Here is a 56,689-nt window from a genome sequence, read left to right on the forward strand (position 1 = left end):
TTTTTTTCTTGCTGTACCCCCCACCAACCACAACCACCCACCGGCCGACCACCGCCATCCCGTCGGGGTCGAGCGCGAGCCGCACGGCGTCGCCGGCGCGCAGGTCCGCCGCCGCCGGGGCAACCGCGTCCACAGTGGACTCGGCGAGTTTGACCACCAGCCGCACGTGTTCCCGGCGGTGCACCGCCGCGACGACCTCGCCCGGCACGCCGTCCGGGGCCACCTTCAGCGCGTGCGGCCGCAACCCCAGCCGCACCGGGCCGTCGCCGACGTCCGGGAGGACCAGGTCGCCCAGGTCCGTGTGCACGCGCCCGGCCGCCGCGGTGCCGTCCACGAACGTCGTCACCCCCAGGAACCGGGCCACGTCGTCGTCCGCCGGGTTCCGCCACACCCGGCGGACCGCGCCCTCCTGGCGGACCTCCCCCGCGTCCAGCACGGCGACCCGGTCGGCCAGCGTGAAGGCCTCCTCCTGGTCGTGCGTCACCAGCAGGGCGGTGATCTTGCTGCGCCGCAACAGGTCCGCCAGGTCGATCGCCAGCTGCTCGCGCAACCCGGCGTCCAAACCGGACAGTGGCTCGTCCAGCAGCAGCAACCGCGGTTTCGGCGCCAGCGCCCGGGCGAGCGCCACCCGCTGCGCCTGGCCGCCCGACAGTTCCGTCACCCGGCGCTTCTCGAAGCCGGACAGCCCCACCAGCTCCAGCAGCTCGGCCACGCGCGGCGCCCACTGCGCCCGCGGCACCCCGTGCATCCGCAGGCCGAACGCGATGTTCGCGGCGACGTCACGATGGGTGAACAGCTGGCCGTCCTGGAACACCAGGCCGAAGCCGCGGCGGTGGACCGGGACCGCGCCGAGGTCCTCGCCGTCCCAGCTCACCGAGCCGCGGGCCGACGGCTCGAGGCCGGTGATCGCGCGCAGCAGCGTCGACTTGCCCGAGCCCGACGGGCCGAGCAGGGCCAGCACCTCGCCGTCGGCGATGTCCAGGCGGGCGTCGCGGACCGCCGCGAACGTTCCGTAGTGGACAGTCAGGTCCCGTACCGACAACGCCATCAGAACTCTCCCACCCCGCCGCGCCCGAGCCGGTCGATCAGCGCGACCGCCAGCACGGTCACGAGCATCAGCAACGCGCACGCCGCGTAGGCCATCTGGTTGTTCAGCTCCCCCGGGCGCGCCATCAGCGTCGCGACCGCGACCGGCAACGTCGGCGCCGTCGGCCGGGCGAGGAAGCTCGTCGCGCCGAATTCGCCCAGCGCGACGACGAAGCCGAAGCCCGCCGCCGCGACCAGCGGCCGCAGCGTCAGCGGCAGGTCGATCTCCCGCCAGACCCGCAGCGGGCTCGCCCCGAGCGTCGACGCGGCCTGCCGCAGCCGGACGTCGACCGAGCGCAGCACCGGCAGCACCATCCGCACGACCAGCGGGATGATCACCAGCGCCTGGGCCAGCGGCACCAGGTAGGGCGACGTCCGGAGGTCGCCGGGCAGCGCGTCGAGCGTCACCAGGTAGCCGAACCCGACGGTCACCGCGGACACCCCGAGCGGCAGCATCAGGACGGCGTCCATCGTCTCGCCCAGCCCGCGCGCGGCTTTCGCGGGCGACCGGCGCAGCGCCACCAGCACCACGGACGCGAGCACGCCGACGACCATCGCGAGCAGCGTCGCGTCGACGGCCACCTTGAGCGAGTTCAGCGCGGCGTCCCAGCCGGACACCTGGAGCGCGCCCTTCTCGCCGGTGCTCGTCAGCGCCCGGTACCCGGCGAGGCTCCAGCCGTCCTCTGTGGACACCGACTCGGCGAGGAGCGCGACGATCGGCGTCACCAGCAACACGAGGACGAGCCCCGCGGCGCCGACGACCCACCATTCGCCGCCCCTCGGCCGGCGCGCCCCGCCGGACCCGGTCCGCGCGCCCTCCTTGCGCCGCCGCGCCAGCCCGCCGAGCACCAGCGCGGCGACCACGGCCGCGAACTGGATCAGCGAGAGCGCGGCCGCGCCGGAGAGGTCGAGGAGGTCGACGGTCCGCAGGTAGATCTCGGTTTCCAGGGTCCGGTAGCGGGCGCCGCCGAGAATCAGGACGACGCCGAAGCTGGTGGCGCAGAACAGGAACACGACGGCCGCGGCGGACGCGACCGCCGGAGCGAGCGCGGGCAGCGTCACCGACCGGAACGCCCGCCACGGCGACGCGCCGAGCGCCCGGGCGGCGTCGGCCGTCCGCGAATCCAGCCGCGCCCACAGCCCGGCGACGGTCCGCGCGACGACGGCGACGTTGAAGAAGGCGTTGGCCAGCACGATCGGCAGGACACCGCCGTCCGGCCAGAGCGCCCGGAACGCGAGGCCGACGACCACGGTCGGCAGCACGAACGGCACCAGCACGAGCGTCCGCGCCAGGCCGACGCCCGGCAGGCGCACGCGGGCCAGCAGGAACGCCACCGGGAGGCCGGCCAGCACCGCGACGACCGTCGACCCGGCGGCGCTGGCGACGGTGAACAGCGCCAGCTGCCAGGTCCGCGGGTCGCCGAGGACGACGTCGAGGCCGCCCGCGGCGAACCCGCGGCCGATGATCGCCAGCACCGGCCAGGCGAAGAACACCACCAGGAAGCCGATCGGGGCCAGGGCGAGGAGGGCCAGGCCGAGGCCGCGGGCGGTTCGGGGTGGGGCTAGGACTGGTGCTTTTCGGGGGCTCCGGGTGGCGGAGCCCCCGGCCCGAGGCGGAGCCTCGGATGTCACTGCACGAGCGTGCGCCATTCGCCGATCCACTTCTCGCGTCCGGCCTGCACCTGGTCCGCGGGCAGCGTCTGCGGCTTCTGCGGCAGCGGCGCGGCCTGCGCCCAGCCCTGCGGCAGGTCGACGCCCTGGCGCGCCGGGTAGACGTACATGTTGGCCGCGACCGTCGCCTGGAACTGCTGCGAGAGCAGGAAGTCGACGACCTTGCGGGCGTTCTCGACCTGCTTGCCGCCCGCCAGCACGCCGGCGTACTCGACCTGCCGGTAGCAGGTGTCGAGCAGCGCCTTGGTGCGCGGCTTCCCGTCGTCGCCGATCTCGGCGGCGGGCGACGACGCGTACGAGACGACGATCGGCCGCGGCCCCTTGCCGGACGAGCCGGAGAACTGCTTGGTGTAGGCCTCTTCCCAGCCGCTGACCACCTTGACGCCGTTGGCCTTCAGCTTCGCCCAGTAGTCCTTCCACCCGGCGTCGCCGTACTTGGCGATGGTGCCGAGGAGGAACGCCAGGCCGGGGGACGCGGTCGCCGGGTCCTCGGCGACCAGCAGGTCCTTGTACTTCGGGTCGGCCAGGTCGTCGTAGCTCGACGGCGCCGGGATCCCCTTGGCGGTGAAGTAGTTCGTGTCGACGTTGACGCAGACGTCGCCGACGTCGACCGCGGAGAGCCGGTGCTCGGGGTCGACGGCGTAGCGCTGGGGCCCGCGGTCGGCTTCGGGGCTGGTGTAGGGCTCGAAGACGCCCTCGGTCAGCGCCCGGGAGGCGAAGGTGGAGTCGACGCCGTACGCGACGTCGCCGATCGGGTTGGCCTTCGTCAGCACGAGCTTGTTGGTCAGCGAGCCGGCGTCGCCCTGCATGAGCACGGAGATCTTGATGCCCGACTGCTTCTGGAAGGCGTCGAGCACCTCCTGCGGCGCCAGGAAGGAGGCGTGCGTCACGAGGGTGACGGTGGGCGTCTGCTGCGTGCCACCGTCACCGTCCGACAGCGAGCACCCCGCGGCGACCACGCCGACGACGGCAACGGCCGTCGCAGCCCTGCGTTTCATCTACCCTCCTGCACTTCGCCGGACGCGGAGGGAAGCCCTCCCGTCGCCGGCATGATCCGGTCAGGTGCGAACGGTCGCGGATACCCGCCTCTCAGCCCGGCACCCGCCGGACTCCCGTGGCAACCGTGCAGCGTAGTCCAGGACGCAGGACGATGGAGACATGACGGAAATCTTGAGCGACTCCGAGGCCGACGCACGATTGGGCGCGGGCTGGACGCGGTCCGGCGCGGTGATCTCCCGCGAGGTGGAGCTGTCGAGCTTCCCCCGGGCGATCGAGGTGGTGAACCGGGTGGCGGAGCTGGCCGAGGCCGCCGACCACCACCCGGACATCGACATCCGCTGGCGCACCCTGACGTTCCGGCTCTCCACGCATTCGGCGGGCGGCCTGACGGCGAAGGACTTTTCTCTCGCGGCCCAGATCGACGCCGTCCTGGTGTGACCCTGGTTACGCTCAGTGCACTTTTGCCTGCCCCCGACGTCTCCCGGTTACCGGAACCTTCGGGAGGGAGAACAGAGATGACGCAGGCAATCGTGGTCGGAACGGCAGCTTTTGCCACGATGGTGGCGGCGGCCGGCGGGGTGCTCTGGTTCACCGTCCGCAACCGTCGCCACCTGGACAGCTGAGAGTTCGATCACAGCGGCTAACGCGGAGCATGATCGAGGCGCTGATCCTGCGGAAGCATCGGTTTTCGCCCGTAGGGAACGCCATGAACAGCACCGCTCTCACCGCCGCCCAGCGCGCCTGGATCAACGCCCTCGCCCCCGCGGTGGTGCTGATCGCGATCGCCCTGCTGGGCCTGCTCGGCTAGTCCGCTCCGAGCTCGATCTGCCCGAGCGGCGGAAACTCGGCCGGGGGCTCGTCTTCCGTGCCCCAGTATTCGAGGCAGGACAACCGGCCGTCGGCGACGAACACGATGAGACCGCCGCCGGGCGCGTCGGCTTCGACCGCGACCGGGACGTCGACGACCTTCGCGACCGGCAGCGTCCGGTCCACCTCCAGGTCGATGCTCGGGCACCCGCAGCCGCACCGCCCGGTCACCCGGGCGGTGGCGGCCTGCGCCCGTAGTTCCACCGCGCCCGGGAAGTCCGCCGCGAGCAGCGTGTCCAGCGTCGTCCGCTCGTTCGCGGTCAGCGGGCGGGCCGCCATCAGTAGCGGGCCATGTTCGGGATCGTCTTCTCGGCGACCCCGATCAGGTCCTCGACCTTCGCCACGTCGGCCGTCACGTCCTCGGCCGTCACCGAAGGCGCCTCGGACGAGCGGTAGGCGACCTCGTTGCGCCGCACCCGCATCCGGTTGAAGGGACGCAGAAGCGGCCCCAGCGGCGGATCGAGCTGCGCGAGAACCGCTTCGTAGACGGCGACGTGACCACCCCGGCTCGTCGCGCGCAGGCCTTGGTTCTGCAGGACGGCCGCCAGGGCGCGGCGAGCGCCGTCGTACAGCAGTGTGTAGGCGCCTTCGGGGTCCGAGGTCAGCAGCTGCCGCGCCGAATCGACGTGGGTGCGAGCCCGGGCGATCTCCGCCTCGGCGACGTCCCGCGAAGCCGGGACGCGTTCGAGGGAGCCGCGCGCGAGGAGGGCGTCGATCGTGGCGCGGCCCTGGTTCCAGCGGGTCATCCTGCCTCCTGAGAGAGCGGCAGCGGGACCAGCGGACGCTCGCGCACGCTGGTGAGGAACGGATCGGCGCTGCTCTCCGCCGCCCACGATTCCGGCGAGATGCGGTGGACGTTGACCTCCCGGTCCAGCCGCCGCGAAACGCCCTCGGCCAGATCGAACAGCGCATCCGGGTCGGGCGACCCGACGACCAGGACATCGACGTCACCGGGCGGCGGCCCCGGTTCCCCGCTGTAGCGCGCGGCCCAGGACCCGTAGATGTAGGCCTCGCGCACGCCGGCGAGGCCGGACAGCGCCTCGGCCAGCAGTGGAAGCGGCCCGAAGGTGACCGAGATGACATCGCTGAGCGGCCGGTAGAGCGGAGTGTCCGTACGGGCTTTGACGAGCCGGCTGCGGCCTACCCGCCGGTCTTCCAGGATGCCCCCGCCGACGAGCCGTTCGACCTCACGCAGCACGGTGGTCGCCGAGACCCCGAAGGTCCTGGCGAGCTCGGTGATGCTGTACTCGCGCTCCGGGTGGAGGAGGACCAGCGCGAGCAGCTCACCCTGCATGCGCGACCGCAGCAGGGGCAGCAAGCTCGGCGAAGCTTTCATTGGACGCAGTATATCCTGCGTCCAATGAAAACAACAGTCAGTAGCCGACGCTCACATCGAGCGGCCGGCCTGTTCGAATACCTGCAGTGGACGACGAGCGGGAGGATCCAGCCACCGGATCATCTGTTACACGGCCGGCGGCTGTTCGACGACCTGAACTCGGGGAGACTTCCAGCGCGGCTACAAGTGGGAGGACGAGCGCATCCGCCAGTTGCTCGTGACCATCCTGCGCGGCCACCCGCTCGGCGTCGTCATGCTGCTGAAAACCGGCAATGACCAGGTGCGGTTCAAGCCCAAGCCGCTGGAGGGGGCGAGTCCGGCACCGGACGCCGTTCCGGACCTCCTCCTCTTGGACGGGCAGCAACGGCTCACCTCGCTGACCCAGGCCCTCACCGGCGACGGTGTCGTGGCGACGATGGACGGCCGTGGCAAGCTGCTCAGCCGGCGTTACTACGTCGACATGGCCCTGGCCCTCGAGGGCGAAGACCGCATCGACGAAGCAGTCATCTCCGTCCCGGGGGACGGTTTCGAGCGCACCAACTTCGGCAAGGACATCGTCCGGGACCTGTCCACACCGGAGAAGGAACGTGCCGGCGGTTGCTTCCCGCTCCGGTTGCTGTTCGCCGGCGCCGAGACCGTGAACTGGTTGTTCGCTCTCGAGGACAAAGAGCAGGCCGCGCAGTTCCACGCCCGGGTGGTCCAACCCGTCACCACGTACAACATTCCCGCGATCGAACTGGACAACTCGACGAGCAAGGCAGCGGTCGCCACGGTGTTCGAGAAGGTCAACACCGGCGGCCTGTCCCTCAACGTGTTCGAACTCCTCACCGCGACCTTCGCAGGCGACAAGGACTACTTCAACGCCACGGGCGCGGATTTCCGGCTGAACGACGACTGGAAGGAAACCGAAGCCAAGTTCTCCTCGTATCCGGTGCTCTCCGGGCTGGAGAACACGGATTTCCTGCAGGCCGTGACCCTGCTCGCAACGCTGAAGCGCAATCGGGCGGCCGGCGCGGGTACCCGGCCACCGGCTGTCTCGGCCAAACGCGAGGACGTCCTCAAGCTCACGCTGAACGACTACCTCGAATGGGTCGGACCGCTGCGCGAGGCGTTCATCTGGACAGCCGACTTCCTCGCCGACCGGCACATCTTCGATGCACGTTTCCTGCCCTATCCCAAGCAACTGGTACCGCTCGCCGCGATCAAGGTCGTGATGGGATCCGACGCGGACCTCATCGGCCCACGAGAACGGATCACCCGCTGGTTCTGGTGCGGCATCCTCGGTGAGCTGTACGGCGGCGCCATCGAGACCCGGTTCGTCCGCGATCTCGAACTCGTCCCAGCCTGGGCGCGCCGCCATGACGGCGCGGCAACCCCCAACACCGTGCAGGATGCGACGTTCGTCGAATCGAGGCTGCACTCGCTCAGGACGAGGGGTGCGGCCGCGTACAAGGGGATCTACGCGCTGCTGCTCGGCAACCATGCTCGCGACTGGATGGAAGACAAAGCGCTGGACAAAGTCCAATACGTCAACCTTTCGGTCGACATTCACCACATCTTCCCCAAGAAGTGGTGCTTCGAACACGGCATCGACGACGAACGCCGCGAGAGCATCGTCAACAAGACTGCACTCTCGGCGCGCACCAACCGGGCGATCGGCGGCGCAGCGCCATCGAAGTACCTGCAGTTGATCGAGCAGAAGGCGCAGATTTCGGCCGACTCGCTCGACGCCTTGCTCGGATCCCACTGCGTACCGGCCCAGAAGCTTCGAGCCGACGACTTCGACGGCTACTTCACCGACCGCCGCGAGTCACTGTGCAAGCTGGTCGAAGAGGCGATGGGCAAACCCGTCCCCCGTGACGTCGATGCCGGAGAGGCCCAGGAGGACTCCGCCCGATTCGCGACCGCGGAGGTCAGCGAGAGTCCGGACGAGGCGGACTGAGGCCGACGCAGTACCACCCGTCTTCGTGCGGGAAGCCCTCACTTCCCGCACGAAGACGGTCACACGTTGAAGCGGAACTCGACCACGTCGCCGTCGGCCATGATGTAGTCCTTGCCCTCCATGCGGACCTTGCCCGCCGCGCGGGCGGCCGCCATCGAGCCCGCCTGCATCAGGTCGTCGTAGGAGACGATTTCCGCCTTGATGAAGCCGCGCTCGAAGTCCGTGTGGATGACGCCCGCCGCCTGGGGGGCCGTGGCGCCCTGGGGGATCGTCCAGGCGCGGGACTCCTTCGGGCCCGCCGTCAGGTACGTCTGCAGGCCCAGTGTGTGGAAACCCGCGCGGGCCAGGGAGTACAGGCCCGGCTCCGGCTGGCCGACCGACTCGAGCAGCTCGCGCACCGACTCCTCGTCGTCCAGCTCCAGCAACTCCGCCTCGACCTTCGCGTCGAGGAACACCGCGTCCGCCGGCGCGACCAGCTTGGTCAGCTCGTCGCGGCGGGCTTCATCGGTGAGCACCGACTCGTCGGCGTTGAAGACGTACAGGAACGGCTTCGTCGTCAGCAGGCTCAGCTCGCGCAGCGCGTCGAAGTCGACTTCCTTCTGCGCCTGGAAGAGCGTGCGCCCGGCGTCGAGGATCTCCTTCGCCTTCTGGGCGTTGTCCAGCGCGGGCTTGTTCTCCTTCTTCGTCCGCGCTTCCTTCTCCAGCCGCGGCAGCGCCTTGTCGAGCGTCTGCAGGTCGGCGAGGATCAGCTCGGTGTTGATCGTCTCGATGTCGCTCGACGGGTCGATCCGGCCGTCGACGTGCACCACGTCGGGGTCGTCGAAGACGCGGATGACCTGGCAGATCGCGTTGGCCTCACGGATGTTCGCCAGGAACTTGTTGCCCAGCCCGGCGCCCTCGGAGGCGCCCTTCACGATGCCCGCGATGTCCACAAAGGACACCACGGCCGGGACGATCTTCTCCGACTTGTGCAGCTCGGCCAGCTTGTCCAGCCGGGGGTCCGGCAGCGGCACGACACCGACGTTCGGCTCGATCGTCGCGAACGGGTAGTTCGCGGCGAGCACGTCGTTGCGGGTCAGCGCGTTGAACAGGGTGGACTTGCCGACGTTGGGCAGGCCGACGATACCGAGGGTGAGGCTCACGACCCCGCAGTCTACGTGTCCGCCCCGGTCGCGCCCCACGCACCCAACGCCGTGGCGGATTTCCGCCAGCGACCGCGCTGACCTGCTGGCATGCTCGGGTCAATGGTCACCGAAACGCTCTCACTCTGGCGCGACGCCGAACGCTGCTACCGCGTGGTCACCGCCCGCGACTCGCGCTTCGACGGCCAGTTCATCATGGCCGTCCGCACCACCGGGATCTATTGCCGCCCGTCCTGCCCGGCGTCGACGCCGAAGGTGCAGAACGTCCGCTTCTTCCCGACGTCGGCGGCGGCGCAGGCCAACGGCTTCCGCGCCTGCCGCCGCTGCCTGCCGGACGCCGTGCCCGGCTCGCCGGATTGGAACGTGCGCGCCGACCTGGCCGCGCGGGCGATGCGGCTGATCTCCGACGGGACCGTCGAGCGCGAAGGCGTCCCCGGGCTCGCCCGGCGGCTCGGGTACTCGGAACGCCAGCTCGGCCGGGTGCTGACCGCGGAGCTGGGCGCGGGCCCGCTCGCACTGGCCCGGGCACACCGCGCGCACTCGGCGAGGCTGCTGATCGAGATGTCGGAGCTGCCGCTGACGGACGTCGCCTTCGCGGCGGGCTTCTCCAGCGTGCGGCAGTTCAACGAGACGATCCGCGAAGTGTTCGCGACGACGCCTTCGCAGCTTCGCGCCTTCGCGGCGTCCCGGCGCGGACGACAGAGCGACGTCACCGGCACCCGGCTCAGCCTGCGGTTGCCGTTCCGGCCGCCCTTCGACGCTTCGGGGCTGCTTCGCTTCTTCGCGGACAACGCGGTGCCGGGCGTCGAGGAAGTGACGTCGGAGGGCTACGCGCGCACGCTGCGGCTCTCCCACGGCACCGGTGTCGTGCGGCTGACGCCTTCGCCCGACCACGTGCGCTGCGAGCTGATGCTCACCGACCTGCGCGACCTCGGCAGCGCGGTCAGCCGGGTGCGCCGGCTGCTCGACCTGGACGCCGACCCCGCGGCCGTCACCCGCGTGCTCGGCGCGGACCCGGCGCTGGCCCCGGTGGTCGTGGCCGTGCCGGGGATGCGGGTGCCGGGCACGGTGGACGGTGAGGAACTGCTGCTCCGCGCGGTGCTCGACGTCGTGCCGCCGCTCGGCGACGAGGTACCGGGCGAGTGGGGCGTGACGCGGCTGTTCCCGACGGCCGCCCAGGTCGCCGCGGCCGTGCCGGGCAACGCCGCGATCGCCGCGTTGGCGGAGGGCCGGCTGGACGTGCACGTCGGCCGGGACGCGGCGGAGCTGCGCGCCGAGTTGCTGACGTGCGTCAACCTGCCGACCGCGGACTACGTGGTGATGCGGGTCCTCGGCGCCCCGGACGTGCTGCTCGCCGACGACCCCGCCGTCCGCCGCGGCGCCTCGGGCCTGGGCATCACGCCGGAAACGCTCGGCGAACGGGCCCGGGCGTGGACGCCGTGGTGCTCCTACGCCGGGATGTACCTCCGGCGCGCAGCCGCTTAGCCCTGTTCGCCCTGCCACAGCACGGCTTGCCCGACGATGACCTGCTCGCCGTCGTAGGTCGCGGTCGGCGAGCCGTACAGGCGGTAGCCCAGCTCCAGCGCCTCGCTGACCCGGTGGCAGAACTTGGCGTCGTCCGGGCCGGTGAGCATGCGGTAGCGGGGCAGGCCGTTCGGCGGCTGGTCGGTCATGGCTTCATCTTGGCTCAGTGCTCAGCCCGCGCGCACCTCCAATGTGGAGCCCGTGCGGGACTTGCGGACGCGCAGCCGGGTCGGGATGCGCTGCCGCAGTTCCTCGACGTGCGACACGAGCCCGACCACCCGCCCGCCGGCCCGCAGTTCGTCGAGGATGTTCATCACGACGTCGAGGGTTTCGGCGTCCAGCGTGCCGAAGCCCTCGTCGACGAACAGCGTGTCCAGGAGCGCGCCGCCGGTCTCCCCCGCGACGACGTCGGCCAGCCCCAGCGCGAGGGCCAGCGACGCGAGGAACGACTCCCCGCCGGACAAGGTCTTCGCCGGCCGGATGGTGCCCGAGTAGTCGTCGAGCACGTCGATGCCCAGCCCGCCGCGGGTGCCGCGCGCGCCGGCCGCGTCCGAGTGCACGAACGAGTACCGGCCCTGGCTCATCGTGCGCAGCCGGTGCGTGGCCGCGACCGCGACTTCCTCGAGGCGCGCCGCCAGGACGTACGACCGCAACGACATCTTGCGGCTGTTCTGCCCACGCCCGTTGACGACCTCCGCGAGCGCCCGCAGCTCGGCGTACTGCGCTTCGGCCGGCGCGAGCCCGGCCAGCGCCTTGCGCAGCAGCGCCGCCAGCCGGGTCAGCTGCTCGTGCTGCGCGGTGGCCACTCGCAGCGCCGCGTACGCGGAATCGGCGCGGGCCCGGGCCAGCTGGGCCGCGTCGGCCGCGCGGCCGACGTCCGCCACGTCGTCCGGCGAGATCCCGAACAGGTCCGGCTCGGCCAGCAGGGCCCGCGCGCCCGCGGCGGCCGCCTCGGCCTCGGCGATGCCCTGCTCCAGCTTCTCGATCTGCTCGTCCGGCAGCATCGCGGCCCGCGCCTTCTTCAGCGACGTGAACCCCTTCGCCTGCACCGCCGCCTCGACCAGCGTTTTCTGCTGGGCAACGCGTTCCCGGGCGCCGGCCACCGCCGTCCGCGCCTCCGCGACCGCCTCCAGGGCCTCGGCCAGGCCGAGGAGGTGCTGCCGCCGCGCGCCGACGTCCGCGAACTCACCCCGCCCGGCGACCAGGCGGCGTTCCCGCTCGGCCAGCCGCTCCTCCAGGGCCCGGACGTCGGTGGTGGCTTCGGTCGCCGCCTGTTCGGCCCGCCTCAGCCGTTCGCTCCGGGCTTCCAGGTCGCGCTCCAGCAGCACCACCTGCTGGCCCAGTTTCGCCTTGGCGGCGGCCTGCTCGGTCAGGGCGGCGACGGTGGCGCGGGCGTCCGCCAGCTCGGCGGTGATCGACTCGGCGGTGCGCCCGGCCAGCCGCTCGATCAGCCCGGCCAACCGAGCCTTCGCCTCTTCCAGCGCGACGACGACCCGCTGCCGCAGCACGTCCGCGGCCTGCTCGGCTTCCTCGGCCGCGCGTTCCTCGGCCGGGTCGACCAGCTCGACGTCCCGGCTCGCCTTCGCCGGATGGTCGGCCGATCCGCACACCGGGCACGGCGCGCCGTCGGCCAACGCGGCGGCCAGCTCGGCCGCCATCCCGTCCAGCCGCCGCTCCCGCAGGTCGAGCCGGCGCTGCCGGGCCGCCTGATGCTTGTCGACGACCTCGCGCAGTTTCGCTTCGCCTCGCTGGACTTTCGCCTCGGCCTCGGGCAGTTCGGCCGCGTCCCGCGCGAAGGCGCGCAGCTCATCCACCTTTGCCTTGGCGCCATCGAGCTTCGCCTCGGCTTCAGCCGCGGTCAGGGCGTCCGCGCGCAATTTCGCCAGCTGGCCCGGGATCGCGGCCAGCTCACCGGTCAGCTCCTCGACCTGCTGCTGCGCCGTGACGGCGGCGAGCTTCCGGTCGTCCCGACGCATGACGTCGAGCGCCTGCTGTTCGGCCTCGGCGACCAGCTCGGCGACCGCGCCCGCCTCTTCGTGGGCCGTGGCCGCCCGGGCTTTCAGATCACCGGCCGCCCTGGTGCCGAACTCCCGCAGCCGGGCGCCGCGGGCCTTCTCCTCCTGTTCGGCTTCGGCCAGCTCGGCGGCCCGCCTGTCCAGCAAGTCAGCCTCGACGGCGACACCCGCCGCCCGCCGCGCGGCCGCGACTTCCTGCGCCCACTCGGCCCGCTGTGGCGCCTGCTCGGTGATTTCGAGCAGCCGCAGGTGCGCGTTGCGGACCCGCCGGATCTTCTCCGCGCCCGCGCGTTCTTCCTGGAGGTAGACGTCCGCGCGCTGGGCGGCCGAGCGTGCCCGCTCCTCCTCGGCCGTCACCTGCCCGACGCGGGCCTCCGACGCGTCGAGCACGGTGTCGACCCACGCGGCCACGTCCGTCTCGGGTGGCTCCTGCTGGGCCTCCTGCGCGTAGCGGGCCAGCAGCTCCCGGACGTCCCGCTGCCGCGCGTCCAGCTCACGGCCGCGCTCGGCGCGCAGGTCGGCGAACCAGCGTTCGACGTCGGCGAAGCGTTCGGTGCCGAACAGCCGCTCCAGGAGTTTCTCGCGCTCGGCGGTGTCCGAACGCAGGAAGCGGGCGAACTCGCCCTGGGGCAGCAGCACCACCTGGAAGAACTGGGCCGCGGTCATCCCGAGCAGCCGCTCGACCGTGCGCGCGACCTCTTCGATCCGGATCAGGCCCTCCGGCGCCAGCCCGGCGGGCGCCGTGCCGACCCAGCTCAGCGACACCCGCGCCTGCTGGGTGGTCGTGCCCTCACCGCGCCGCTTCGGCCGCTGGTACTCGGGATTGCGCACGATCTTCAGCCGGTGCCCCTGCACGGTAAGCTCGAGCGCGACCTCGGTGACCTGGTCGGGCTCCGCGAGGTCGCAGCGCAAACGCTTGGCCTCGTTGCGGGCGCCGGGAACCACGCCGAACAACGCGAACGCGATCGCGTCGAGCAGCGTCGTCTTGCCCGCGCCGGTTTCGCCGTGCAGGAGGAAGAGACCGTCGGCGCCGAGCACGTCGAAGTCGACCACTTCGCGTGCGCAGTACGGCCCGAAGGCTTCGACCTCCAGCCTGTGCAGCCTCATTTCGCGAGGGCCCCCCGGTCGGCCGCTTCCAGGGCCTGGAACAGGAGCTGCTCTTCGCTCTCGGTCGGCGGGGCGCCGCGGCAGTCGTCGAGAAAGCTGCGCGAGACCTCGATGTCGGACCGGCCGCGGACGGCGTCGGAGTAGCGCAGCGGGGCGCCGGCGTGCCCGCCCGCGGGCTCCCACTCCAGGTGCACCGCGTACGGGAACCGCTCGCGCAGGCGCCGCATCGCGTCGACCGGGCGCACGCGATCGGTGACGGTGACCGACAGGAAGTGGTCTCGGTAGGCGTCGTGCTCCGGGGCCGTCAAGAGGTTCTCGATTTCGCCTTCGAGGGTGGCGAGTTGCCGCGGCACGGGCAGTTCGTGCCGCCGCACCTCGTGCAGGCCGTGCGCGCTCAGGTCGACCAGCCAGACCGATTTGCGTTGGCGCGCCTCGGAAAACGAGTACGCCAGCGGGCTGCCGGAGTACCGCAGGTGCTCGGCGAGCGTCTGCGGGCCGTGGAGGTGGCCCAGCGCCACGTAGTCGACGCCGTCGAAGACCGAGCCGGGCACCTGCTCGACGCCGCCGACCGCGATGGTGCGTTCGCTGTCGGTGGGTTCGCCGCCGGTGACGAACGCGTGCGCGAGCACGACCGAGCGGACGCCGGGCCGGGTTCCGACGTCCGCGCGGATCCGGCGCATGGCCTCGGTGAGCACGCCGGTGTGGCCGCGCGCGTCCGGCGCGCCGAGTGCGTGGCGCGCCGGTTCCGGTTCGAGGTAAGGAATGCCGTAGACGGCGACGGCCCCACGAGCGTCTTCGAGCAGGACCGGTTCGGCCAGCCCGGCGACGGTGGTGCGCAGGTGGAGGCCGCCGGCCGCGGCGAATTCCGCGAAGGCGCCGAGGCGGGGTGCCGAGTCGTGGTTCCCAGGCGTGACAACCAGTTGCGCGCCGGCTGCGCGGATCCGGGCGACGGCCCTGGTGGCCACCCGCACAGCCTCGGCGGAGGGGACCGCGCGGTCGTAGATGTCGCCTGCCACCAGGACAGCGTCGATCGCCTCGCCGGCCACGAGGTCGGCGAGGTGCCCGAGCACCGCTTCCTGTTCCGCGAGCAGGTCGGCGCCGTGGAACGTGCGGCCGACGTGCCAGTCGGAGGTGTGCAGGAATCTCACGAGGGGCAACGGTACGACCCCGCTCCGACGAAATCGCGCAGGCACGCCGCCTTCTCACTCGAACGTGTGTACTAACACGAGCGGGCAAGATCGGACACGCCCTTCGCGGAATCGATGTGTTCGCAGGTCAGCTACCCAGAGCGACGGATCGGGTGCGGTTTTTGTCGGTGGGGTCCGCCATGATGTCTGCGAGCCCCGGAGCTCGGGTTGGGATGGAGGAGGCGAAGTGGCGACAGTGCTGACGACGGCGGCGATCGTGCTGGCGGTCCTGCTGCTGTTCGCCGTCGCGCTGTTGTGGCGGCTGTACCAGGACGGGATGCGCCGGGCGGACGCGGCGGCCCGGCTGGTGGCGGCCGAGCGGGCCAAGGCGGACCAGCAGCAGCTGGCGCTGCGGCGTTACGAGGTGGCGTTCGCCTCGATCAGCGGCCGGGGCGAGCTGGGCGAGCAGGTCCTGGTCGAGACGGCCCGGGCGCTGGGCCTGCGCGAGGACCTGCACTTCACGCTCCAGACGGACTTGGGCGGCGGCGGCTCGGCCAAGCCGGACATGGTCCTGCGCGTGGGCGGCGACCGGACGGTCCCGGTGGACGCGAAGGCGAGCATGGCGACGTGGTCCGAAGCGGTGGAGACGGACGACCCGGACGAGCGGCTGGACGCGTTGCGCGCGCACGTCCGCCAGATCCGCTCCCGCGCGGCCGAGCTGGCGGGCAAGGGCTACCAGCGCTGGGCGGACGCGATCTACGGAACGATCATGTTCGTCCCCTCGGACGCGGCGGTGGTCGCGGCGCTGGACACGGACCCGGAGCTGCTGCGCTGGCTGATCGACCGCCGGGTGTTCTTGTGCGGCCCGACGGGCTTCGGAGTGCTGGCCTCGGCGGCGCTGTTCGCGGCGAGCGACCGGACGCTGGAGGCGGACGTGGAGCAGGTCCGAGCCGGCGCGGCGGCCGCCCACCGGGCGGCGGGTGGTGCGGTGGAGGCGTTGAACCTGTCGAGCACGCACCTGCAGCGGTTCCTGTCGGCGCGACGGCGGGAGCTGGAGGCGCTGGAGACGTTCCGGTCGACGGTGGCGCCGTTGACGGAGGCGTCGGGAAGCCCGGCCGCCGTGCCGACGGTGCGGAAGGGGGACGAACTGGCGGCTAGTTGAGGAGGTGCCCGGGCGAGCGCGTCCGGGAGTCTGGCGAGGCCCGGCCTGCGGGTGCGGGCAAACCCGAGCGCGGGGTGAGTGCGGCCGAAGTTTCCGGCGGCTGGTCTGGCTTGTGAGCCGGCCAGCGGGTCGGGCGGGCGCGGCCGGGGGTCCGGCAAGGCCGAGCCTGCGGGTCGGCGAGCAAGCCGGGCCGGGCGCAAGCCCACCCCGCCGCCGAGCCGAGCGCGGCCGCCGGCTCGGCGAGCAAGCCCGGCCAGGTGCACACGAGGCGGCAGCCCGGCGGGCCATCGAGCCGGGCGCAACCCCGGCTTGCTGCCAGGCCGAGCGTGGCCGCGGCCGCCTGACCAGCGTATTCACGGATCCGGCCGCCACCGCCTGCCTCTCCACCGGTCAGGCGGCCTGGCCACTCCTCCACCCGTGAGTTGTCGTCGGCGTCCCGCCCGAGGCACCCTTGCTCCAGCGGGCCGCCGGCTCGCTCGCCAGCGCTGTCCCACGCCGCCGGAGGGGGCTCCGCCGGTGGCTGTCGGCCCACGTCGGCGGCGGTGCTGGCAAGATCTTCACAACCACGAGATACGGTGTTGCCCTGTGACCGCGATTCGCGATCGCCAGAGCGATCCAGATGCCGACGACGTCCCCGTTGCGTGGGACGAGCGTCCTGTCGTCGGTTCGAGGCGCGGACTGCCCTGGTGGGCGGCGGTCCTGGTCGGCCTCGGCCTGGCGATCGTTGGCGCCCTCCTGGGCAAGCCCAGCCAGGGCAGCATCCCGGTGGTCTTCACCGTCTGCTACATCGCCGGGGCCGTGATCGCGGTCTGCGCGGTGAAGCGCCGCGGCCTGTTCGGGCCCATGGTGATGCCGCCGCTGGTGCTGGCCGTGACCGTGCCCGGCGTGATCCTGCTGACGTCCGGCTCGCAGGGCGACGACATGCTGTCGAAGGCGCTGAACATCGGCACCCCGCTGATCAACGGCTTCCCCACCATGGCCATCACCACCGGCATCACGCTGCTGATCGGCTTCGTCCGCATCTTCCGCGAGCGCGACCCGGACGCCCCGAAGAAGGGCAAGAAGACCGACGAGCGCGCGAGCGAGCGACCGCGGCCGGCCGGGTCGAACCGGACCGGGCAGACGCCGCTCCCGCAAGGCGCCCGCCGTGGCCGGGAAGGCGAACCGCCGCCGCGCCGTCCGCGGCCCCCGGCGGACGGCGAACGCCGTGCTCCCCGCCAAGGTGCCCCCGCCGAACGCGACCGCGGCACCCGCAAGCCCCCGCCCGCCGGCCGGCGCACGCCGCGTCCGGACGAAGGCGACCCGCGTCGGCGCGAGGCGCGTGGGGACGCTCCGCGACGGCGTCCGCGCCCGCCAGAGGACGGCCGTGACGCCCCGCCGCCCCGTCGGCCGTCCGGTGGGCGGAGCACTCCGCCGCGGCGGAACCGTCCCTGGGACGAAGAAGAACGCTGACCCGAGAGCGTGATCAGAGTCATCACGCGTGATCGGAGGGACGGCACGGCGGCGAGCCGCGGAAGCGACCCGCCGCCGAAGTGGCCTCAGACCTTCCGCAGTTCCTTCGGCGGCGCGAAGGTGATCTTCTCGTTGGCCGTCGTGACCTCGTCGACGTCGCCGTAGCCGCGCTCGGCGAGCCAGGCCAGGAGGTCCATCACCAGCTCGTCCGGGACCGATGCGCCGGAAGTCACACCCACCGTCGTCACGCCGTCGAGCCATGCCTCGTCGACCTCGTGCGCGAAGTCGACCAGGTACGACGCCCGCGCCCCCGCCTTCAGGGCCACCTCGACCAGGCGCTTCGAGTTGGACGAGTTCGTCGACCCGACCACCAGCACCAGGTCGCACTCCGCGGCCATGGCCTTGACCGCGACCTGGCGGTTCGTCGTCGCGTAGCAGATGTCGTCGCTCGGCGGGTCCGCCAGACCCGGGAAGCGCTCGCGGAGCTGGTCGACGCGCTCCATCGTCTCGTCGACCGACAGCGTCGTCTGGGACAGCCAGATCACCTTCGACGGGTCGCGCACCTGGACCTTGTCGACGTCCTCGGCCTTGTCGACCAGCTGGACCTTGTCCGGCGCCTCGCCGGCGGTGCCCTCGACCTCTTCGTGGCCCTCGTGGCCGATCAGCAGGATGTCGTAGTCGTCCTTCGCGAACCGGTTGACCTCTTTGTGCACCTTCGTCACCAGGGGGCAGGTCGCGTCGATCGTGCGCAGGTTCCGGTCCGCGGCCTCCTGGTGCACCATCGGCGAGACGCCGTGGGCGGAGAACACCACCAGCGCCCCCTCGGGCACCTCGGACGTCTCGTCGACGAAGATCGCGCCGCGTTCGCGCAGCGTCTCGACGACGTGCTTGTTGTGCACGATCTCCTTGCGGACGTACACCGGCGCGCCGTAGACCTCGAGGGCTTTCTCCACGGCGATCACCGCGCGGTCGACGCCCGCGCAGTAACCACGGGGTTTGGCGAGCAGGACCCGCTTGCCGGAAGCGGTTCCGGTGATCGTCGGGGTACCCGCGGGCTCGATTCCGGGACTCGCTGAACTCATGCCCCCAGGGTACGGGCAGCCACGAGACGACCTCGAAGTCCCTTTCGGGTGAGCTTCGTCCCCCTGACGAGTTGTGCCGGGCGTCACGCGCTGCGCGCGTCCGGTTGGGCAGGAGCGGCGGTCATGCGGCAGGCTGGACCCATGAAGCCATTCCCGCTCCCCCTCCGGGTCGCCGCGGGCCTCGCCGTCTCCACCGCCGAGCGGGTTCGCGAACTTCCCCGGCAGCTGGCCGGGCTCCCGGTGACCGTGGTCAGCCAGGTGCTGCAGGCCTCCATGCGGGTGCAGCAGCACGTCACCGAGCTGGCGATCAAGGGCGACAGTGCCCTGTCGAGCCTGCGCCCGATCGAAAACACCCCCAGCTGGGCGACGTTCGACGAGGACGCCGAACCGGACGTCCCGCCGGCCCGGCCGAAGTTCGCCGACGTGCCCGAGCCGCGCACGGAGATCAACGGCCGCGTGCCGTCGGCCTCCGAGCTCGAGGCCGAGCTCGGCGATCCGTGGGCCGACGAGGAACGCGCCCTCGCCGAGGACCACGCCGACGGCGAGAACGACAGCGAGGACGAGCCGCCGAAGACGCCCAAGCCCGGCACGCCCAAGGTCGACAAGAAGACCAAGAACGAGACGCCGAGGACCAGCGCCGGAGGGTACGAAGGTCCGGCCGGGCTGACCGGCTACGACCAGCTCACCCTCCCGCAGCTGCGGGCCCGGCTGCGCCAGCTGTCGATCGAGCAGCTCGAGACGATCCTCGAGTACGAACGCGCCCACGCCGACCGCGCGTCGTTCACCGGCATGCTGTCCCGCCGGATCGCCAACGCCCGCAAGACGGAAGAGGCCGGGGAAGACGGCGCGGACGGCCGGTGAGCACCGAGTCCGCACAGGCTCCCGCCAGCACCGCGGAGGCGCCGTGGCCGGTCCGGACCGTCGCGCGCAAGATCGGCGACTGGATCCACCGGCTCGGCGCGGTCTGGGTCGAAGGCCAGGTCACCCAGGTCAGCTCGCGCCCGAACACGCAGACGGCGTTCCTGACGCTGCGCGACCCCTCGGCGGACGTCTCGATGTCCGTCACCTGCCCGAACTGGCTGATCCGCGAGATGGAGCCGCCGCTGCGGGAGGGCGCGAGCGTCGTCGTGCACGCAAAGCCGTCGTACTTCTTCGGCCGCGGCACGATCAGCCTGCGCGCCGACCAGATCCGCGCCGTCGGCATCGGTGAGCTGCTGGCCCGGATCGAACGGCTGCGCAAGCTGCTGGCCGCCGAAGGCCTGTTCTCGCCGCAGCGCAAGCGGCCGATCCCGTTCCTGCCGAAGGGCGTCGGGCTGATCACCGGCCGCGCGTCGGCGGCGGAGCGGGACGTGCTGGCCAACGCCCAGCGCCGGTGGCCGCACGTGCGGATCAAGGTGCTCAACACGGCCGTCCAGGGCTCGCAGGCCGTCCCGCAGGTCATGCGGGCGCTGCGGATCTTCGACGCCGACCCCGAGATCGACGTCATCGTCATCGCCCGCGGCGGCGGCAGCGTCGAGGACCTGCTGCCGTTCTCCGACGAAGCGCTCTGCCGCGCGGTGTCGGCCGCCGGCACGCCCGTGGTCAGCGCGATCGGGCACGAACCCGACACCCCGCTGCTCGACCACGTCGCCGACCTGCGCTGCTCGACGCCGACCGACGCCGGCAAGCGGATCGTGCCGGACGTCCGCGAGGAGACCGACCGCGTCCGGCAGATGCGCGACCGCGGGCGCCGCGCCCTGCACGGCTGGGTCGACACCCAGGCGCGGCTGCTCAACCAGATCCGCAGCCGCCCGGCGCTGGCCGACCCGCTGGGTCCGGTCCAGCGGCGGCAGGACGACGTCGACGTCCACCGCGAACGCGCCCGCCGCGCCATGCTGAGCCTGCTGGCCAAGGACCAGGCCGAAATCGCGAACGCGCGGGCCCGGCTCACCGCGCTCGGCCCGGCGGCGACGCTGGCCCGCGGGTACGCGGTCGTGCAGTTCGTCGACGCCGAAGGCAACCTCCAGGTACTCCGCTCCGTCTCCGAAGTCGAGGCCGGTGCCCAGTTGCGCGTGCGCGTGGGTGACGGCGCGATCAAGGCGGTGGCGGAAGGAGAGCAGGAGTGAAGGTGACGTTCCTCCCGCTCACCGTGGACGCCGCCCGCCGGCTGGGCGCGCGTCCGCTGCTGGACCAGGCGGTCCGCACCGACCGGGCCGCCGCCGAGTGCTGGACGGCCCTGCTCGCCGGGTGCGGCACCGCGGCCCGCCGCGACCTGGGCCCGCAGCTGCGCCGGCTGTCCGAGGTGACGTCGATGCAGGTCGGCTCGCGCTGGTGGTTCGCCGAGGGCGCGGGGCACCGCAAGCGGGTGGCCGGGGCGCAGGAGAACCTCGAAGAGGCGATCGCGGACGGTGACGGGCAGGAGTTCGCTCTCGCCTTCGTGGGTTACGACCACGCGATGGCCAGCGCGGTAGTGTGCGCGAACAGCGCCAACCCATCAGCCCGGAAGGTCGGAGAACACCGAGCGTGAGTGAAACAGCCAGCGAGGAACTCGGCTACGAGCAGGCGCGCGACAGGCTCGTCGAGGTCGTCCGCGAGCTCGAAGCGGGCGGACTGTCGCTCGAGCAGTCGCTCGCGTTGTGGGAGAAGGGCGAGAAGCTCGCGAAGGTCTGTGAGCGCCATCTCGAAGGCGCCCGCGAGCGCATCGAGGCTGCTCTGGCCTCTGTGGAGGACGAAACCGCCGACGGTCAGTGACGTTTGCCATGCTCTCGGCATCGGGAAACCGGACAGGGATCTGACAGACTGGCTACCCGCCAGTTCCACGATCCGGGAGGCACAGATGCCCGCCGCAGACAGTCGTCGTGAAGCGCCCGACCGCAACCTCGCGATGGAGCTGGTCCGGGTCACCGAAGCGGCCGCGATGGCTGCCGGCCGGTGGGTCGGCCGCGGGGACAAGATCGGCGGGGACGGCGCGGCCGTCGACGCGATGCGCCAGCTCGTCTCGACCGTGTCCATGCGCGGGGTCGTGGTGATCGGCGAGGGTGAGAAGGACGAAGCGCCCATGCTGTTCAACGGCGAAGAGGTCGGCAACGGCGACGGCCCGGACTGCGACGTCGCGGTCGACCCGGTCGACGGCACCACGCTGATGGCCAAGGGCATGCCCAACGCCCTCGCCGTGCTCGCGGTGGCCGAGCGCGGCGCGATGTTCGACCCGTCCGCGGTGTTCTACATGGAAAAGCTGGCCGTCGGGCCGGACGCGGCCGGCAAGGTCGAGCTCGGCGCGCCGATCGCGGAGAACATCCGCCGGGTCGCCAAGGCCAAGCACAGCAGCGTCAGCGACGTCACCGTGTGCATCCTCGACCGCCCGCGCCACGAGCAGATCATCAAGGAGGTCCGCGAGGCGGGCGCGCGGATCCGGTTCATCTCCGACGGCGACGTCGCGGGCGCGATCGCCGCGGCCCGCCCGACCACCGGCGTCGACATGCTGATCGGCATCGGCGGCACCCCCGAGGGCATCATCGCGGCCTGCGCGATGAAGTGCCTCGGCGGCGAGCTGCAGGGCCGGCTGTGGCCGAAGGACGACGCCGAGCGCGAGAAGGCCCTCGGCGCGGGGCACGACCTCGACCGGATCCTGCTGAACGACGACCTCGTGCGCGGCGACAACGTCTTCTTCTGCGCCACCGGCGTCACCGACGGCGACCTGCTGCGCGGCGTCCACTACCGCGAGGGCGGCGCGACCACGCAGTCCATCGTGATGCGGTCCAAGTCCGGGACCGTCAGAATGATCGACGGCTACCACCGGCTGAACAAGCTGCGGGCGTACTCCTCGATCAACTTCGACGGCCACCTGGACGCGCCCGCCGACGACGTCGTGCCCCCGCTGCCGTAAGGAGATCCGTGCCCAGGCGACTGCTGGTTCTGCTGGCCCTGCTGCCGGTCCTGGTCCCGGGCACCGCCGCGGCCGCCCCCGCGATCGTCGGGGGCGCCGGCGCCGACCAGCCGTACCCGTTCACGGTGTCGCTGCACTCCGCGTCCGGCAAGCTGTTCTGCGCCGGCGCGCTGATCGCGCCCACCTGGGTGGTCACCGCCGCGCACTGCGCGTTCGACAAGACCCCGGCCACGATCTCGGTGCGCGCCGGCACGAACGACGTGCACCAGGGCGGCGAAACCGCTCAGGTCGCCGGGATCGTGGTGCACCCGGCGTTCAACACCCAGAGCCCGGCGGGCGACATCGCGTTGCTGCGGCTGGCCGCGCCCGCCGCGGCGGCGCCGATCGGGCTGGCGGCGGCCGCGTCGCCGGGGACCGCGACCCGGATCCTCGGCTGGGGCCAGACCTGCCCGAAGCTGAACTGCGGCGAGCTCCCCACGACGTTGCAGCAGCTCGACACGCGGATCGTCGAAGGCACCAAGTGCACGTCGGTGTTCGACGGCACGGCCGAGCTGTGCACCGACAACCCCGGCGGCAAGTCCGGGGCGTGCTTCGGCGATTCCGGCGGCCCGGAGATCGTGCGCGACGGCGACCACTGGCAGCTCGTCGGCGTCACCAGCCGGCCGGGCAACAACGAACCGGAATGCGCGACGGCGCCGTCGATCTACACCTCCGTCGTCGCCTACGCACCCTGGATCGCGGAGAAGACGAAGGCCTGACCTACTCGGCGTTGCTCGAGTGGCCCGGGAACAGGTGGGCGTCCGGATCGAGCGCGACGGCGATGTTGTTGACGGCCGTCGCGGCCTCGCCGAAGCCGGTCGCGATCAGCTTCACCTTCCCCGGGTACGCGGCGACGTCGCCGGCGGCGTAGACGCGTTCGCGCGCGGTCGCCATCGTCGAGTCCACGGCGATCGCGCGGTGGTGGATCTCCAGGCCCCAGCTCTCGATCGGGCCCAGGTCGGCGGTGAACCCGAGCGCCGCGACGACGGCGTTGGCCGCAAGCCGCTCTTCGCCGCTGCCCTTGATCGAGACGTCGACGGCTTCGAGCGAGCCGTCCGGCGCTTCGACGAACCGCGTGACCTCGGCGTCGGTGATGATCCGGGTGCCGAGCTCGCGCGCCTGGCGGACGATCGACTCGGCGGCGCGGAACTTCGCGCGCCGGTGCACCAGCGTCACGCTCGCCGCGACCGGGTGCAGCGCGAGGATCCAGTCGAACGCCGAGTCACCGCCGCCGACGACCACGACGTGCTGCCCCGCGTGCGCCTGCAGCGAGGGGACGAAGTGGACCATGCCGCGGCCCAGCCAGCCGTCGCCGGCCGGCAGCGGGCGCGGGGTGAACTCGCCGATGCCCGCGGTGATCAGCACCGCGCGGGCCCGCAGCGTCTCGCCGCCGTCGAGGGTCAGCTCGACGCCGTCGGCGGCCGGCTCCAGCTTTTCGGCCTTGCGGCCCAGCAGGTACTTCGGCTTGAACGGCGCGGCCTGCCGCACCAGGCCCTCGACCAGATCTCGGCCGCGGACCTCGGCGAACCCGCCGACGTCGTAGATCATCTTCTCGGGGTACATCGCGGTCACCTGGCCACCGGGCTCGGGCAGCGAGTCGACCACCGCCATCGAGAGGCCGCGGAACCCGGCGTAGTAGGCAGCGAACAGGCCCGTCGGGCCCGCGCCGATGATCACGATGTCGTAGGAGTCCCCAGGGACTTCAGTCATGCTCGCTCCAGCCAGTGGTGGATGGCGGTGATCGAGAACACAGCCGATCCTAGCCGGATTGCGCGGGGATGTTCCGGTGTCCGTGGAGGCCGAGCAGCCAGGTGTGCCGGATGGCTTCGCGGGCGCGGTCGTAGGCGTCGTCGGTGGCGAGCCAGATGGCCTGGGTGAGCAGTTCGATCGTCGCGGCGACGACGGTCCGCGCCGTGAACGGCGGCGGGAGCGGCCGGCCCGGCTCGGTCGTGCGCAGCCACACCGCCGTCCGGTCGAATACCGCTTCGCTCGCGCGCAGCATCTCCTCGCGTGCTTCGAGGCCCGCGTCGCCGAGGGCGTAGATCTCCAGCAGGACCGCGCGGGCCACCACCGGACGGCGGCGCACGTAGTCGACGACGACGTCGCCGCACGCGGTGACGGCGTCGAGCGGGCTCGGGGCCTCGACGGCCGCCGCGACGCCCTGGTCGAGGAATTCCGCGGTCACCGCCCGGTAGGCGGCCAGGAACGCGGCCTGCTTGCCGGTGAACTGCTCGTAGAACGACGTGCGGGAGACCCCCGCCGACGCCGTGATGTGGCCGACCGTGGTGGCCGCGTAGCCGCGTTCGCCGACGTTGACCAGGACCGCCTCGACCAGCCGGGCGCGCTGGACCTGCGCCACCTCTTCCCGGCTGAGGCTGTGCGGCCCTTTGGGGAGACGGGTCTGCATCGCGGCACCGTACCCGGCGGGCGGCCCCGCCGGGTACGGCCGCCGTCAGGCCGGCTGTTCCGGGTCGAGCGCGTTGCCCGCGGGGATGCGCCCGCAGCTCGACGGCGCCGCCTTCCCGGCGAACCGGTCGGTCAGCCAGGCGATCGCCGCGGGCGCCCACGCCGCCGCGCCGCCGACGTGGCTGAGCGCGTCGTACTGCGCGTACTCGATCGAGCGGTTGCCGGTGGCGCAGTACTGGCGGGCCAGCGCCCGGACGTCGCCGGCCACCATCACGCCGTCGCCGGTGCCGATGCCCGGGAGGTTGCTCGTGGTCCCTTCCAGGAACCCGGCGTTGCCCTGCGCGATGAACCCGGGCACCGACGGGGTCGGCGCGGACCCGATGTTGACCTTGTTCACCGCGGCGACGAACGGCGGCACCGAGTTCGGGTTCGCGTACGCGGGCTTCGCGATCTTCTGCCACGTCAGGCCCGGGTACCGGCCCAGGGCGGTGATGATCGACGCGTGCTCCAGCTCGTCGAGCACCTTCAGCCCGTACTCGCTCGCGTATGGCCGCAGGTCGATGTCGTAGCTGCGCGCGACGCCGATCAGCGCCATCGGGATGACGCCGGACCAGACCGGGCTGCCGCCGACGTACTTCAGGTTGTGCGCGGGGTCGACGAGCACGCCGCCTTCGGTGAAACCGACGAGGTTTTCGTTGACGTCCGGGGCATAACTCGGCGCCAGCGCGGCCGCCCAGCCGGTCGCGATCGCCCCGCCCGAGTAGCCGAGGAGGCCGAACTTCGTGCTCTTGGTCATCCCCGTCGCGGCCGAGCTCGTCACGGCCCGGATCGAGTCGAGCGTGTTCGTGCCGTACTCCGGCCCGGCGGCGAAGTCCGCGGTCTGCCCTTCGGTGTCGGGCACGACGACGTTGTAGCCCAGCAGGAGCGACGGCAGGAGCAGCAGCGACTCGCCGTTGGGCAGGAGGCCGCCGAGGGTGACGTCGCCGGCGATCGCCCGCGACGGCGCGTCCGCGGGGTCGAGCGAATCGTAGGCCGACTGGTACGACACGGCTTTCGTGGTGTCGCCGGTGATGCTGCGGACGACCGAGGTGACGTTCGCGGCCGGGCGGCCCTGCGCGTCGGTGGTCCGGTAGAGCAGCTGGACGGCCCGCACCGGCGTCGCGAGCCCGACGACGTGGTAGGCCAGGGTCCGGGTCTTGAGGACGGTCCCGGGCGCGTAGGACGACAGCGGCGCGCTGCCGTCGTAGGAGTAGAAGGAATCGGACGACGCGGCAGCGGCCGGAGTGGCCGGGGCGGCGGCGAGGGTCAGCGCGAGCGCGGCGGCGAACGCGGCGGTGCGAACGGTCATGACTCCCCTTTGAATCATGAAGCTGATCACGCGGATCGCCGTAACCTACCAGCGAGTAGGTGTCATGTACAGCCGCGTACACGATCTAGCGGCACCGCACCACCGGGACGTGCCGCACCGGGAAGTTCACCGAGTTCGCGATGAAGCACTGCTCGTGGGCGTCGTGGTGCAGCGCGGTCGCCTTTTCGGCCATGCTCGCGCCGGCCACCGTCACCTCCGGGCGCAGGACCACTTCGGCGAAACGGCCGCCGTGGGTGCCGTCCTCGCGCATGACACCGCTCGCGTGGTCGACGTAGCCGGTGACCACCACGCCCGCGCGGGCGCACACCGACAGGTACGTCAGCAGGTGGCACTGCGACAGCGTCGCGACGAGCAGGTCTTCGGGGTTCCAGCGGTCGGCCGCGCCCAGGAATCCCGGGTCGGCGGAGGCCGCCAGCGTGGGCTTGCCCGCCGCCTCGACGTCGTGGTCGCGGACGTAGCCGCGGTAGTGCGTGGTGCCGGGGTCGCCGCTCCAGCGCACCGTGACCGCGTAGTGGTGTTCCCTCCTCATGCTCCGGTTCCTCCCAGTGCGGACATCGTCGACAGGACGTGGGCGCGGGCCAAGGCGGCGGCGTCTTCGGGCCGCCCCTCGGTGATGGCGGCGACCAGGTGCCGGTGTTCCGCGTCGACCTGCGCGGTCCGGGCCGGCGCGGCCAGCGAGGCCCGGGTGGAGACGGTGATCCGATCCCAGAGCCGGTCGAGCGCCTCGGCCGCCGGCGGGTTGCCGGCGAGCACCGCGATGTGGCCGTGGAACGCCCGGTTGTGCCGGACGCCTTCGGCGAGATCGCCGCTCCGGGTCGCGCGATCCGCTTCGTCGGCGAGGTCCCCGAGGCGAGCCAGGTCGGCGGGCGCGAGTTCGCCCGCCCGACAGCGCTCCGCCGCCAGTTCCGCGGTCAACGCCTCCAGCGCGGCCCGCACGAGGTAGGCGTCCCGCAGGGCCTTCTCCCCCAGTTCGACCACGGTCACCCCGCGGCGGGCGGGCTCCACCAGGCCGTCGCTTTCCAGGCGCCGCAACGCTTCCCGCACCGGAGTGCGGCTGACGCCGAGCCGGTCGCACAGCTCCTGCTCGGTCACCGGCCGCCCCGCCGGGTAGGTCCCGAGCACGATCAGGCCGCGGACCTCGTCGTAGACCGAGTTCACGGACCACCTCCCGTTTCGCATCCAATGTATACAAAGGATACCGTCGCAGGCAACAGGGTGGTCGACGCCACCACGCGCCGACCGGCGATCAGGGCCAGAATCGGTGTCATGGCTGATCAGGAATACCGGATCGAACACGACACCATGGGCGAGGTCCGCGTGCCTGCCGACGCGCTCTACCGCGCGCAGACCCAGCGGGCCGTGGAGAACTTCCCCATCTCCGGCCGGGGCCTGGAGCGCGCCCAGATCCGCGCGCTCGGCCTGCTCAAGGCGGCCGCCGCGCGGGTGAACCGCAAGCTGGGCGTGCTCGACGCCGACGTCGCCGAGGCCATCGCGGCCGCCGCCGACGAGGTCGCCGCCGGGGCGCACGACGCGCACTTCCCGATCGACGTCTTCCAGACCGGGTCCGGGACGTCGTCGAACATGAACGCCAACGAGGTCATCGCCACCCTCGCGTCACGGGCCCTCGGGCGGGACGTGCACCCGAACGACCACGTCAACGCCTCGCAGTCGTCGAACGACACCTTCCCGACGACGATCCACGTCGCCGCGACCGAGGCCGTCCTCAAGGACGTCATCCCGGCGCTGGAGTACCTGGCCGGCGCGATCGAGGTCCGCGCCGCGGAGTGGGCCGACGTGGTGAAGTCCGGCCGCACACACCTGATGGACGCCGTCCCGATCACGCTCGGCCAGGAGGCCGGCGCGTGGGCGTCGCAGATCCGCTTCGGCGTCGAACGGCTGAAGTCCGGCCTGCCGCGGCTGGGCGAGCTGCCGATCGGCGGCACGGCCGTCGGTTCGGGCCTGAACGCGCCGGACGGCTTCGGCTCGTCGGTCGCCGCGGAACTCGCCACGGTCACCGGGCTGCCGCTGACCGAGGCCCGCGACCACTTCGAGGCGCAGGCGACGCAGGACAGCGTCGTCGAGACGTCCGGGCACCTGCGCACGATCGCCGTGTCGCTCAACAAGATCGCCAACGACCTGCGCTGGCTGGGTTCCGGCCCGCGCACCGGCCTGGCCGAGCTGGCGCTGCCGGACCTGCAGCCGGGTTCGTCGATCATGCCGGGCAAGGTGAACCCGGTGATCCCGGAGGCGACGCTGCAGGTGGTCGCCCAGGTGATCGGCAACGACGCCGCCGTCGCGTTCGCCGGCGCGGCGGGCAACTTCCAGCTCAACGTGAACCTGCCGGTGATCGCCCGGAACGTCCTCGAATCCGCGCGGCTGCTCGCGGCGGTGTCCCGGCTGCTGGCCGACAAGGTGTTCGCGGGCATCACGGTGAACACCGAACGCACGCGCACCTACGCCGAGGGTTCGCCGTCGATCGTGACGCCGCTGAACAAGTACATCGGCTACGAAGAAGCGGCCGCGGTCGCGAAGCAGGCGTTGAAGGAGCTCAAGACGATCCGCGAGGTCGTCATCGAGCGCGGGTACGTCCGCGACGGGAAGCTCACCGAGGAGCAGCTGGACGAGGCGCTCGACGTGCTGCGCATGGCCCGCGGCGGGAAGTGATGGGTGACGCCGCCGGGCTGGGCGCCTTCCTGAAGGCCCGTCGCGCCGCCCTCGACCCCGCCGACCTGGGCCTGCCGCCCGGGGTCACCCACCGGCGGGTCAAGGGCCTGCGCCGCGAGGAACTGGCGCAGCTGGCCGGCATCAGTGTCGACTACTACACGCGGCTGGAGCAGGGCCGCGCGAAGAACGTCTCGGACGCGGTCCTCGACGCCCTCGCGCGGGCCCTGCGGCTCGACCCGGGCGAGGAGGCCTACCTGCACAACCTCGCCGCCCCGAAGCGCCGGGAAAAGCCCGCGCCCCAGCGGGTCCGGCCGGAGCTGCAGCACCTGCTGGACGCCATCCAGGCACCGGCGTTCGTCTTCGGCCGGTACCTGGACGTGCTGGCCTGGAACGCCCTCGGCGGCGCGGTCGCGTTCGACTTCGCCCACCTCGAAGAGCGCAGCATGCCGAAGCTCGTCTTCACCGACGAACGCGCGAAGGAGCTGCACCCGGAGTACGACGCGGTGTGCCGCGAGCTCGTCGCGAACCTGCGCGCGGAGAGCGGCCGGCACCCCGGCGACCCGCGGTTCGCGCAGCTGGTCGACGAGCTTTCGCTGGCCAGCGCCCGGTTCCGCCGGCTGTGGGCCGAGCACGCGGTCCAGGAGAAGGCGCAGGGCTGGAAGCTGTTCGCGAACCCCGTGGCCGGCGAGCTGCGGCTGCACTACCAGACGTTGCGCCTGCCGGACGACCCCGACCAGGGCCTGGTCGTCTACCACGCCGAACCGGGGTCGGCTTCCGAGCGCGCGCTCGGCTTGCTGGCCAGTTGGATCGCCGCCGGTGACCGACCGGTGAACACCCACCAGTAGCCGTCCCGCGCCGCGTTTTTGCTGCCTACGCTGCTTCTCCTGGGGGAGTTCGGGGCAGAGGAGCGGCACGGTGGGCATCGGCGCGACGATGCAGTCCCTCGCCGAAATTCTCAGCTCGGACTCCGGCAGCGGATGAGCTGTCCCGTGCGCGCGCTGCGACCGCGCCGCCGGCGTCGACCGGCTGAAGACCCAGCAGGTCGAAGACATCTTCAGCGGCCGTGTGCGGAACTGGGACCAGCTGCCGGCCGGGGCCGTCGGTGCCGATCGGGATCGTCGGGCGCGGGCAGGAGTCGGGCACGCGCAAGACGTTCGAGCGGAAGGTGCTCGGCGGCGCGGAGGACCGGCTGACGTCGGACTCGTGCCGCAAGCCCCGAATGCGACCCGGCCGCGGCGACCACCCGCTGCGAGCGCGGCACGACCGCCGAGGTGCTCACCGAGGTCGCCGCCGTGCCGGGCGCGATCGGGTACGCCGACGTCCCGGCGGCCAAGGCGGCCGCGGCGCGGGACCAGCAGGTCGGCGTGGTCCAGCTCGACCGCGCGGGCCGAGCTGCAGGACGCCGGGTACACCCCTGCGTGACCAAGGACGGCCTGCTCGACCCCCTCTGCACCAGGCCGGACATCTGACCAACCGGAAATTGTCGGTGGTTCGGGTCATGATGTCCGGGTGTTGCTGAGCGAGTTGGTCCGGGCGTCCGCCGAGCTGGCGGCGACGAGGTCCAGGAAGGCGAAGATCGCCCTCCTGGCCGCGGTGCTGCGCGCCGCCGAGATGGCCGAGCTGCCGGTGGTGATCGCGTACCTGACCGGGCAGACGGCGCAGGACAGGCTGGGGGCGGGCTGGCGCACCCTGGCCGGGCTGGGCGCCGGGTCGCTACCGGAGCCGGTCGTCACGGTCACCGAGGTCGACGCGGCGCTCACCGCCGCGGCCGGCGTCGCGGCGGGCACGGGCTCCGCGACGCGGCGGCAAGAGGTGCTGCGGGCGTTGTTCGAGCGGCTCACGAAGGACGAGCAGCAGTTCATGTTCCGGCTGGTCACCGGCGAGCTGCGGCAAGGCGCGCTGGAGGGCGTGATGGTCGACGCCGTCGCGGCCGCGGCCGAGGTGCCGGCCGAGGACGTGCGGCGGGCGTTCATGCTGTCCGGGAAGCTGGGCGTCACCGGGGTCGCGGCGATGACCGGCGGGCAGGCCGCGCTGGCGGACTTCCGGCTGACGCTGGGCACGCCGATCAAGCCGATGCTGGCGTCGCCGGCGGAGTCGCTGGACGAAGCCGTCGCCGAGCACGCCGAGGCGATCGTCGAGTACAAGATGGACGGTGCGCGGATCCAGGTGCACCGCCAGGGCGACGAGGTGCACGTCTGGACGAGGACGCTGCGGGAGATCACCGGGAGCGTGCAGGAACTGGTCGATCTCGTGCGGGCGCTGCCGTGCGAGTCGGTGGTGCTCGACGGCGAAACCCTGGCCCTGACCGACGCCGGGCGGCCGCGGCCGTTCCAGGACACCATGAGCCGGTTCGGCAGCACCCGCGAGGAACAGGTGAAGGCGCTGCTGCTGCGGCCGTACTTCTTCGACTGCCTGCACCTCGACGGCGTCGACCTGCTGGACGCGCCGCTGTCGGAGCGCAACGCGGCCCTGCGGAAGGTCGCCGGGGCGCACGTGATCCCCGGCGAGATCGGTACTTCGCAGGCGGCTTCGGTGCTGGAGGCGGCGATGGAAGCCGGCCACGAAGGGGTGATGGTCAAGGACCTGGCGTCGCCGTACGCGGCCGGGCGGCGCGGGCGGGCGTGGCTGAAGGTCAAGCCGGTGCACACGATCGACCTGGTGGTGCTGGCGGCGGAGTGGGGGCACGGCCGGCGCACCGGCACGCTGTCGAACCTCCACCTGGGCGCCCGCGATCCGGACGGCGGCCCGCCGATCATGGTGGGCAAGACGTTCAAGGGCATGACCGACGAGCTGCTGGCGTGGCAGACGAGGACGTTCCAGGAGATCGAAACCCACCGCGACGACTGGACGGTGTACGTCCGGCCGGAGGTCGTGGTCGAGATCGAGCTGGACAGCGCGCAGGTGTCGACGCGCTACCCCGGTGGCCTGGCGCTGCGGTTCGCCCGGGTGGTCCGCTACCGGCCGGACAAGGACCCGGCCGAGGCGGACACGATCGACACGGTCCGCGGCCTGCTGCACGGCGACCGGTCGGAAGGGAGCTGACAGACGACAGACGAAAGTCGGTGGTGCCCAAGGTCCTTCCAGACCACAGTGGAGGTTGGTCGAGCCGGAGTCGGCATTCGACGAATTCGACGTGCGCCGGACGGGATTTGACGAGAATTTTCCCGACACCGCCCGCGGCGAAGAATCCCTAAAGTGCGCTCCTTCACAAGGTTCCCGCTCATTCCCGAGCGGTCATGGAGGAGCAACCAGTGGTCAGCAAGGAACAGATGAAGGCGGCCATCCACGCGGCCTTCGACGGCGCCGTCGAAGACGGGGCGAGCTACACGAAGGTGTACGCCGCGGAGATCCGGCAGAAGAACTACCTGGTCTTCCGGACCACCTCGGTGGCCAACTTCGCGCTGGGCTTCAAGCCGGGGCAGACCGATCTCGTCCTCGTCCCACTCGAGGAGAAGAACGGCACCGTCACGGCGGGCACCCCGCTGACGATCAACGACGCCAACCGGGCGTCGGTCAAGAAGCGCGACCTCCAGGGCCGGTTCGTCATCAAGACGACCGACGGCCGGACGTTCCGGCTGAGCATCATCCCGTCGGTGGCGAAGCTCCTGGCCGTCTCGTACCAGCTGCCGGTCGAGCAGAAGGCGGAGTACGAGGCGTTCGTCGCGCTCCGGGACTCGCTGCTCGCGGCCTGACGACCGGCGCCCCGGTGCGGACGTCGCCGGGGCGCACCCCTCCACCGTGGTTCATATGTCCACTGTGGAGCTAAGCTCCGGCGATGCGCAGCGAGAAGCTCACCCGCGCCTGGTTCGCGGTCACCGCCGTGGTCGCCCTGGCCGGCCTGGTCACCCAGGTGGTCGCGACCGCCTCCGCCGACGGCCGCGTCGCGAACCTGCTCTGCTTCTTCACGATCGACTCGAACCTGCTGGTCCTGCTGACGTCGGCGCTCGTCGCGCTGGGCCGCGCCCGCGGGCGGCTGTTCACCGTCCTCTGGCTCGACGCACTGGCCGGCATCATCGTGACGGGGATCGTCTACCAGGTCGCCCTCGCCGGCCTGTACGACCTGCACGGGCTGTCGCTGGTCTCCGACACGATGCTGCACAAGGTGACCCCGCTGCTGTTCGTGCTCGGCTGGCTCCTGGTCGGCCCCCGCGGGGCCGTGACGTGGCGAACGGTCTGGTGGTCGCTGCTGTACCCCCTGGCGTGGCTGGCGTTCACGCTGCCGCGCGGGGCCGTCGACGGCTTCTACCCGTACCCGTTCGTCGACGCGGCCACCCTCGGCTACGGCCAGGTCGCACTGAACTGCGTATTCATCGGCCTGTTCTTCACCGCCCTCGCCGCGGGCGCCTTCCTGTACGACCGCCGCCTGACGCCCGCCTAGCCCCGGACGCGACGGAACGCGTTGAGCCCATCCGTCAGCCCCGCCTGCACCAACGTCGGCACCGCACCACGCCGGTCGACCGGCTTGCCCGCCGCGATCCGGTGCATCTGCCGGGTGTGCCACTGGATCTCCAGGAGGCTGTCCACCAGCCGGATGCCCGTCTTCGGGCAGAGCCGCTCGGCTCGGACGTCCGCGCCCTCCAGCAGCCGGGACGGCAAGCTCGGGTCGACGATCAGCGGGCGGCCGAGCCCGATCACGTCCACCTCGCCCGAACGCAGCGCCGCTTCCATGCCGTCCGGGGTCGCGAATCCGCCGGTGACCATCAGCGCGACGTCGGAGACCGCCCGCGCTTTCGCCGCGTAGTCCAGGAAATACGCCTCACGCGCCTGCGTGCTTGCGCCGCCCATCATGGCGGCCTTCTCGTACGTGCCGCCCGACACTTCCAGCAGGTCGATGCCGGCTTCGCCAAGTTCTCGCACGACCTCCAGGGACTCCTCCTCGGTGAAGCCGCCGCGCTGGAAGTCCGCGCTGTTGAGCTTGACCGACACCGGCACCGCGTCCCCGACCTCCGCGCGCACGCGCCGGACCAGCTCGAGCAGGAACCGGCGGCGGCGGACGGCGTCGCCGCCCCAGGCGTCGGTCCGCCGGTTCGTCAGCGGGGACAGGAACTGCGAGACCAGGTAGCCGTGGGCGCCGTGGATCTGCACGCCGGTGAAGCCCGCTTCGACGAACGTCCGCGCCGCGACGCCGAAGCGTTCGATGATCGCTTCGATCTCTTCGCCGGTCAGAGCCCGTGGGACGGCGAAAGCCGTACGGACGCCTCGGTTGCCGAAGGGCACCACGGACGGCGCGACCGGCTGCCGCGACAGGTACCGCGGGCTCTGCCGGCCGGGGTGGTTCAGCTGCACCCACAGCCGCGTGTCCGTGCCCTCGACCGCGGCGGCCCACGGCCGGTACGCGGCCGGGTCCGGGGTCACGGCGACGTTGCGCGGCTCGCCGAGCGCGGTCGGGTCGACCATCACGTTCCCGGTGATCAGCGTGCCCGCGCCGCCGCGGGCCCAGGTGCGGTACAGCTCGGCCAGCTCGCGGGTGGGCGCGTTGTGGCGGTCGCCGAGCTGCTCGCTCAGCGCCGACTTGACCAGGCGGTTGGGCAGCAGCGCGCCGCATCGGAGTTTCACCGGCTCGGCCAGGAGGGTCATCGCGCCGCCTCTCGAACTTACTCACAGTAAGATGACTCGACGGTAGCATACCGCCGGTATGTCATCTACCCGGCGAATGACCACTAGGGTCGGGCACATGACGGCGATCGTGCAGAACCTGGTGACCTCCGGCGTCTTCCAGCTCGACGGGGGCAGCTGGGACGTCGACAACAACGTCTGGCTCCTGGGCGACGACGCGGAAGTGATCGTGATCGACGCCGCGCACGACGCGAAGGCGATCGAAAACGTCGTGGGCGACCGGAAACTGGCCGCGATCGTCTGCACCCACGCGCACAACGACCACGTCAACGCCGCCCCGGAGCTCGCCGCCGCGACCGGTGCGCCGATCCTGCTGCACCCGGACGACCGGGTCGTCTGGGACCTCACCCACCCGGACCGCGCCCCGGACGGCGAGCTGGCCGACGGCCAGGTGCTCACCATCGCGGGCACGGACCTGCGGGTCATCCACACGCCGGGGCACGCGCCCGGCGCAGTCTGTCTCTACGCGGCGGAGCTGGGCGTCCTGTTCACCGGCGACACCCTGTTCCACGGCGGGCCGGGCGCCACCGGACGGTCCTATTCGGACTACCCGACCATCGTGCACTCCATCCGCGAGAAGCTCTTCACGCTCCCGGAGGCGACGAAGGTCCACACCGGACACGGCGAAGGCACGACGATCGGCGCCGAGAAAGCCGCTTCGGACGGCTGGGAACAGCCTTAGGACGTGTGCTTCCGGGCAACCAGGGCGAACGCTTCGATCGCCCGGTCCAGCTCGACCACGGCGTCCCGGACGGCCTTCGGCAGCACGACCCGGGTGAACTCGCCGCCGTCGTCCGGCTCGTGCCGCACGTGGTGCAGGTCCATGTCCTTCCGCCGCACCTCCCGGGCCGCCTCCACGAGCTCGTCCGGCCCGCTCATCACCAGGAGCCCGAGGAGGGACCGCATCTCCGCCCGCACGGTGTAGTACTCGTCCTCGTAGGCCGCGAGCCGCTCGGAGCTCGCGTCCAGCCGGTGGGTGACGTTGATGCTGACCAGGTGCTGCCGGGCCCGGGCCCCGGCCTCGATGAACCGGCCGCAGCGGTCGGCGCGGTCCTGCCGCAGCTTCGACCGCCGCGCCGCGTTCAGTTTCAGCGGCTCGACCAGCGCGCCCAGCGTGACGCCGACCAGCGAAGCGACCGCCGCGATGACCGCGGCGCCGAGGGCGGTCAGCACGTCAGCCGCGGCGCGCTCGGCGACACCCGGACTCGCGACTTCGCTTCCTCCGCGAGGGCCAGCGCCCACTCCTGCAGCCCGGCCACGTCGATGCCGTGCGGCGGCTCGCCCCGGAACGGCTCGATGTTCGCCGCGCCGCGCTCCAGCAGCGACACCGCGCCGACGTTGTTGCCGCGTGCCGCGTGCGTCAGCCCGACGGCGAGCTGGGCCAGCCCTCGCCAGAGTTCGCGATCGGGCCCGTCGGTCGTCTTCCAGGCGTCTTCGAACACCTCGTGCGCGTGGAACGGCTTGCCGTCGTCCAGCAGCCGCTGCGCCTCCGCAAGCGTTTGCGCCGGGGTCCGTTCGATGCCTTCGGGCTGCCGCTCGACGCCGTCCGCGCCGTACGGCAGCGGCCGGCCGAGGCCGTCACGCGGCCGTGCGTTGCGTGCCCGTCCCTCGGCGTCCCGGTCGCGGCGGCTCATGCCCTCGATCCTGCCACGGGCCCGGCAGGTAGTCTGGTGACTCGTGCGTTTCCTCGACGGCCACCGGCCCGCCCACGACCTGACCTACGACGACGTGTTCCTGCTGCCGAACCGCTCGGACGTGGAGTCCCGCTTCGACGTCGACCTCGCCACCGCGGACGGTACCGGCGCCACCATCCCGATCGTGGTCGCCAACATGACCGCGGTCGCCGGCCGCCGGATGGCCGAGACCGTCGCCCGCCGCGGCGGCCTGGTCGTGCTTCCGCAGGACGTCGACAGCACCGCCGTCGCCGAGATCGTCGGCTGGGTGAAGAGCCGCCACCCGGTGTGGGACACGCCATTGGTGCTCACGGGCGGTGACGCGGTTGCCGACGCCCTCAACCTGGTCCACAAGCGCGCTCACGGCGCTGTCGTCGTCGTGGACGGCGAAGGCCGCCCGGTCGGCATCGTCGACGAAGCGGCTTGCGCGGGCGTGGACCGCTTCGCGCGGCTCGCCGACGTTGCGCAGCCGCCGACCGTGGCGGTCCCGCTCACCACGCCGGCGCGTGAGGTCTTCGAGCTGCTGAACAGCCACGGCGCCCACCTGGCGCTCGGCCTCGACGCCGACGGCCGGCTCGCGGGCGTCCTCACCGCCGTCGGCGCTCTGCGAGCGGAGATTTACACGCCGGCCGTCGATGACGCGGGCAAGCTGCGCGTCGCCGCCGCGGTCGGCGTCAACGGCGATGTCGCGGCGAAGGCGTCCGCCGTGCTGGAGGCCGGGGTAGACGTGCTGGTCGTCGACACCGCGCACGGGCACCAGGAGAAGATGATCGCCGCGCTGAAGGCCGTCCGGTCGGTGTCGCCGCAGGTCCCGGTGGTCGCCGGCAACGTGGTCACCGCCGAGGGCACGCGCGACCTGATCCAGGCCGGCGCCGACGTCGTCAAGGTCGGCGTCGGGCCGGGCGCGATGTGCACGACCCGGATGATGACCGGCGTGGGCCGCCCGCAGTTCTCCGCCGTCGCCGACTGCGCGGCCGCCGCGCGCGAGCTGGGCAAGCACGTCTGGGCCGACGGCGGCGTGCGCCACCCGCGTGACGTCGCGCTGGCGCTGGCCGCGGGCGCGTCCGCGGCGATGGTCGGCTCGTGGTTCGCCGGCACCTACGAATCCCCCGGCGACCTGCGCTTCGACGAGCAGGGCCGGCCGTACAAGGAGTCGTTCGGCATGGCGTCGAAGCGCGCGGTCGGCGCGCGGACCCGGACGGACGGCTCGTTCGACCGAGCCCGGAAGGCGCTGTTCGAGGAGGGCATCTCGTCGTCGCGGATGTCTCTCGACCCGCAGCGCCCGGGCGTCGAGGATCTCCTGGACTCGATCGGCTCCGGTGTGCGCTCGTCCTGCACCTACGCGGGCGCGCGCACGCTCGAGGAGTTCCACGAGCGTGCGCTGCTGGGCGTCCAGTCGGCGGCCGGCTTCGCCGAGGGCCGCCCGCTTCCTTCGGGCTGGTGAGTCAGCCCGCGCAGCACACGTGTTCCGACCACTCCGGAACGTGCCACCAGTGCTGTTTCGCCGCGGACGGGGCGGCGGGCGCCACCGCGGTGGCCGCCTGCCCGCCCGGCCGGTTCCGGTAGGGCGCCAGCAGCTCGCCGACCGTCCGCAGCACCCCGCCGACCAGCACGCTGCGGACGTTCGCGGCCGCCTTGACGTCCTGCAGCGGATTGCCGGACACGAGTGACAGATCGGCGTAGGCACCTCGCTTGAGCACCCCGATCCGGTCCTCGAGCCCCAGCCACCGCGCCGGGTTGCGGGTCGCGGTGGTGAGCGCCTCGTGCGGCGTGAACCCGAACGCGACCATGGCCCGCAGGTTCTGGTGGGTGGAGACGGCCACGTTGTCCAGCGGGGAGTCCGTGCCGGTGACCACGAACCCGCCCGCCCGGTGGATCCGCAGCACCATGTCGACGTTCCCGGCGAGGACCCGGCGGAGGTAGGCGTTCTCCGGGTTGCCCGCGGCGTCCGCCGCCGCCTTGAGCTGCTGGTACTCCCACGGCGGGAAGAGGACTTCGGTGCGCTCGTCGGTCACGAGGGACTTGTCGTCCGCGTACAACGCCCGCGAGGTGAACAACGTCGGCGTGAGCGACATCCCCGAGCGGACGAACAACGCGATCGCGTCCTGGTACGACCGGCCGATCCGGCTGACCGTGTGCGAGTACCCGAGCCGGTTGGTGGCGCCGATGTGCTCCATCGCGTCCATGCCGATGTTCGCCGCCGGGTACAGGTAGTGCGACGACAGCGGGATGCCCGCCCGGTGCGCGGCCCGGACCACCGCCTGCTGGGAGGCCACGGGGAGCCGGACGTAGGTCTTGATCAGGTCGTACTCGAGTTCGACCGCGCGGGACAGCTCGAGGTTCAGCTGCCCGGGCGAGAGCGTCGGCCGCATGAAGTTGTAGTAGATCCGGGAGCCGTCGATGGCTTCCCCGGTGCCGAAGTACCTTGGCCCGACCCGGTTTCCGGATTCCAGGGCCTCGCGCGTCTCCAGCATCTGGTAGACCGGATCGCCCGGCGAGCGGGTCGTCGTGATGCCGTAGGACAGCCACAGCCGGCCCTGCCGGTCACCCCACTGCCGGCCGCGCAGGTGCCAGTGGTTGTGGAGGTCGACGAGCCCGGGCATGGCAGTCAGGTCGTGCGCGTCGACGGTGCCGGGCGCGTCCCGATGCGGCCGGACGTCGGCGATCCGGCCGCCTTCGACGACGATGTCGACGTTCCGCTGCAGCGTCCGGGCCACGCCGTCCCAGGCCGCGCCGACGTGGATGACGGTCCGCCGCGGCGGGCGCGGCCGGGCCCAGGTGAAGTCGAGCCGGATCGTGCGCGGCTCGCCGCCGCTGATCCTCTGGGCCTTGAGCTGCCCCTTCGACAGGTACACGAGCGTGTCGTTCCCTTGCCAGGCCAGGGAATCCGTGACGTCGTGGGTGACCTGCCGCGGCGCCCCGATCAGCCGTCCGGCGCCGTCGACCGGGGCGATCCAGGCGACGCTTTCGACCGTGAACGCCAGGTACCGGCCGTCGGGTGACCACAGTGGACCGTCGTCGCCGCGGGTGGCGAGCGAGCGGAACGGCATCGGCTCGGCGTAGCGGAGTTCGTTCGTCTTCAAGTCGACCGTGAGGATCTGGCTGGTGCCTTCGCGGTACCGCCGCGAGTACGGCTTCACCGCTGCCAGCGCGAGGACCGTCCCGTCGGGTGACCAGGTCGGCCGGCCCGGCATGAACAGCGGCGGCGTCACCTGCTGGGCCGTGTTCGTGGCCACGTCGTGGATCCAGGTGGCGCCGTCCTGGTCGGCGTAGGCCACCCGGCCCCCGTCCGGCGACCACCGCGGCGCGACCTGCGCGCCCGCCAGCTCGGTGAGGACGGTGTCCCGGCCGGTGCCGAGGTCACGCACCCACAGGTCGGCGGTGCCGAGCCGGTCGCTCGTGTAGAGCAGCTTCGTCCCGTCCGGGTGGAAGTCCGGGTCGGAGTTGAAGTAGCCGTCGGCGATCAGCCGCTGGGGCCGGCCCCCGCTCGCCGCGACGACGTAGATCGCGTTGAGGGCCCGGAAGGCGATCCGCTTGCCGTCCTTGGACACCACCGGACCGGCGATGCCCCGGACCGGCTTCGGCGCGGCCGAGTCCAGGTCACGGACCCGCCTCCGGTAGTCGCGCGTGGCCGTGGAAACGCTTGCTTCGAACGGGATGTCCTCGACGGCGCCGGACTGTTCGCGGCGCCGGAGGTGCCCGTCGGCGGTGTAGAGCACGGTGGACCCGGACCAGTTCGCGGCGAAGCCGAAGACGTCCTCGCCCCGGGTCAGCTGTTCGTCGCCGAGCATGAGGTCCGCGTCGGCGCCGCGCAGCCGCAGGTAGCTGGGCCGGCCGCCGGGACCGAACGCGGGGCCGTAGACCTTGTCGGTGCCGGTCGCGGTGACCAGGCGCGTGCGGGCGCCGGTGGCCAGGGTGACGACGTCGATGGCGACGTCGTTCACCGTGAAGACGAGCTGTGTGCCGTCGGCCGACCACCGCGGCGACGCCTCTTCGTCGGCCGTCGACACCACCGTGCTGATCGCCCCGGAAGCGACGTCCAGCAGGTGGATGCCGTAGCTGCCGTCGCGGTCGCTGCTGAAGGCGAGCTGGGTGCCGTCCGGCGAGAACACGGGCTCGCGGTGGTCGAACTGCCCGCTGGTGAGCTTGCGGGGCGAGCCGCCGGCGACATCGATGACGTACAGGTGGAAGTTGCCGTCGCGGTACGACTGGAACGCGATCCGGCGGCCGTCCGGCGCCCAGCTGGGGAGGGTGGCGTCCTGCAGGTCGTCGGTGAGCCGGCGGGCGCGGCCGCCGCCGGCGGGCAGCACCCAGATCCCGGTAACCAGGTCGACCGCGATCCACCGGCCGTCCGGGGACAGCGCGGCGGACATGTTGGTGCCTTCCCGGAGCACCACGCCACCCGGCGCGACCTCCGGTTCGGCCTCGGCCACCGCCGTCCCGGCCACGGTCAGCGCGGCAGCGGCGGCACCACTTCGGACGAGAAGCTCACGACGAGAAAGGTTTTCCGGCCCCATCCGGTCCACTATGCCCAGCCCCGGATCGGCCGGATAGCGGCCGAGCGGGTTTTTCACCGGATGCCCGGCAAACGCGGGAACGTCTGCCGGGCCGGGGCACCGCGGTCGTGAGTGGTAAGGCGGGTTAGAACCCGCCTTACCACTCACGAGCCGCCTCGGTCAGCCGTGGTCCTCCAGCATCTCGGTGACCAGGGCGGCGATCGGCGACCGCTCCGAGCGCGTCAGCGTGACGTGCGCGAACAGCGGGTGGCCCTTGAGCTTCTCGATCACCGCCGAGACGCCGTCGTGCCGGCCCACGCGCAGGTTGTCACGCTGGGCGACGTCGTGCGTGAGCACCACCCGCGACGCCGTGCCGAGCCGCGAGAGCACCGTGAGCAGGACGTTGCGCTCCAGCGACTGCGCCTCGTCCACGATCACGAACGTGTCGTGCAGCGACCGGCCGCGGATGTGCGTCAGCGGGAGCACCTCGAGCATGCCGCGGTCGAAGACCTCGTCGAGGACGTCCTGGCTGACCAGCGCGCCGAGGGTGTCGAACACCGCCTGCGCCCACGGCTGCATCTTCTCGCTCTCGGACCCGGGCAGGTAGCCGAGGTCCTGGCCGCCGACCGCGTAGACCGGCCGGAACACCACGACCTTGCGGTGCTGGCGGCGTTCCATGACGGCTTCCAGGCCGGCGCAGAGGGCGAGCGCCGACTTGCCGGTGCCGGCCCGGCCGCCCAGCGACACGATTCCGACGTCGGAGTCGAGCAGCAGGTCGAGCGCGACGCGCTGCTCGGCGCTGCGGCCGTGCAGGCCGAACGCTTCGCGGTCGCCCCGGACCAGCCGGATGCGCTTGTCCGCCGTGATCCGCCCGAGCGCGCTGGAGCTGCCCGCGAGCAGCCGCAGCCCGGTGTGGCAGGGCAGCTCGGCGAGCTCGTCCATGCCCCACTCGACCGGGTCGACGGTGCTGCCGCCGAACAGCGCGTCCAGCACTTCCTGCTGGACGTCGACGTCCGCCATGCCGGTCCAGCCCGACGGCGTCACTTCCTGCGCGCGGTACTCGTCCGCCTCGAGGCCGACGGCCCCGGCCTTGACCCGCAGCGGGATGTCCTTCGTCACCAGCGTGACCGCCTGGTTCTCGGCCGCGAGGTTGAGCGCGCAGGCGAGGATGCGGTGGTCGTTGGAGTCGGTCCGGAACCCGGACGGGAGCACCGACGGGTCCGAGTGGTTCAGCTCCACCTGCAGCGTGCCGCCGTGGTCCCCGATGGGGAGCGGCGCGTCGAGCCTGCCGTACTGCCGGCGCAGGTCGTCGAGCATGCGCAGGGATTCCCGGGCGAACCAGCCGAGCTCCGGGTGGTGGCGCTTCGCCTCCAGTTCACTGATGACGACCAGCGGAAGCACGACGGCATGCTCGGCGAAGCGGGTGACCGCCCACGGGTCCGAAAGGAGGACCGACGTGTCGAGCACGTACATGTGCTGCTGGGATACGGGCGCTTTCTCCGGGCCGGAAACGGCACCGGTCGAAGAGTGGCCAGAGGCCTTGCGGGGCAAACGCTGCGCAGTCACGACGGCATCTCCCTCGAGGGCGTGTGCACCTCACGCCCGCACTCGCTGGGCCGGGCACCTCCCTGGCTGGACCACTCCTCCTGACCGGAGTCAGGTGGCGCGGCCACGAGGGCCGGGTGCCGGCCCCCTCGAGCGTCTCGTGGGCGGCTGAGCCGCCCCCTCGATCACCGCCACGACCAGGGCCTCCCGCGAGGACCCGCACGGAACGCGTGCCCTCACCTCGGAAGGTACCCACGAATCCGGCGCCGCGCAGGGAGCCAACACGGTGATTCGCCAGATCGTCACCTCACCGTCGGTCGCCCGAAATCAACTCACGGTGGCTTCCGACCGGCGTGACCAGCGGTTTTGCGAGCTGTCTAGGAGCCGAACCGGCGGTGCCGCCAGGCGTAGTCACGCATCGCGCGGAGGAAGTCGACGCGCCGGAAGGCGGGCCAGTACGCCTCGGTGAACCAGAACTCCGAGTGCGCGGACTGCCACAGCAGGAAGCCGGAAAGCCGTTGCTCGCCCGAGGTGCGGATGATCAGGTCCGGGTCCGGCTGACCGGAGGTGTAGAGGTGCTCGGAGATGTGGTCGACGTCGAGGATCTTCGCCAGCTCGTGAATGGACGTTCCCTCGTCGGCGTGCTGCAGCAGCAGCTTGCGCACGGCGTCGGCGATTTCCTGCCGCCCGCCGTAGCCGACCGCGATGTTGACCTCCATCCCGGACCGCCCTTCGGTGCGGGCGGCGGCTTCGCTCAGCCGCTTCGCGACCTCGGCGGGGAGCAGGTCGAGGGCACCGACGATCCGCAGCCGCCACTGCGTCCCCGGCCCGGCGAGCTCGTCGGTGACGTCGGTGATGATCTTCAGCAGCGGCGTGAGCTCGTCCGGGTCTCGGTTGAGGTTGTCGGTGGACAGCAGCCACATGGTGACGACCTCGACGTCGGCCTCCTGGCACCAGCTCAGGAAGTCGGCGATCTTCTTGGCCCCGGCGCGGTGCCCGTCCGAAACGTCCGTGAAGCCCGCTTCCCGGGCCCACCGGCGGTTGCCGTCGAGCATGATGGCGATGTGCCGGGGATGCCGCCCGGCGGCCTGCTGGATGAGGCGCCTGCCGTAGGCGCTGTACACGACGTCGGACAAGAACGAGCGAACACTCACGTCGAGTCAGCCTACGCACCCCGGTGTGAGGCGTGTGACTTGAGCACTGCTGGAGAACCTACGCTGCCGTAACCTGGAAGGGTGAGCCTGACGACGGAACCACCACCCGAGCCCGTAGTGGACCTCCGCCCCCGGCTGCGCGGGCACATCCACTTCTGGACGTTCTTCGGCGCCCTGGCCGCGGCGGCGACGCTGATCAGCCTGGCGGCGTCCACTGTGTCCCCGGTCGCCGCCCTGGCGACTTCGGTGTACGGCCTGACGGTGCTCGGCTTGTTCGGCGTGAGCGCGTTGTACCACCGCCGGTTCTGGAGCCCGCGCGCGTACAAGTGGATGAAGCGCGCCGATCATTCGATGATCTTCTTGTTCATCGCCGGCACGTACACGCCGTTCACGTTGCTGGCCATGTCGAAGCCGACCGGGTACGTGATCTTGTCGATCGTGTGGGGTGGAGCGATCGCCGGGGTGGCGTTGAAGATGCTGTGGCCGCACGCGCCGCGGTGGCTGGGTGTGCCGATCTACATCGCACTCGGGTGGGTCGCGGTTTTCGTCTTCCCCGAGCTGGCTTCGCATGCCGGGGTTGCCGCGTTGGTGCTGCTTTGCGTGGGTGGGTTGTTCTACACGCTGGGTGCGGTTTTCTACGCCGTGAAGTGGCCCAACCACTGGCCCGAGACGTTCGGGTACCACGAGTACTTCCACGCCTGCACGGTGCTGGCCGCGGTGTCGCACTACATCGCGATCTGGCTGGCCATGTACGCCTGAGTCACATTCGAAAAGAAGCGCGGTCTTTCACCCGGCGAGGGTGAAAGACCGCGCTTCTTTTTCTAGCGGTGAAGATCGGCCTCGGATGGTTGATGCACACTCAACCAGCCAGCCTGGGCCGTTCCTTTTTCGTTCAGCCCGCGGAGTTGCCGTTGCAGGCGACGTACGACGGGTTGTGGTCGACCGTCAGCAGCTCGACCGGGCCGTTCCACTGCCAGGGCAGCAGGCAGGCGTTGTTCAGGATGCTGATCCCACCGTGACCGCCGCCGGTGGAGTTGTTGTTGCACGCTGCGTACGAAGGCGCGTGGCCCGCGTGCAGCACCTCGAAGGGACCGTTCCACTGCCACGGAGCCGCGCAGAGGTTGTCGCCGATGCTGATGCCACCGCCACCCGGGTGGTGACCCTCACCGGCGGAAGCCGGCGCGGCCACAGCAAGCATGGCGCCACCGATGATCGCGGCTGCGAAGAGCGTCTTTTTCATCATGGTAAAATCATCGGGCGATCTGCCGCAGTCCTTTATCGACATCACCCGATGGTTTGGACAACATCACCCGTCCCGGCACTCAAACACCTTACGCCGAGCGGGGTCCACCAGGCTGTGCCACGGTTGGGGGTTCCACCGCCGTGAAGTCGTCACCATCGAAGCTGGTTCCGCGCTGCACGGCCGGTGGTGTGCCCTCTTCGGACAGTCTCAGCCGAACATCCCCGGCTGGTACTCGCCCGCCGGGTTGCGGGCGATCACGTTGAGGCGGTTCCACGCGTTGATCGTCGCCACCAGGGCGATCAGCGCGCCGATCTGTTCGTCGTCGAAGTGCTTGCGCACCGCGGCCCACGTCTCGTCGCTGACGCCGGTGTGCGTGTCCGCCAGGCGGGTGCCCTCCTCCGCCAGTGCCAGGGCCGCGCGCTCCGCTTCGGTGAACACCACCGCTTCGCGCCACGCCGCCACCATCGCCAGGCGGACCGCCGTCTCGCCGGCCGCCGCCGCGTCCTTCGTGTGCATGTCGAGGCACATCCCGCAGCCGTTGATCTGGCTCGCGCGGATCTTCACCAGCTCCTGGGTCGCGTGCGACAGCGAGGACTCCTCGACCGGGCGGGACGCCGCGATCAGGCGCTTGACGAACTTGCCGGTGATCTCGTTCTCGAACAGGTTGATCCGGGCTTCCATGGCCGTTCCCCTTCCATCGTCTGCTTCACCCCCTTGACGACCCGGGCGACGCGGTTGTGACAACCGCCCGGGTGACCCCGGTCACGCCGGATCGAGGTCCACACCTTTGCGTCCCCGGCGCGGGCGGGCGGTCACGCCGGCGGCACGCCCTCGACCTGCGGGCGACCCTGGTCCTGGCCCGCGGGAGGCGCTTCAAACGATCACGTTCAGGGGTCACCCACGGGAACACCACGGCGGTTGCCGGGCTCGCCGGCGCGGCCGACGGTGGGCTCCACCAGAACCGACGCGTGGAAGGAGCACGACCGCGATGGCCAGCACCCTGCAGCCCGAGGAACTCATCGACAGCGCCGTGGTCGACCCGGACGGCAACAAGCTCGGGAAGGTCGGCAACGTCTACCTCGCCGACGCGACGCACCAGCCCGAGTGGATCACCGTCAAGACCGGCCTGTTCGGCACCAAGGAAAGCTTCGTGCCGCTCTCCGGCGCGCACACGGACAAGGACGGCGTCCACGTCCGGGTCGACAAGGACAGCGTCTCCGACGCGCCCCGCATCGACGCCGACGGGCACCTCTCGCCCGAGGAGAGCACGCAGCTCTACCAGCACTACGGCCTGCCGGTGCCGCGCATGTCGCCGGACGGGCGGATGGACCAGCCGGGCCGGACGGACCGGTCGGGCCGGACGGACCGGTCGGGCCGGATGGGCCGTGGCCAGGACGCGATGGGCCGGAAGGGCGACGACCGGGCCATGACGCGCTCCGAGGAACGGCTCGACATCGGCACCGAGCAGGTCGAGACCGGGCACGTGCGGCTGCGCAAGTACGTCGTCACCGAGGAGCAGCAGGTCACCGTGCCGGTGCGGCACGAAGAGGTGCGCATCGAGCGCGAGCCGGTCACCCACGGCGACGGCACCGCGGAGATCGGCGAGGCCGAGCAGGACGTCGTCCTGCACGCGGAGAAACCGGTGGTGCGCAAGGAAACCGTGCCGGTCGAGCGGGCGCGCCTGCGGAAGGAGACGGTCAGCGACGAGCAGACCGTGTCCGGCAAGGTCCGCAAGGAGCAGTTCGAGATCACCGACGACGACCGCAAGCACCGGCGGTCCTGAGGGCTCCCGGGCGGGTGGCCGGGCCCCGATACCGGCCACCCGCCTGGGTCACCACCGTGATCAGGACGTCAGCATCGGCGCCGCGAGGAACTGCTCCGGGATCGCGAACGCGTCCACCAGCGTGCGCGCGTGCGGGCGCAGCTCCGCGCACAGCCGGTTCACCGCCGACGTGACCGCCTTCGCACGCGACGCGGTCAAGCGGCCGTGGCCCAGGAACCACGCCAGGTCCTCTTCGATCGCCGACAGCGCGTACAGGTCGCAGACGCGCTCCAGCAGCGCACGCGCTTCGGGATCCTCGCAGCGCTCGATGCCGGCCACGAACGCCTCCAGCACCAGGCGCTCGACGTGGACGCGGCCCGCGCGCAGCACGTGGTCCTGCGCCGCGTTGAACACGCCGAACGGATCGGCCGCCGCCTTGCGCAGGCGCTTCGCCACCCCCTCGACGACGTGCTCCTCGCGGTCTTCGAACAGCTTCAGCTGCCACTCGCGGCGGAAGAACACGTCCGAGTCGGACCCCTCGGTGAGCGACTCGAGCGCCTTGCGCACCGAGGTGCGCTCCAGGATCGTGTTGACCACCTGGTCGGTGAAGAAGCGGGCCGTCGCCAGCGGCGAGAGGTCCTCGAAATCCTGCTTGTAGCTGGTCAGCAGGCCCTTCGCGACCAGCTGCAGCAGCACCGTGTTGTCGCCTTCGAACGTCGTGAAGACGTCGGTATCGGCCTTCAGGCCGGGGAGGATGTTCTCCGCCAGGTAGCCCGCGCCACCGCAGGCCTCGCGCGCGGCCTGGATGGTCGCCGTCGCATGCCACGTGTTGAGGGCCTTCAGCCCGGCCGCCCGAGACTCCAGCTCGCGCTGCTCCTCCTCCGGCGCCGACGGGTCGATGTCGTGCAGTTTCGAGACCAGCTCCTCCTGGGCGAAGTTCAGCGCGTAGGTCTTCGCCAGCGCCGGCAGCAGTTTCCGCTGGTGCCCGAGGTAGTCGAGGATGACGACCTCGTCGCCGTCCGGCTTCATGAACTGGTGCCGGTGCTCGCCGTAGCGGATGGCCAGGGCCAGCGCGCGCTTGGTCGCGCTGCCCGCGCTGCCGCCGACGCTCACCCGGCCGCGGATCAGCGTGCCCAGCATCGTGAAGAACCGGCGGCTGTCGCTTTCGATCGGGCTCGAGTACGTCCCGTCCTCGGCGACGTCACCGAAGCGGTTCAGCAGGGCCTCGCGCGGGACGCGGACGTGGTCGAAACCCAGCCGTCCGTTGTCGACGCCGTTGAGCCCCGCCTTCGGCCCGCAGTCCTCGATGGACACCCCGGGCACCGGCTTGCCGTCGTCGTCGCGGATCGGGACGAGGAACGCGTGCACGCCGCGCGACTCGCCGCCGGTGATCAGCTGCGCGAAGACCACCGCCAGGCGACCGTCGCGGGCCGCGTTGCCGATGTATTCCTTGCGGGCCATGGCATCCGGCGTGTCGAGGACGAATCCGCCGTCGGTGAAGGTCGCCGTGGTGCGCAGGTGCTGGACGTCGGACCCGTGGCCGTGCTCGGTCATCGCGAAGCAGCCCAGGACGTCGAGGTCCATGATCGCGCGCAGGTACCGCTCGTGGTGGCGCTCGGTGCCGAGCAGCTGGACGGCGCCGCCGAACAGGCCCCACTGGACGCCGGCCTTCACCATCAGCGACAGGTCGCCGTAGCCGAGCAGCTCGAACGACGTCACCGAGCCGCCGACGTCGCCACCGCCGCCGTAGGCCGGGTCGAAGCCCAGGCCGGGGCGGTCGGTCGCGGCGAGCGCACGCAGCTGGTCGAGCACCTGGGCGCGGTGCGCCTCGATGCCGAGGTCGACCGGGTCCCGGAACTCGGCGCCGGTCATCTGCGCCCGCACCCCGCGGCGCAGCTCGGCCCAGCGACCGTCGAGGACGGCGGTCAGTGCGTCCGGGTCCACCTTCGAGGGCACTTCGGGGACGTCCACGGCTACCTCCGGAAAGGACGAACGGCAGGCTTCCTACTCGTTGGTAGTAAGCCTGCCGCAGCGCCGCCGATCCCGCAGGTTCAGATCGGCTTGCCGTTCACCGTCACCTTCGTGAAGCGGGCGTCGTCCACGTACTTCAGCGTGTTCGACGTGTCGGCGACGCCCTTAAACGTGGAGTTCGCCACGGAGAACCCGTGCACGTGGGCGTTCGAAAGCCCGCTGACGTCGAAGGTCTTGCCCGCGATCTTCGTGCTCGAGCAGTTGCTGATCGTGAACGGCCCGAACGACGGGACGGTGCTGCCGGTCTGGCTGTTGTAGGTGGACGTCACGAACACGAAGTTCCGCGCGAAGGTGCCGGAAACGCTGTCGAGGTTGATGTTCTCGGAGAACCCGCCACGCAGCGTGTTGGACTTCACGTACAGCGCGAATTTCGTGTCACCCTGCACGGTGAGCCGGTAGGCGTAGACGTTGCGGATCCCGCCGGTCTGCTCGCTGCCGCAGGTGATCGCACCCCAGTTGCCGTTCATCACGCAGTTCACCACGACCAGGTTCTGGCACGGGACGTTCACCCGGCGCCCGTCGGCGTCGCGGCCGGACTTGATGGCGATGTTGTCGTCGTGCGCGCCGAGGGTGCAGTTGGCGATGACGACGTGGTCGCACGATTCCGGGTCGCAGCCGTCGGTGTTGCTGTGCGCGGTGCTGGGGTCGGTGCTGACGCCGTCGACCGTGACGTTGCGGCACAGCGTCGGGTGCAGCTGCCAGAACATCGAGTTCTTCAGGGTGATGCCCTGGATCAGCACGTTCTCGCAGGCGTACGGCTCGACGAACGCCGAGCGCATGGTGTGGCCGGAGCCGGGCACCACCCGCTTCTCCGGCGGGGTTCCCTTGGCCACCAGCGATTCCAGGTACGCGCGATCGCTGCCCTTGTTCCACGACGACGTCGCCGCCGCGTCGAGCGTGCCGCTGCCGGTGAGGCCGATGTTCTTTTCCCCGTAGGCGTAGACCATCGGAGAGCGGTTGACGCATTCGATGCCTTCGTAGCGCGTCAGGACATTCGGGAACTTCGCGGCGTCGCCGCTGAACTTGAGGACCGCGCCCTTTTCCAGATGCAGGTCGACGTTGCTCTTGAGCCGGATGGCGCCGGTGAGGAAGCTGCCGCCGGACGGCACGATCACGTGCCCGCCGCCGGCCGCGGCGCAGGCGTCGATCGCCTTCGCGATGGCCGCGGTGTTGTCGGTTTTGCCGTCGTTCTTCGCGCCGTGACCGGTGATCGGGAAACTGCGGTCGGGGAACACCGGAACCGTCGTGTTCGCGACGATGTCGTTCGCCGCGGGCCACGGGAGCGGGGGAACGTCGATGCGGGGCGCCGCCGAAGCGACGGCCGGGAGCAGCGGCACCGCCGCCACCGCGAGCCCGCCCTTGATCAGCTGCCGCCGGGTGAACCTGCCGTCCATGGACACGTCCTTCACGAGGAAGACCTGGTGCGACGGCGGAACCGCGGCACGGACCGCGGGCACGACGAACTCTAGGCGCGGAAGCCGGTTCAGGTCCAGGCCGGCGCGATCGCCGAGGGTGGCCGATCCGTCCCGGGCACGAGGCAACCGGAACCGCACCTGGCGCGTGGTCCGTACGACGGCAGCGAGCAGAGGCGGCGGGACCGCGGGGTGTCACCGAGGGGGCGACACCGCGCGGCTCCGCCTCGCCCCAGCCGCGGGGTGCCACCGAGGGGGCGGCACCGCGCGGCCCGAGCCGCTCTCGCGTCAGCCCAGGTCCGGCCCCTTCGAGCGCAGGTCGTCCACCTTCGTCATCGCCTCGCGCAGCTCGCCGAGCCAGCTGTCCGCGTGCTGGCCCACCAGGCGCACCGCCCACGCCAGGGCGTCCGACCTCGACCGGGCCACGCCCGCGTCCACCAGGGTGTCCAGGACCAGGCGCTCCGGCTGGCGCAGCCTCGTCATCACCGGGGCCGAGTGCGTCGTGAACAGCGCCGTCGTCCCACCCAGCCGCGCGCCCCACGCCACCTTGCGCTGGTAGCGGTGCTCCGCTTGGCGGGCGATCTCGATGCGCTCGTCGCGCGTCTCCTCCCGGTACCGGCTGATCCGGCCCTCCTCGGCCGCCGCGCGGGCCGCGTCGTCCGCGTGCTCCTCCGTCAGGGCCGGGAGCTCGCCGACCACGATGATCTCTTCGCGGTCGACCGTGACCTCCGGTGCGCCCGTGAACCAGCCGTCGGGCAGGCGGCCTCCGAACCAGGCCGCCGCGTCGTCCGCCGGCGGGACCTCCGCCTGCTGCCAGCCTCGTCCGCCACGCCATCCGCGTCCCATGTCGTACCTCCGGATTACATGATTACATCGCTACCGAAGTTACGCCGAAACCCGGGACACAGACACCGCGTTCACCCAGGGCGATCAGAGCTGGGTGGTCAGCTCCTCGACCGAACTCACCGGCCGGTCGCAGACGTACCCCCGGCAGACGTACGCCGCCGGGGCGCCGGCCACCAGCGGCCGGTCGGCCAGCAGCGGCACGCCCGGCGCGTCCGGCTCGCCCGCCAGCACGATGCCGCCGCCGTGCACGCCCCGGGCCGCGGCCAGCCGCAATGCCGGATCCGCTCCCACCACCGCGACCTGCACCGGGCCGGCCTGCAGCGCCTCCGCCACCGACAGCCAGTGCCCGGCGAACCGCGGCACCCGCCCGGCCAGCACCCCGGCCCGCCGCAGCGCCTGCTCGGCCGCCTCCCGGTACCGCGCCGCGCTGTCGTACCCCGCCAGCGCGGACGCCGTCAGCAGCGCTCCGGCCAGCGCCGACGCCCCCGACGGGCTCGCGTTGTCGCCCGGGTCGGCCGGGCGCTGGACCAGCGTCTCGGCGTCGTCGGCCGTGTCGAAGTAGGCCCCCGGGACGTCCGGGGACGCGAAGTGCGCCAGCGCCAGGTCGAGCAGCCGGGTCGCTTCGGCCAGCCACTTCGCGTCGCCGGTCGCCTGGTGCAGCGCCAGGAACCCGTCGGCGACGCAGGCGTAGTCCTCCAGCACCCCGGCGGATTCGCCGACGACGCCGTCGCGCGAAGACCGCCGCAGCCGTCCGTCGACGACGTGCACCCGCAGCAGCAACTCGGCCGCGGACGTGGCCCATTCGATCCACTGTGGACGATCCAGGGCCACCCCCGCCTCGGCCAGCGCGGTGATCGCCAGGCCGTTCCAGGACGCGATCACCTTGTCGTCCCGACCCGGTTGCGGCCGCTTCGCGCGCGCCTCCAGGAGCTTGCGGCGCAGCGGCTCGGGCAACTCCCCGAACAGACGCAACGTCGACGCGCCCTCCTCGAAGGTGCCTTCGGGCGTGACCCCGAACAGCTCGGCGGCGGAGTCGTCACCGACCACCTCACGCAGCTGCTCCGGCGTCCAGACGTACGTCAGGCCTTCGACGCCTTCGGTGTCCGCGTCCAGCGAAGACGCAAAGCCGCCTTCGGGCGTCCGCAAGCTTTCGAAGAGGAACTCCGCCGTTCCGTTGGAGACCCGCAACGCCGTGGCCGAGCCCGTGCGCCGCCAGAGATGCGCGTAGAACCGCAGGAGCAACGCGTTGTCGTACAACATCTTCTCGAAGTGCGGCACGATCCACTCGGCGTCGACGGAGTAGCGCGCGAAGCCGCCGGCCAGCTGGTCGTACAGGCCACCGCGGGCCATCGCCTCGGCGGTCGAGTCCACAAGGGACAGCGCGACCGCGGACCCCGTGCGCTCGTGGTGCCGCAGCAGGAACTCCAGGACCATCGACGGCGGGAACTTCGGCGCACGGCCGAACCCGCCGTTGACGCGGTCCGCCTCCTGCTCCAGCTTCCCGACCGCGCCGGCGAGCACCGCTTCGTCCACAACGGACTCCTTGAGCGGCCCGGTCTGCTCGGCGAGGTGAGCGACGATCTGCTTGGCGCCGTCGAGGAGCTCGTCCGGCCGCTCCTGCCACGCCTCGGTGACGGCGGCGAGCAGCTGCCGGAACGACGGCATCCCCGGCCGCGGCGACGGCGGGTAGTAGGTGCCGCAGTGGAACGGCTCGCCGTCCGGGGTCAGGAAGCAGGTCATCGGCCAGCCGCCCTGGCCGGTCATCGCCTGGGTGGCGGCCATGTACACCGCGTCGATGTCGGGCCGCTCCTCGCGGTCGACCTTGATGTTGACGAAGTTGCCGTTCATCAGGGCCGCGGTCCCGGCGTCCTCGAACGACTCGTGCGCCATGACGTGGCACCAGTGGCAGGCGGCGTACCCGACCGAAAGCAGGATGGGCACGTTCCGCCGCTTCGCCTCGGCGAGCGCTTCGGGCCCCCACGGCCACCAGTCGACCGGGTTCTCCGCGTGCTGGAGCAGGTACGGGCTGGTCGCGTGCGCGAGGCGGTTCATGCGTCCAGGGTGGCACCCGGGAAAACCGGGCGCGCGGTCACCGGCCGCTCCGCCACACTGTGCCCGTGTTGCTGACCATCACGACGACCCGGAACCCGGCCACCGACCTGGGCTTTCTCCTGCACAAGCACCCGGAGAAAGCGCAGTCGGTCGCGCTGTCCGCCGGTACCGCGCACGTCTTCTACCCGGAGGCGGCGGCGGACCGCTGCACCGCCGCGCTGTTCGTCGAAATCGACCCCGTCGGGCTCGTCCGCGGCGGCGGGACGACGCTGACCCAGTACGTCAACGACCGGCCGTACGCCGGGGGCTCGTACCTCGCGGTCGCGCTGCGGGCCGCGTTCACCACGGCGCTCGCGGGCCGGTGCGCGGCCCGGCCGGAGCTGGTCGACGAGCCCTTCGATCTGGAGGTCCACCTGCCGTCGCTGTCCGCTCGCGGTGGTCCCGAGGTCGTGCACAAGCTGTTCGAGCCGCTCGGCTGGCGCGTTTCGGCGACGCCGATCCCGCTCGACGCGCAGTTCCCGCACTGGGGCGACAGCCGCTATGTCGACTTGCGGCTCACCGGCACCCAGCGCGTCGCCGACGCGCTGCGCCACCTGTACGTGCTGCTGCCGGCGCTCGACGGCGACAAGCACTACTGGGTGGGCCAGGACGAGGCCGACAAGCTGCTGCGCGCCGGCGAAGGCTGGCTCGCCGGGCACCCCGAGCGGACGCTGATCACGAACCGCTACCTCGAGCGGCGCCGCCCGGTCGTCGCGTACGCGCTTTCGCGGCTGGCCGAGGCGGACGACGTCCCGGCGGAGGCCGAAGCGCTGGTCACGGAGGTCCCGGACCAGCCGGAGAGCCTCGCGTCGCAGCGCCACGGCAGCGTGCTCGCCGCGTTGCGGGCCGCCGGCGCCCGGCGCGTCCTGGACCTCGGGTGCGGCTCCGGCGCGCTGCTGCGCGTCCTGGAGAAGGAGCGGTCGTTCACCGACATCGTCGGCGTCGACGTGTCCAGCAGCGCGCTGGACATCGCGCAGAAGCGGCTGAAGGAGAGCTCCCGCGTCACGCTGCGGCAGTCCGCGCTGACCTACGCCGACCCCGCGCTGGCCGGGTTCGACGCCGCCGTGCTCATGGAGGTCGTCGAGCACGTCGACGCCGACCGGCTGCCGGCGCTGGAACACGCGGTGTTCGGGGTCGCGGCGCCGCGCACGGTGCTCGTCACGACGCCCAACGCGGAGTACAACCGGCTGTTCGAGTTCCTGCCGATGGGGCATTTCCGGCACGCCGATCACCGGTTCGAATGGACGCGAGCCGAGTTCCGCGCCTGGGCGGACGGCGTCGCGACCCGGCGCGGCTACGACGTCCGGTACGTACCGATCGGACCGGAGGACCAGGAATCGGGACCGCCGACCCAGATGGCGGTCTTCACCACCCAAAAGGAGGTGGCCGCGTGAAGCTGACCGTCCCCGACATGGCGCTCGTCGTGCTCGTCGGCGCTTCCGGCTCCGGCAAGTCGACGTTCGCGCGCACGCACTTCGCGCCGACGCAGGTGCTCTCCAGCGATTTCTTCCGCGGGCTCGTCGCCGACGACGAGAACGACCAGTCGGCCAGCGCCGACGCCTTCGACGCGCTGCACTACGTCGCGGCGAAGCGGCTCGCAGCCGGGCGGACGACCGTCATCGACGCGACGAACGTCCAGCGCGCTTCGCGGGCGAGCCTGGTGAAGCTCGCGAAGGAGCACGACGTGCTGCCGACGGCGATCGTGCTCGACCTGCCGGTGGCCGTCTGCGCCGCGCGCAACGCGTCGCGCACCGACCGCGACTTCGGCGACCACGTGATCCGGCGGCAGCGCGGTGAGCTGCAGCGGTCGCTGAAGTCGCTGGAGCGCGAGGGTTTCCGGCGCGTGCACGTGCTGCGCAGCGAAGCCGAGGTGGCCGAAGCCGAGATCGTCGTCGAGCCGCTGCGCAACGACAAGCGCGAGCTGACCGGGCCGTTCGACGTGATCGGCGACGTCCACGGCTGTGCGGCCGAGCTCGAGGAGCTGCTGGCCGAGCTGGGGTACGCCGACGGCGTGCACCCCGACGGCCGGACCGCGGTGTTCGTCGGCGACCTCGTCGACCGCGGCCCGGACACCCCGGGCGTGCTACGGCGCGTGATGGCGATGGCGGCGTCCGGGAACGCGCTGGTCGTGTGCGGGAACCACGAGCAGAAGCTGGTGCGTGCGCTGCACGGGCGGAAGGTCAACGCGGCGCACGGGCTCGCCGAGTCGCTGGAGCAGCTCGGCGCGGAGAGCGAGGAGTTCCGCCGCGGTGTCCACGAGTTCTGCGACGGGCTGATCGCGCACTACGTCCTCGACGGCGGGAAGCTCGTCGTCGCGCACGCCGGGCTGCCCGAGCGCTACCACGGACGCGCGTCCGGGCGGGTGCGCAGCATGGCGCTCTACGGCGACACGACCGGCGAGACCGACGAGTACGGCCTGCCGGTGCGGCTGCCGTGGGCCCGCGACTACCGCGGCTCCGCGATGGTCCTCTACGGGCACACGCCGACGCTGGAGCCGGAGTGGGTCAACAACACCATGTGCCTCGACACCGGTGCCGTGTTCGGCGGGAAGCTGACCGCGCTGCGCTACCCGGAGCGCGAAGTCGTCTCGGTGAAGGCCCACCGGGTCTGGTACGAGCCTTCGCGACCGCTGGACACCGCGCGGCCGCTCGCCGGGCGCGAGCCGGCGGTGCTGGAGCTGGGCGACGTCACCGGGAAGCGGATCGTGCAGACCGCGCACCACGGCCGGGTCGGCGTCTCGGCGGAGCAGTCGGCGGCGGCCCTGGAGGTGATGAGCCGGTTCGCGGTCGACCCGCGGTGGCTGGCCTACCTGCCGCCGACGATGGCGCCGTGTTCGACGTCGTCGCGCGGCGGTTACCTCGAGCACCCGGAGGAGGCGTTCGCCGAGTACCGGGCGGCCGGGGTCGAAGCCGTGCTGTGCGAGGAGAAGCACATGGGCTCGCGGGCCGTCGTGCTGGTCTGCCGGGACGACGAGGTGGCGTACCGCCGCTTCGGCATCCGCGGCGGCGGCGCGGTGTACACGCGGACCGGGCGGCCGTTCTTCTCGGCCGCGCAGAACGCCGAGCTGCTGGCCGACGTGCGCACGGCGGCGGCCGGGCTGTTCGAGGAGCTGGACTCGGGCTGGCTGCTGCTCGACGCCGAGTTGCTGCCGTGGAGCGCGAAGGCCGGTTCGCTGATCGCCGATCAGTACGCGTCGGTGGGCGCGGCCGCCCAGGCGGTGCTGCCGTCGGCGGTCTCGGCGCTGGCGACGGCGGCCGCACGCGGCATCGACGTCGGCGACCTCCTGGCGCGGACGGTGTCGCGTTCCTCCACAGTGGACTCCTACCGGACGGCGTACCGGCGCTACTGCTGGCCGACGTCGGGCCTGGACGGGGTGCGGCTGGCGCCGTTCCAGCTGCTGGCGTCCGAGGGGACGGCCTACCACGACCGGCCGCATTCGTGGCACCTCGCGCAACTGGACCGGTTGGCGGGCCCGCGGTTCCAGCGCACCCGGACGCTCGAGGTGGACCTGCTGGACGACGCCTCGATCGCCCGCGGCGTCTCGTGGTGGGAGGAGCTGACGGCGGCCGGCGGCGAGGGCATGGTCGTCAAACCGGCGGCGAACCTGACCCACGGCACGCGCGGCCTGGTCCAGCCGGGGGTGAAGGTGCGAGGGCGCGAGTACCTGCGAATCATCTACGGCCCGGACTACACGCTCCCGGAGAACCTGGAGAGGCTGCGCAAGCGAGGGCTCAACCGCAAGCGCATGCTGGCGCTGCGCGAGTACGCGCTGGGCCTGGAGGCCTTGGAGCGAGTCGCGCGGAGCGAGCCGCTGTGGCGGGTGCACGAGTGCGTGTTCACGGTCCTCGCGCTGGAGTCAGACCCGGTGGACCCGCGGCTCTAACGCCCCAATGTGGCGTTCGGTGCGCTCAACGCACCCAATGTGGCGTTCGGTGCGTCCAACGCACCCAACGCCACATTGGGGC

The 56,689-nt window shown here is 71.7% G+C and carries 50 protein-coding genes and 1 pseudogene; 23 read left to right on the forward strand and 28 right to left on the reverse strand.

Annotation, left to right across the window (positions count from 1 at the left end):
- The 3 genes from ACWEF6_RS21750 to ACWEF6_RS21760 all read right to left on the reverse strand — a co-directional run.
- Positions 1–1,048, reverse strand: a 1,048-nt coding sequence (locus ACWEF6_RS21750) for an ABC transporter ATP-binding protein (RefSeq protein ID WP_449684627.1), incomplete at its 3' end; no start/stop codon positions are given.
- The gene (locus ACWEF6_RS21755; protein WP_449684684.1) at positions 1,048–2,604 is read right to left on the reverse strand and encodes an ABC transporter permease; all 1,557 of its coding nucleotides are present in this window, start codon (positions 2,602–2,604) and stop codon (positions 1,048–1,050) included. The genes ACWEF6_RS21750 and ACWEF6_RS21755, both read right to left, overlap by 1 nt.
- Before the next feature lie 110 nt (positions 2,605–2,714).
- Entirely contained in the window at positions 2,715–3,755 is a 1,041-nt protein-coding gene (locus tag ACWEF6_RS21760) for a thiamine ABC transporter substrate-binding protein (RefSeq protein ID WP_449684628.1), read from the reverse strand.
- Between the two features lie 160 nt (positions 3,756–3,915).
- Here ACWEF6_RS21760 and ACWEF6_RS21765 point away from each other — a divergent pair, with 160 nt between their 5' ends.
- Positions 3,916–4,194, forward strand: coding sequence for a 4a-hydroxytetrahydrobiopterin dehydratase (locus ACWEF6_RS21765; RefSeq protein WP_449684629.1), 279 nt, complete (start codon positions 3,916–3,918; stop codon positions 4,192–4,194).
- A gap of 366 nt (positions 4,195–4,560) precedes the next feature.
- Here the strand turns inward: ACWEF6_RS21765 and ACWEF6_RS21770 are convergent, their stop codons facing one another.
- From ACWEF6_RS21770 to ACWEF6_RS21780, 3 genes are read right to left on the reverse strand one after another with little or no spacing between them, the layout of a single operon-like run.
- Positions 4,561–4,902, reverse strand: coding sequence for a hypothetical protein (locus ACWEF6_RS21770; RefSeq protein ID WP_449684630.1), 342 nt, complete (start codon positions 4,900–4,902; stop codon positions 4,561–4,563).
- Entirely contained in the window at positions 4,902–5,369 is a 468-nt protein-coding gene (locus tag ACWEF6_RS21775; RefSeq protein ID WP_449684631.1) for a hypothetical protein, read from the reverse strand. The genes ACWEF6_RS21770 and ACWEF6_RS21775 overlap by 1 nt, the downstream gene beginning before the upstream one ends.
- Positions 5,366–5,959: an ArsR family transcriptional regulator gene (locus ACWEF6_RS21780; RefSeq protein ID WP_449684632.1), complete on the reverse strand. Its 594-nt coding sequence runs from the start codon at positions 5,957–5,959 to the stop codon at positions 5,366–5,368. The genes ACWEF6_RS21775 and ACWEF6_RS21780 overlap by 4 nt, the downstream gene beginning before the upstream one ends.
- Positions 5,960–6,137: 178 nt before the next feature.
- On the opposite strand from ACWEF6_RS21780, the pseudogene ACWEF6_RS21785 reads away from it, so the two are divergent.
- Positions 6,138–7,901: pseudogene (locus ACWEF6_RS21785) on the forward strand (GmrSD restriction endonuclease domain-containing protein); the annotation flags it as partial.
- A 59-nt stretch (positions 7,902–7,960) separates the two neighbouring features.
- On the opposite strand, the gene ychF reads toward ACWEF6_RS21785, so the two are convergent.
- A complete protein-coding gene (ychF, locus tag ACWEF6_RS21790) occupies positions 7,961–9,043 on the reverse strand; it encodes a redox-regulated ATPase YchF (protein WP_449684633.1) in 1,083 nt (360 codons plus the stop codon).
- 102 nt (positions 9,044–9,145) lie between these two features.
- Between ychF and ACWEF6_RS21795 the strand changes: the two genes are divergently transcribed.
- Complete coding sequence (locus tag ACWEF6_RS21795) at positions 9,146–10,528, forward strand: AlkA N-terminal domain-containing protein (protein WP_449684634.1); 1,383 nt, start codon at positions 9,146–9,148, stop codon at positions 10,526–10,528.
- On the opposite strand, the gene ACWEF6_RS21800 is transcribed toward ACWEF6_RS21795, so the two are convergent.
- From ACWEF6_RS21800 to ACWEF6_RS21810, 3 genes are read right to left on the reverse strand one after another with little or no spacing between them, the layout of a single operon-like run.
- Positions 10,525–10,716 carry a DUF1737 domain-containing protein gene (locus ACWEF6_RS21800; RefSeq protein ID WP_449684635.1) on the reverse strand — a complete coding sequence of 64 codons (192 nt, stop codon included), beginning with the start codon at positions 10,714–10,716 and terminating at the stop codon, positions 10,525–10,527. The two genes, ACWEF6_RS21795 and ACWEF6_RS21800, sit on opposite strands and share 4 nt — an antisense overlap.
- Positions 10,717–10,737: 21 nt before the next feature.
- Entirely contained in the window at positions 10,738–13,689 is a 2,952-nt protein-coding gene (locus tag ACWEF6_RS21805) for an AAA family ATPase (RefSeq protein ID WP_449684636.1), read from the reverse strand.
- Entirely contained in the window at positions 13,686–14,837 is a 1,152-nt protein-coding gene (locus tag ACWEF6_RS21810; protein WP_449684637.1) for an exonuclease SbcCD subunit D, read from the reverse strand. The genes ACWEF6_RS21805 and ACWEF6_RS21810 overlap by 4 nt, the downstream gene beginning before the upstream one ends.
- Positions 14,838–15,063: 226 nt before the next feature.
- On the opposite strand from ACWEF6_RS21810, the gene ACWEF6_RS21815 reads away from it, so the two are divergent.
- Both ACWEF6_RS21815 and ACWEF6_RS21820 read left to right on the forward strand, forming a co-directional pair.
- The gene (locus tag ACWEF6_RS21815) at positions 15,064–15,978 is read left to right on the forward strand and encodes a DNA recombination protein RmuC (RefSeq protein ID WP_091317766.1); all 915 of its coding nucleotides are present in this window, start codon (positions 15,064–15,066) and stop codon (positions 15,976–15,978) included.
- Between the two features lie 585 nt (positions 15,979–16,563).
- Positions 16,564–17,430, forward strand: coding sequence for a DUF6542 domain-containing protein (locus ACWEF6_RS21820; protein ID WP_449684638.1), 867 nt, complete (start codon positions 16,564–16,566; stop codon positions 17,428–17,430).
- Positions 17,431–17,516: 86 nt separating this feature from the next.
- Here ACWEF6_RS21820 and ACWEF6_RS21825 read toward each other — a convergent pair whose 3' ends face one another.
- Positions 17,517–18,512: a 4-hydroxy-3-methylbut-2-enyl diphosphate reductase gene (locus ACWEF6_RS21825; RefSeq protein WP_449684639.1), complete on the reverse strand. Its 996-nt coding sequence runs from the start codon at positions 18,510–18,512 to the stop codon at positions 17,517–17,519.
- Positions 18,513–18,653: 141 nt separating this feature from the next.
- Between ACWEF6_RS21825 and ACWEF6_RS21830 the strand changes: the two genes are divergently transcribed.
- The 6 genes from ACWEF6_RS21830 to ACWEF6_RS21855 all read left to right on the forward strand — a co-directional run bounded on the left by ACWEF6_RS21830 (position 18,654) and on the right by ACWEF6_RS21855 (position 23,135).
- Positions 18,654–19,373, forward strand: a complete 720-nt coding sequence (locus tag ACWEF6_RS21830) for a lipid droplet-associated protein (protein ID WP_449684640.1) — start codon at positions 18,654–18,656, stop codon at positions 19,371–19,373.
- Positions 19,370–20,617: an exodeoxyribonuclease VII large subunit gene (gene xseA, locus ACWEF6_RS21835; protein ID WP_449684641.1), complete on the forward strand. Its 1,248-nt coding sequence runs from the start codon at positions 19,370–19,372 to the stop codon at positions 20,615–20,617. The genes ACWEF6_RS21830 and xseA overlap by 4 nt, the downstream gene beginning before the upstream one ends.
- The gene (locus tag ACWEF6_RS21840; RefSeq protein WP_310973545.1) at positions 20,614–21,018 is read left to right on the forward strand and encodes a hypothetical protein; all 405 of its coding nucleotides are present in this window, start codon (positions 20,614–20,616) and stop codon (positions 21,016–21,018) included. The genes xseA and ACWEF6_RS21840 overlap by 4 nt, the downstream gene beginning before the upstream one ends.
- Entirely contained in the window at positions 21,015–21,242 is a 228-nt protein-coding gene (locus ACWEF6_RS21845; protein WP_449684642.1) for an exodeoxyribonuclease VII small subunit, read from the forward strand. Before ACWEF6_RS21840 ends, ACWEF6_RS21845 begins: the two co-directional genes overlap by 4 nt.
- Before the next feature lie 85 nt (positions 21,243–21,327).
- Complete coding sequence (gene glpX, locus ACWEF6_RS21850; RefSeq protein ID WP_449684643.1) at positions 21,328–22,377, forward strand: class II fructose-bisphosphatase; 1,050 nt, start codon at positions 21,328–21,330, stop codon at positions 22,375–22,377.
- 8 nt (positions 22,378–22,385) lie between these two features.
- Positions 22,386–23,135, forward strand: coding sequence for a S1 family peptidase (locus ACWEF6_RS21855; RefSeq protein ID WP_449684644.1), 750 nt, complete (start codon positions 22,386–22,388; stop codon positions 23,133–23,135).
- A gap of 1 nt (position 23,136) precedes the next feature.
- Here ACWEF6_RS21855 and ACWEF6_RS21860 read toward each other — a convergent pair whose 3' ends face one another.
- The 5 genes from ACWEF6_RS21860 to ACWEF6_RS21880 all read right to left on the reverse strand — a co-directional run bounded on the left by ACWEF6_RS21860 (position 23,137) and on the right by ACWEF6_RS21880 (position 27,349).
- Positions 23,137–24,126 carry an NAD(P)/FAD-dependent oxidoreductase gene (locus tag ACWEF6_RS21860; protein ID WP_449684645.1) on the reverse strand — a complete coding sequence of 330 codons (990 nt, stop codon included), beginning with the start codon at positions 24,124–24,126 and terminating at the stop codon, positions 23,137–23,139.
- Between the two features lie 49 nt (positions 24,127–24,175).
- Positions 24,176–24,823, reverse strand: a complete 648-nt coding sequence (locus ACWEF6_RS21865) for a TetR/AcrR family transcriptional regulator (RefSeq protein WP_449684646.1) — start codon at positions 24,821–24,823, stop codon at positions 24,176–24,178.
- 45 nt (positions 24,824–24,868) lie between these two features.
- On the reverse strand, positions 24,869–26,170 hold the full coding sequence (locus ACWEF6_RS21870) for a lipase family protein (RefSeq protein WP_449684647.1): 1,302 nt from the start codon (positions 26,168–26,170) through the stop codon (positions 24,869–24,871).
- An 85-nt stretch (positions 26,171–26,255) separates the two neighbouring features.
- Positions 26,256–26,720, reverse strand: coding sequence for an OsmC family protein (locus tag ACWEF6_RS21875; protein WP_449684648.1), 465 nt, complete (start codon positions 26,718–26,720; stop codon positions 26,256–26,258).
- Complete coding sequence (locus ACWEF6_RS21880) at positions 26,717–27,349, reverse strand: GntR family transcriptional regulator (protein WP_449684649.1); 633 nt, start codon at positions 27,347–27,349, stop codon at positions 26,717–26,719. Before ACWEF6_RS21880 ends, ACWEF6_RS21875 begins: the two co-directional genes overlap by 4 nt.
- Before the next feature lie 108 nt (positions 27,350–27,457).
- Between ACWEF6_RS21880 and ACWEF6_RS21885 the strand changes: the two genes are divergently transcribed.
- The 6 genes from ACWEF6_RS21885 (at position 27,458) to ACWEF6_RS21910 (ending at position 33,233) form a co-directional block, all read left to right on the forward strand.
- Positions 27,458–28,855 carry a class II fumarate hydratase gene (locus ACWEF6_RS21885; RefSeq protein WP_449684650.1) on the forward strand — a complete coding sequence of 466 codons (1,398 nt, stop codon included), beginning with the start codon at positions 27,458–27,460 and terminating at the stop codon, positions 28,853–28,855.
- Positions 28,855–29,700, forward strand: a complete 846-nt coding sequence (locus ACWEF6_RS21890; protein WP_449684651.1) for a helix-turn-helix domain-containing protein — start codon at positions 28,855–28,857, stop codon at positions 29,698–29,700. Before ACWEF6_RS21885 ends, ACWEF6_RS21890 begins: the two co-directional genes overlap by 1 nt.
- A 426-nt stretch (positions 29,701–30,126) precedes the next feature.
- The gene (locus ACWEF6_RS21895) at positions 30,127–30,324 is read left to right on the forward strand and encodes a hypothetical protein (RefSeq protein ID WP_449684652.1); all 198 of its coding nucleotides are present in this window, start codon (positions 30,127–30,129) and stop codon (positions 30,322–30,324) included.
- Between the two features lie 40 nt (positions 30,325–30,364).
- Complete coding sequence (locus ACWEF6_RS21900) at positions 30,365–31,897, forward strand: ATP-dependent DNA ligase (RefSeq protein WP_449684653.1); 1,533 nt, start codon at positions 30,365–30,367, stop codon at positions 31,895–31,897.
- A gap of 209 nt (positions 31,898–32,106) precedes the next feature.
- On the forward strand, positions 32,107–32,547 hold the full coding sequence (locus ACWEF6_RS21905) for a hypothetical protein (protein WP_310973565.1): 441 nt from the start codon (positions 32,107–32,109) through the stop codon (positions 32,545–32,547).
- Positions 32,548–32,630: 83 nt separating this feature from the next.
- A complete protein-coding gene (locus ACWEF6_RS21910; protein WP_449684654.1) occupies positions 32,631–33,233 on the forward strand; it encodes a Pr6Pr family membrane protein in 603 nt (200 codons plus the stop codon).
- Here ACWEF6_RS21910 and ACWEF6_RS21915 read toward each other — a convergent pair.
- Positions 33,230–34,432: an NADH:flavin oxidoreductase/NADH oxidase family protein gene (locus ACWEF6_RS21915; RefSeq protein WP_449684655.1), complete on the reverse strand. Its 1,203-nt coding sequence runs from the start codon at positions 34,430–34,432 to the stop codon at positions 33,230–33,232. The genes ACWEF6_RS21910 and ACWEF6_RS21915 overlap by 4 nt on opposite strands.
- A gap of 97 nt (positions 34,433–34,529) precedes the next feature.
- Between ACWEF6_RS21915 and ACWEF6_RS21920 the strand changes: the two genes are divergently transcribed.
- A complete protein-coding gene (locus tag ACWEF6_RS21920) occupies positions 34,530–35,153 on the forward strand; it encodes an MBL fold metallo-hydrolase (protein WP_449684656.1) in 624 nt (207 codons plus the stop codon).
- Here ACWEF6_RS21920 and ACWEF6_RS21925 read toward each other — a convergent pair.
- Both ACWEF6_RS21925 and ACWEF6_RS21930 read right to left on the reverse strand, forming a co-directional pair.
- Positions 35,150–35,644 carry a hypothetical protein gene (locus tag ACWEF6_RS21925; RefSeq protein WP_449684657.1) on the reverse strand — a complete coding sequence of 165 codons (495 nt, stop codon included), beginning with the start codon at positions 35,642–35,644 and terminating at the stop codon, positions 35,150–35,152. The two genes, ACWEF6_RS21920 and ACWEF6_RS21925, sit on opposite strands and share 4 nt — an antisense overlap.
- Positions 35,638–36,105: a DUF309 domain-containing protein gene (locus tag ACWEF6_RS21930; RefSeq protein WP_449684658.1), complete on the reverse strand. Its 468-nt coding sequence runs from the start codon at positions 36,103–36,105 to the stop codon at positions 35,638–35,640. The genes ACWEF6_RS21925 and ACWEF6_RS21930 overlap by 7 nt, the downstream gene beginning before the upstream one ends.
- Positions 36,106–36,148: 43 nt before the next feature.
- Here ACWEF6_RS21930 and guaB1 point away from each other — a divergent pair, with 43 nt between their 5' ends.
- The gene (gene guaB1, locus ACWEF6_RS21935; protein WP_449684659.1) at positions 36,149–37,588 is read left to right on the forward strand and encodes a GMP reductase; all 1,440 of its coding nucleotides are present in this window, start codon (positions 36,149–36,151) and stop codon (positions 37,586–37,588) included.
- 1 nt (position 37,589) lies between these two features.
- Here the strand turns inward: guaB1 and ACWEF6_RS21940 are convergent, their stop codons facing one another.
- The 3 genes from ACWEF6_RS21940 to ACWEF6_RS21950 form a co-directional block, all read right to left on the reverse strand.
- Positions 37,590–40,661: an amidohydrolase family protein gene (locus tag ACWEF6_RS21940; protein ID WP_449684660.1), complete on the reverse strand. Its 3,072-nt coding sequence runs from the start codon at positions 40,659–40,661 to the stop codon at positions 37,590–37,592.
- A gap of 159 nt (positions 40,662–40,820) precedes the next feature.
- Positions 40,821–42,113: a PhoH family protein gene (locus tag ACWEF6_RS21945; RefSeq protein ID WP_003080241.1), complete on the reverse strand. Its 1,293-nt coding sequence runs from the start codon at positions 42,111–42,113 to the stop codon at positions 40,821–40,823.
- A 449-nt stretch (positions 42,114–42,562) separates the two neighbouring features.
- Positions 42,563–43,339, reverse strand: coding sequence for an isoprenyl transferase (locus ACWEF6_RS21950; protein WP_310973577.1), 777 nt, complete (start codon positions 43,337–43,339; stop codon positions 42,563–42,565).
- 117 nt (positions 43,340–43,456) lie between these two features.
- Between ACWEF6_RS21950 and trhA the strand changes: the two genes are divergently transcribed.
- A complete protein-coding gene (gene trhA / locus ACWEF6_RS21955) occupies positions 43,457–44,098 on the forward strand; it encodes a PAQR family membrane homeostasis protein TrhA (protein ID WP_310974174.1) in 642 nt (213 codons plus the stop codon).
- A gap of 133 nt (positions 44,099–44,231) precedes the next feature.
- Here trhA and ACWEF6_RS21960 read toward each other — a convergent pair whose 3' ends face one another.
- Together ACWEF6_RS21960 and ACWEF6_RS21965 are read right to left on the reverse strand one after the other, a co-directional pair.
- Positions 44,232–44,582 carry a hypothetical protein gene (locus ACWEF6_RS21960; RefSeq protein WP_310973579.1) on the reverse strand — a complete coding sequence of 117 codons (351 nt, stop codon included), beginning with the start codon at positions 44,580–44,582 and terminating at the stop codon, positions 44,232–44,234.
- A gap of 207 nt (positions 44,583–44,789) precedes the next feature.
- Positions 44,790–45,263 (reverse strand): carboxymuconolactone decarboxylase family protein, encoded by a 474-nt coding sequence (locus tag ACWEF6_RS21965; RefSeq protein WP_449684661.1) that lies wholly within the window; start codon positions 45,261–45,263, stop codon positions 44,790–44,792.
- A gap of 307 nt (positions 45,264–45,570) precedes the next feature.
- Between ACWEF6_RS21965 and ACWEF6_RS21970 the strand changes: the two genes are divergently transcribed.
- Positions 45,571–46,365 (forward strand): DUF2382 domain-containing protein, encoded by a 795-nt coding sequence (locus tag ACWEF6_RS21970; RefSeq protein WP_449684662.1) that lies wholly within the window; start codon positions 45,571–45,573, stop codon positions 46,363–46,365.
- A 60-nt stretch (positions 46,366–46,425) separates the two neighbouring features.
- On the opposite strand, the gene ACWEF6_RS21975 is transcribed toward ACWEF6_RS21970, so the two are convergent.
- The 4 genes from ACWEF6_RS21975 to ACWEF6_RS21990 form a co-directional block, all read right to left on the reverse strand.
- A complete protein-coding gene (locus ACWEF6_RS21975; RefSeq protein ID WP_449684663.1) occupies positions 46,426–48,315 on the reverse strand; it encodes an acyl-CoA dehydrogenase family protein in 1,890 nt (629 codons plus the stop codon).
- Between the two features lie 80 nt (positions 48,316–48,395).
- Positions 48,396–49,769 (reverse strand): glycosyl hydrolase family 28 protein, encoded by a 1,374-nt coding sequence (locus ACWEF6_RS21980; RefSeq protein ID WP_449684664.1) that lies wholly within the window; start codon positions 49,767–49,769, stop codon positions 48,396–48,398.
- A 306-nt stretch (positions 49,770–50,075) separates the two neighbouring features.
- Positions 50,076–50,633: a hypothetical protein gene (locus ACWEF6_RS21985; protein WP_364012456.1), complete on the reverse strand. Its 558-nt coding sequence runs from the start codon at positions 50,631–50,633 to the stop codon at positions 50,076–50,078.
- A gap of 84 nt (positions 50,634–50,717) precedes the next feature.
- Positions 50,718–52,685 carry a thioredoxin domain-containing protein gene (locus ACWEF6_RS21990; protein ID WP_449684665.1) on the reverse strand — a complete coding sequence of 656 codons (1,968 nt, stop codon included), beginning with the start codon at positions 52,683–52,685 and terminating at the stop codon, positions 50,718–50,720.
- 65 nt (positions 52,686–52,750) lie between these two features.
- On the opposite strand from ACWEF6_RS21990, the gene ACWEF6_RS21995 reads away from it, so the two are divergent.
- Both ACWEF6_RS21995 and ACWEF6_RS22000 read left to right on the forward strand, forming a co-directional pair.
- Positions 52,751–54,118: a 3' terminal RNA ribose 2'-O-methyltransferase Hen1 gene (locus ACWEF6_RS21995; RefSeq protein WP_449684666.1), complete on the forward strand. Its 1,368-nt coding sequence runs from the start codon at positions 52,751–52,753 to the stop codon at positions 54,116–54,118.
- The gene (locus ACWEF6_RS22000) at positions 54,115–56,607 is read left to right on the forward strand and encodes a polynucleotide kinase-phosphatase (protein ID WP_449684667.1); all 2,493 of its coding nucleotides are present in this window, start codon (positions 54,115–54,117) and stop codon (positions 56,605–56,607) included. The genes ACWEF6_RS21995 and ACWEF6_RS22000 overlap by 4 nt, the downstream gene beginning before the upstream one ends.
- Positions 56,608–56,689: the final 82 nt, after the last annotated feature.

This window comes from Amycolatopsis sp. NPDC004772 (genome assembly GCF_053601215.1).

Coding starts and splice junctions, on each gene's coding strand:
- ACWEF6_RS21945 (WP_003080241.1), bottom strand. CDS start 42,113: ATGTACGTGCTCGACACGTCGGTCCTCCTTTCGGACCCGTGGGCGGTC.
- ACWEF6_RS21795 (WP_449684634.1), top strand. CDS start 9,146: ATGGTCACCGAAACGCTCTCACTCTGGCGCGACGCCGAACGCTGCTAC.
- ACWEF6_RS21930 (WP_449684658.1), bottom strand. CDS start 36,105: ATGAGCCGCCGCGACCGGGACGCCGAGGGACGGGCACGCAACGCACGG.
- ACWEF6_RS21915 (WP_449684655.1), bottom strand. CDS start 34,432: ATGACCCTCCTGGCCGAGCCGGTGAAACTCCGATGCGGCGCGCTGCTG.
- ACWEF6_RS21985 (WP_364012456.1), bottom strand. CDS start 50,633: ATGGGACGCGGATGGCGTGGCGGACGAGGCTGGCAGCAGGCGGAGGTC.
- ACWEF6_RS21970 (WP_449684662.1), top strand. CDS start 45,571: ATGGCCAGCACCCTGCAGCCCGAGGAACTCATCGACAGCGCCGTGGTC.
- ACWEF6_RS21770 (WP_449684630.1), bottom strand. CDS start 4,902: ATGGCGGCCCGCCCGCTGACCGCGAACGAGCGGACGACGCTGGACACG.
- ACWEF6_RS21805 (WP_449684636.1), bottom strand. CDS start 13,689: ATGAGGCTGCACAGGCTGGAGGTCGAAGCCTTCGGGCCGTACTGCGCA.
- ACWEF6_RS21910 (WP_449684654.1), top strand. CDS start 32,631: ATGCGCAGCGAGAAGCTCACCCGCGCCTGGTTCGCGGTCACCGCCGTG.
- ACWEF6_RS21860 (WP_449684645.1), bottom strand. CDS start 24,126: ATGACTGAAGTCCCTGGGGACTCCTACGACATCGTGATCATCGGCGCG.
- ACWEF6_RS21965 (WP_449684661.1), bottom strand. CDS start 45,263: ATGGAAGCCCGGATCAACCTGTTCGAGAACGAGATCACCGGCAAGTTC.
- glpX (WP_449684643.1), top strand. CDS start 21,328: ATGCCCGCCGCAGACAGTCGTCGTGAAGCGCCCGACCGCAACCTCGCG.
- ACWEF6_RS21765 (WP_449684629.1), top strand. CDS start 3,916: ATGACGGAAATCTTGAGCGACTCCGAGGCCGACGCACGATTGGGCGCG.
- ACWEF6_RS21760 (WP_449684628.1), bottom strand. CDS start 3,755: ATGAAACGCAGGGCTGCGACGGCCGTTGCCGTCGTCGGCGTGGTCGCC.
- ACWEF6_RS21890 (WP_449684651.1), top strand. CDS start 28,855: ATGGGTGACGCCGCCGGGCTGGGCGCCTTCCTGAAGGCCCGTCGCGCC.
- ACWEF6_RS21940 (WP_449684660.1), bottom strand. CDS start 40,661: ATGGGGCCGGAAAACCTTTCTCGTCGTGAGCTTCTCGTCCGAAGTGGT.
- ACWEF6_RS21920 (WP_449684656.1), top strand. CDS start 34,530: ATGACGGCGATCGTGCAGAACCTGGTGACCTCCGGCGTCTTCCAGCTC.
- ACWEF6_RS21825 (WP_449684639.1), bottom strand. CDS start 18,512: ATGAGTTCAGCGAGTCCCGGAATCGAGCCCGCGGGTACCCCGACGATC.
- ACWEF6_RS21775 (WP_449684631.1), bottom strand. CDS start 5,369: ATGACCCGCTGGAACCAGGGCCGCGCCACGATCGACGCCCTCCTCGCG.
- ACWEF6_RS21980 (WP_449684664.1), bottom strand. CDS start 49,769: ATGGACGGCAGGTTCACCCGGCGGCAGCTGATCAAGGGCGGGCTCGCG.
- ACWEF6_RS21960 (WP_310973579.1), bottom strand. CDS start 44,582: ATGATGAAAAAGACGCTCTTCGCAGCCGCGATCATCGGTGGCGCCATG.
- ACWEF6_RS21800 (WP_449684635.1), bottom strand. CDS start 10,716: ATGACCGACCAGCCGCCGAACGGCCTGCCCCGCTACCGCATGCTCACC.
- ACWEF6_RS21885 (WP_449684650.1), top strand. CDS start 27,458: ATGGCTGATCAGGAATACCGGATCGAACACGACACCATGGGCGAGGTC.
- ACWEF6_RS21990 (WP_449684665.1), bottom strand. CDS start 52,685: ATGAACCGCCTCGCGCACGCGACCAGCCCGTACCTGCTCCAGCACGCG.
- ACWEF6_RS21780 (WP_449684632.1), bottom strand. CDS start 5,959: ATGAAAGCTTCGCCGAGCTTGCTGCCCCTGCTGCGGTCGCGCATGCAG.
- ACWEF6_RS21830 (WP_449684640.1), top strand. CDS start 18,654: ATGAAGCCATTCCCGCTCCCCCTCCGGGTCGCCGCGGGCCTCGCCGTC.
- ACWEF6_RS21870 (WP_449684647.1), bottom strand. CDS start 26,170: ATGACCGTTCGCACCGCCGCGTTCGCCGCCGCGCTCGCGCTGACCCTC.
- ACWEF6_RS21865 (WP_449684646.1), bottom strand. CDS start 24,823: ATGCAGACCCGTCTCCCCAAAGGGCCGCACAGCCTCAGCCGGGAAGAG.
- ACWEF6_RS21875 (WP_449684648.1), bottom strand. CDS start 26,720: ATGAGGAGGGAACACCACTACGCGGTCACGGTGCGCTGGAGCGGCGAC.